Annotated in this window: 33 protein-coding genes and 1 tRNA gene (1 of these 34 cut by a window edge); 20 read left to right on the top strand and 14 right to left on the bottom strand. The window is 64.9% G+C overall.

Annotated elements, in window-relative coordinates; genetic code table 11:
* Window positions 1-529 precede the first annotated feature (529 nt).
* Complete coding sequence (locus tag PKE71_RS09910) at window positions 530-1,213, bottom strand: alpha/beta hydrolase (RefSeq protein ID WP_271186808.1); 684 nt, start codon at window positions 1,211-1,213, stop codon at window positions 530-532.
* Between the two features lie 207 nt (window positions 1,214-1,420).
* On the opposite strand from PKE71_RS09910, the gene PKE71_RS09905 reads away from it, so the two are divergent.
* The 9 genes from PKE71_RS09905 (at window position 1,421) to PKE71_RS09865 (ending at window position 9,206) form a co-directional block, all read left to right on the top strand.
* Window positions 1,421-1,897: an Rrf2 family transcriptional regulator gene (locus PKE71_RS09905; RefSeq protein WP_271186807.1), complete on the top strand. Its 477-nt coding sequence runs from the start codon at window positions 1,421-1,423 to the stop codon at window positions 1,895-1,897.
* 4 nt (window positions 1,898-1,901) lie between these two features.
* Window positions 1,902-3,065 carry a cysteine desulfurase family protein gene (locus tag PKE71_RS09900; RefSeq protein ID WP_271186806.1) on the top strand — a complete coding sequence of 388 codons (1,164 nt, stop codon included), beginning with the start codon at window positions 1,902-1,904 and terminating at the stop codon, window positions 3,063-3,065.
* 1 nt (window position 3,066) lies between these two features.
* Window positions 3,067-4,542 (top strand): Fe-S cluster assembly protein SufB, encoded by a 1,476-nt coding sequence (gene sufB / locus PKE71_RS09895; protein ID WP_271186805.1) that lies wholly within the window; start codon window positions 3,067-3,069, stop codon window positions 4,540-4,542.
* 18 nt (window positions 4,543-4,560) lie between these two features.
* Window positions 4,561-5,325 carry a Fe-S cluster assembly ATPase SufC gene (gene sufC / locus PKE71_RS09890; RefSeq protein ID WP_271186804.1) on the top strand — a complete coding sequence of 255 codons (765 nt, stop codon included), beginning with the start codon at window positions 4,561-4,563 and terminating at the stop codon, window positions 5,323-5,325.
* 3 nt (window positions 5,326-5,328) lie between these two features.
* On the top strand, window positions 5,329-6,360 hold the full coding sequence (gene sufD / locus PKE71_RS09885; protein WP_271186803.1) for a Fe-S cluster assembly protein SufD: 1,032 nt from the start codon (window positions 5,329-5,331) through the stop codon (window positions 6,358-6,360).
* Between the two features lie 187 nt (window positions 6,361-6,547).
* The gene (locus PKE71_RS09880; protein ID WP_271186802.1) at window positions 6,548-7,789 is read left to right on the top strand and encodes a cysteine desulfurase; all 1,242 of its coding nucleotides are present in this window, start codon (window positions 6,548-6,550) and stop codon (window positions 7,787-7,789) included.
* Between the two features lie 8 nt (window positions 7,790-7,797).
* Complete coding sequence (locus PKE71_RS09875) at window positions 7,798-8,229, top strand: SUF system Fe-S cluster assembly protein (protein WP_271186801.1); 432 nt, start codon at window positions 7,798-7,800, stop codon at window positions 8,227-8,229.
* A gap of 22 nt (window positions 8,230-8,251) precedes the next feature.
* Complete coding sequence (locus PKE71_RS09870; RefSeq protein ID WP_271186800.1) at window positions 8,252-8,611, top strand: HesB/IscA family protein; 360 nt, start codon at window positions 8,252-8,254, stop codon at window positions 8,609-8,611.
* A gap of 4 nt (window positions 8,612-8,615) precedes the next feature.
* The gene (locus PKE71_RS09865; RefSeq protein ID WP_271186799.1) at window positions 8,616-9,206 is read left to right on the top strand and encodes a glutathione S-transferase N-terminal domain-containing protein; all 591 of its coding nucleotides are present in this window, start codon (window positions 8,616-8,618) and stop codon (window positions 9,204-9,206) included.
* Between the two features lie 64 nt (window positions 9,207-9,270).
* On the opposite strand, the gene PKE71_RS09860 is transcribed toward PKE71_RS09865, so the two are convergent.
* The 5 genes from PKE71_RS09860 to PKE71_RS09840 form a co-directional block, all read right to left on the bottom strand.
* The gene (locus PKE71_RS09860) at window positions 9,271-10,263 is read right to left on the bottom strand and encodes a GGDEF domain-containing protein (protein ID WP_271186798.1); all 993 of its coding nucleotides are present in this window, start codon (window positions 10,261-10,263) and stop codon (window positions 9,271-9,273) included.
* 255 nt (window positions 10,264-10,518) lie between these two features.
* Entirely contained in the window at window positions 10,519-11,898 is a 1,380-nt protein-coding gene (locus PKE71_RS09855; protein WP_271186797.1) for a DEAD/DEAH box helicase, read from the bottom strand.
* A gap of 112 nt (window positions 11,899-12,010) precedes the next feature.
* Window positions 12,011-13,285, bottom strand: coding sequence for an amidohydrolase family protein (locus tag PKE71_RS09850; protein ID WP_271186796.1), 1,275 nt, complete (start codon window positions 13,283-13,285; stop codon window positions 12,011-12,013).
* A complete protein-coding gene (locus PKE71_RS09845; RefSeq protein ID WP_271186795.1) occupies window positions 13,285-14,736 on the bottom strand; it encodes an amidohydrolase in 1,452 nt (483 codons plus the stop codon). The genes PKE71_RS09850 and PKE71_RS09845 overlap by 1 nt, the downstream gene beginning before the upstream one ends.
* Before the next feature lie 102 nt (window positions 14,737-14,838).
* Window positions 14,839-16,116 carry a TetR/AcrR family transcriptional regulator gene (locus PKE71_RS09840; protein ID WP_271186794.1) on the bottom strand — a complete coding sequence of 426 codons (1,278 nt, stop codon included), beginning with the start codon at window positions 16,114-16,116 and terminating at the stop codon, window positions 14,839-14,841.
* A gap of 273 nt (window positions 16,117-16,389) precedes the next feature.
* Between PKE71_RS09840 and PKE71_RS09835 the strand changes: the two genes are divergently transcribed.
* Window positions 16,390-18,903: a TonB-dependent receptor gene (locus PKE71_RS09835; protein ID WP_271186793.1), complete on the top strand. Its 2,514-nt coding sequence runs from the start codon at window positions 16,390-16,392 to the stop codon at window positions 18,901-18,903.
* Between the two features lie 70 nt (window positions 18,904-18,973).
* Window positions 18,974-20,035, top strand: a complete 1,062-nt coding sequence (locus PKE71_RS09830; protein ID WP_271186792.1) for a tyrosine-protein phosphatase — start codon at window positions 18,974-18,976, stop codon at window positions 20,033-20,035.
* A 72-nt stretch (window positions 20,036-20,107) separates the two neighbouring features.
* Here the strand turns inward: PKE71_RS09830 and PKE71_RS09825 are convergent, their stop codons facing one another.
* Window positions 20,108-22,687 (bottom strand): M14 family zinc carboxypeptidase, encoded by a 2,580-nt coding sequence (locus PKE71_RS09825; protein ID WP_271186791.1) that lies wholly within the window; start codon window positions 22,685-22,687, stop codon window positions 20,108-20,110.
* Between the two features lie 167 nt (window positions 22,688-22,854).
* Between PKE71_RS09825 and PKE71_RS09820 the strand changes: the two genes are divergently transcribed.
* Entirely contained in the window at window positions 22,855-23,292 is a 438-nt protein-coding gene (locus PKE71_RS09820) for an NIPSNAP family protein (protein ID WP_271186790.1), read from the top strand.
* Here PKE71_RS09820 and parE read toward each other — a convergent pair.
* The 5 genes from parE to PKE71_RS09795 form a co-directional block, all read right to left on the bottom strand.
* The gene (gene parE, locus PKE71_RS09815; protein WP_271186789.1) at window positions 23,289-25,310 is read right to left on the bottom strand and encodes a DNA topoisomerase IV subunit B; all 2,022 of its coding nucleotides are present in this window, start codon (window positions 25,308-25,310) and stop codon (window positions 23,289-23,291) included. The genes PKE71_RS09820 and parE overlap by 4 nt on opposite strands.
* A 39-nt stretch (window positions 25,311-25,349) precedes the next feature.
* Complete coding sequence (locus tag PKE71_RS09810) at window positions 25,350-25,955, bottom strand: transglycosylase SLT domain-containing protein (RefSeq protein WP_271186788.1); 606 nt, start codon at window positions 25,953-25,955, stop codon at window positions 25,350-25,352.
* Between the two features lie 57 nt (window positions 25,956-26,012).
* On the bottom strand, window positions 26,013-29,384 hold the full coding sequence (locus tag PKE71_RS09805) for an autotransporter family protein (protein ID WP_271186787.1): 3,372 nt from the start codon (window positions 29,382-29,384) through the stop codon (window positions 26,013-26,015).
* A 169-nt stretch (window positions 29,385-29,553) separates the two neighbouring features.
* Window positions 29,554-30,957 carry a type I glutamate--ammonia ligase gene (gene glnA / locus PKE71_RS09800; RefSeq protein WP_271186786.1) on the bottom strand — a complete coding sequence of 468 codons (1,404 nt, stop codon included), beginning with the start codon at window positions 30,955-30,957 and terminating at the stop codon, window positions 29,554-29,556.
* A gap of 45 nt (window positions 30,958-31,002) precedes the next feature.
* Window positions 31,003-31,341 (bottom strand): P-II family nitrogen regulator, encoded by a 339-nt coding sequence (locus PKE71_RS09795; protein ID WP_271186785.1) that lies wholly within the window; start codon window positions 31,339-31,341, stop codon window positions 31,003-31,005.
* A 130-nt stretch (window positions 31,342-31,471) separates the two neighbouring features.
* On the opposite strand from PKE71_RS09795, the gene PKE71_RS09790 reads away from it, so the two are divergent.
* Window positions 31,472-32,992 (top strand): NAD(P)H-hydrate dehydratase, encoded by a 1,521-nt coding sequence (locus PKE71_RS09790; RefSeq protein ID WP_271186784.1) that lies wholly within the window; start codon window positions 31,472-31,474, stop codon window positions 32,990-32,992.
* 76 nt (window positions 32,993-33,068) lie between these two features.
* Entirely contained in the window at window positions 33,069-35,357 is a 2,289-nt protein-coding gene (locus tag PKE71_RS09785; RefSeq protein ID WP_271186783.1) for an NADP-dependent malic enzyme, read from the top strand.
* Between the two features lie 4 nt (window positions 35,358-35,361).
* On the opposite strand, the gene PKE71_RS09780 is transcribed toward PKE71_RS09785, so the two are convergent.
* Window positions 35,362-36,330 (bottom strand): calcium/sodium antiporter, encoded by a 969-nt coding sequence (locus PKE71_RS09780; RefSeq protein WP_271186782.1) that lies wholly within the window; start codon window positions 36,328-36,330, stop codon window positions 35,362-35,364.
* Between the two features lie 284 nt (window positions 36,331-36,614).
* Between PKE71_RS09780 and PKE71_RS09775 the strand changes: the two genes are divergently transcribed.
* Window positions 36,615-38,036, top strand: coding sequence for an MATE family efflux transporter (locus PKE71_RS09775; protein WP_271186781.1), 1,422 nt, complete (start codon window positions 36,615-36,617; stop codon window positions 38,034-38,036).
* Window positions 38,037-38,204: 168 nt separating this feature from the next.
* On the opposite strand, the gene PKE71_RS09770 is transcribed toward PKE71_RS09775, so the two are convergent.
* Entirely contained in the window at window positions 38,205-38,816 is a 612-nt protein-coding gene (locus PKE71_RS09770) for a methyltransferase domain-containing protein (protein ID WP_271186780.1), read from the bottom strand.
* An 87-nt stretch (window positions 38,817-38,903) separates the two neighbouring features.
* Here PKE71_RS09770 and PKE71_RS09765 point away from each other — a divergent pair.
* From PKE71_RS09765 to lon, 5 genes are all read left to right on the top strand, one after another.
* Window positions 38,904-38,988 (top strand) — tRNA-Leu (locus PKE71_RS09765).
* A 340-nt stretch (window positions 38,989-39,328) separates the two neighbouring features.
* On the top strand, window positions 39,329-40,852 hold the full coding sequence (gene tig / locus PKE71_RS09760) for a trigger factor (RefSeq protein ID WP_271186779.1): 1,524 nt from the start codon (window positions 39,329-39,331) through the stop codon (window positions 40,850-40,852).
* 210 nt (window positions 40,853-41,062) lie between these two features.
* Complete coding sequence (locus PKE71_RS09755) at window positions 41,063-41,698, top strand: ATP-dependent Clp protease proteolytic subunit (RefSeq protein WP_271186778.1); 636 nt, start codon at window positions 41,063-41,065, stop codon at window positions 41,696-41,698.
* Between the two features lie 194 nt (window positions 41,699-41,892).
* Window positions 41,893-43,164 (top strand): ATP-dependent Clp protease ATP-binding subunit ClpX, encoded by a 1,272-nt coding sequence (gene clpX, locus PKE71_RS09750; RefSeq protein WP_271186777.1) that lies wholly within the window; start codon window positions 41,893-41,895, stop codon window positions 43,162-43,164.
* A 152-nt stretch (window positions 43,165-43,316) separates the two neighbouring features.
* On the top strand, window positions 43,317-45,593 hold the 5' portion of the coding sequence (gene lon / locus PKE71_RS09745; RefSeq protein WP_271186776.1) for an endopeptidase La. 129 nt of this gene lie beyond the right edge of the window; only the first 2,277 of its 2,406 coding nucleotides appear in the window; its start codon is at window positions 43,317-43,319; the stop codon falls past the right edge of the window.

Genomic DNA, 45,593 nt, shown 5'->3' with positions numbered 1-45,593 from the left:
GTCACCCACCAGGCGCGGACGAGCTCCGCACGCTCCCGGGCACAAGGGACTGAGCTCATGCCTCCCATCCCGGAAACCGATGACGAGCATACGCGCAGTTGAACGGGCGGGGACAAGTTTCCCTTGTTGCCCCCACGCACCGTCATCCTGACGAAAGTCAGGACCCAGATCGCAAAGGGAGATTTTCGCCAGGCGGGCTCGGTCTGCGTAATGGCGATGTGCGGGATAAGTGCGCGATCGCGACCACCCGGCTCTATGAACCGGGCCCTGACTTTCGTCAGGGTGACGGTGTTTGGTGCGGCGCTCTCACTCTCTCTTCCAACCGCCTCACTTTTTCCCGGATGAAAGCCTGCGCAGGCAGGCTGCAGATCCGGGATCTACCGAAAGTCACTTCAAGCGATGTGTTTCCCGTCGATCCCGGCGCTTCCGCCCGGCTTTCGCCGGGCTTCCAGCCGGGAAAACGGGAGTGTTTGGCGGGTTGAGTGTGGCGTTGGCACCTCGTCTCCCTTGACGGGGAGAAGAGGAAAACTCAGCGCTTGCCGGTGATCTGGCGTTCGGCGCGTTCCTTTTCGACGCCGGGCAGGTGGGCATCGAGATAGGCTTCCACGTGGCGCTGCAGCTCTTCGAGATGGTCGGAGAAGAGGTGGTTGGCGTCGGGCACGACTTCGGTGGTGATCTCGATACCCTTCTGGACGCGCACCTTGGACATCACGCGCTCGACATCGTCGGCCGGCACGATCTTGTCGGCGCCGCCATGGACGATGATGCCCGAGGCCGGGCAGGGGGCGAGGAAGGTGAAGTCATACATGTTGGTCGGCGGCGCGACCGAGATGAAGCCGGCGATTTCCGGGCGGCGCATCAGCAGCTGCATGCCGATCCAGGCGCCGAAGGAGTGACCGGCCACCCAGCAGAAGCGGGCGCCCTGGTTATACCCCTGCACCCAGTCGAGCACGGTGGCGGCGTCGGACAATTCGCCCAGGCCCTGGTCATAGCTGCCCTGGGAGCGGCCGACACCGCGGAAATTGAAACGCAGCGTCGCGAAACCGCGCTTGCGGAACGCGTCGTACATCATGTCGACGGTGGGATTTTCCATATTGCCGCCGCCCAGCGGGTGGGCATGCAGTATCAGCGCAATCGGGGCGGTCGGGTCTTCGCTCGGGCTGTAGCGCCCCTCAAGCCGGCCGGCGGGGCCGGGAATGATCACGTCAGGCATTCACACTCGCCTTTTTGGTCGTTCCAGTTCGCGTCCTGCAAATATGCGGCAATTCGTCCATTGCAACGCGGCGGACGGCAGCCCATATTCCTGACTGTTCTACTCGGTTATTGGCCGAGCGCCGCATTTGCGAAGCCCGTCCGTTCCGGAAAGGCGGGTCTTAGCATGATCGGCACGCGGGATGCGAGCGTTTAAGGAGGTAAACGCATGAAGCTGAGCACAAAGGGACGTTACGCCGTCATGGCGATGGCCGATCTGGCCCTGGCCAGCGAGGACGGGCCTGTGACGCTGAGCGACATCGCCTCGCGCCAGTCCATCTCGCTGTCCTATCTGGAACAGCTCTTCGCCAAGCTGCGCCGGGCCGATATTGTCTCCTCCATCCGCGGTCCCGGCGGTGGTTACCGTCTGAGCCGCAAGCCGACGGAAATCCGCATCTCCGACATCATCGTCGCCGTCGACGAGCCGCTGCGCGCCACACGCTGTTCCAGCGCCAAGGGCTGCCTGGCCGACGGGCGCCGCTGCATCACGCACGATCTGTGGGACGAGCTGGGCCGGCACATCTATCTCTTCTTGTCATCGATAACGCTGGAAGACGTGCTCGAACGGCGCCTTCTGGGCGCCGCGAGCGGTGCCCTGGGCCGCATGGAACGGCCCAAGCCTGTTGCCGAGCCCGCCACGGTCTGAGCCGATGCGGACATATCTCGACCATAACGCGACCACGCCGGTGCGACCGGACGTGATCGAGGCGGTGGCGCACGCCATGCGCCTGACGGGCAATGCCTCCTCGGTGCATGCCGACGGGCAGGCCGCGCTGCGCCTCGTCGAGACGGCGCGGCGCCAGGTGGGCAAGGCGCTGTGTGCGCGGGCCGAGGATGTGATCTTCACCTCCTGCGGCACCGAAGCGCTGAACCTGGCGCTGCACAGTGCGATCCGGGCCGGCGGCGCAGGCCGCATCCTGCATTCGGCCATAGAGCATGAGGCCGTCGCCGATACCGCGAAGGCTTCCGGCCTGCCGGTCGAGGAAATTCCCGTCACGGCGGCCGGCCTGGCCGATCTGGGCTGGCTGGAAGACCGGCTGGGCCATTGGGACCCGGCGCGCGACGGCCGTCCGGTGCTGGCGCTGATGCTGGCGAATAACGAGATCGGCACGATCCAGCCGGTCGCCGAAGCCGCCGCCCTGGTGCGCGAGCATGACGGTCTGGTCGTGGTCGATGCGATCCAGGCCGTGGGCAAGATCGCTGTCGATTTTGCCGGTCTGGGCGCCGACTACATGGCGATTTCGGCCCACAAGTTCGGTGGCCCGCAGGGCGTGGGCGCGCTGATTGCGGCCTGCAACGCCCCGCTGGAGCGGCAATTGCGCGGCGGTGGCCAGGAAAAAGGACGCCGTTCGGGCACGCTGAATGTCGCCGGTATTGCCGGGCTTGGCCTGGCGATCGAACAGGCTGTGGCCGGACTGGACGATTTCGCGCGCCTGGCAGACTGGCGCGATGCCATGGCGGCCGGGTTGAAACAGGCCGCACCGGATATCCACATCCCGGGCGAGGGCGCGCCGCGCCTGCCCAACACGCTCGGCATCGCGGTGCCGGGATGGAAGGGCGAGACCCAGGTCATGGCGCTGGATCTGGCGGGTTTCTCCGTCAGCGCAGGCTCGGCCTGCTCGTCCGGCAAGGCACACGGATCGAAGATCGGCAACGCAACCGGGCTGGACGCGGATGCATCGCGCGGCTTCCTGCGTGTCTCGCTGGGTTGGAATTCGACGGCGGATCAGGCAGACGCCTTCGTGAAAGCCTGGAGCGAGGCTCACGGGCGCGCCCGACCCGAACATTCAAACGCATTGAAGGCGGTGAGCTGACATGGCTGCGGTCAAGGAAACCATTGAAGACGTCAAGAAGCTCGAGGCCGACAAGTACAAGTACGGCTTCACGACGGATGTCGAACAGGAATTCTCGCCCAAGGGTCTGGACGAGGAGACTGTGCGCTATATCTCGGCCAAGAAGGGCGAGCCGGCCTGGATGACCGAATGGCGCCTGAAAGCGCTCGAGCGTTTCTTCCAGATGAAGGAGCCGGACTGGGCGAAGGTGAAATACCCGCCGATCGACTTCCAGGACATCTATTACTACGCCGAGCCGAAATCCGGCGCGAAATACGACTCGATCGATGATGTGCCGGAAGAAATCCTGGCCGATTTCGCCAAGCTGGGCATTCCGCTGAAAGAGCAGGAAGTGCTGCTGGGTGTGAAGGGGTCGGAGAACCGCGTCGCCGTCGATGCCGTGTTCGACTCGGTGTCCGTCGTGACGACCTTCAAGGCCGAGCTTGCCAAGGCGGGTGTGATCTTCTGCTCGATCTCCGAGGCGCTGCGCGAGCATCCCGAACTGGTGCGCAAATATCTCGGCTCGGTCGTGCCGGCGTCGGACAATTACTTCGCAACGCTGAACACGGCGGTCTTTTCCGACGGTTCCTTCGTCTACGTGCCGCCGGGCGTGCGCTGTCCGATGGAGCTGTCGACCTATTTCCGCATGAATGCGGAAGGCACGGGCCAGTTCGAGCGCACACTGATCATCGCTGACAAGGGGGCCTATGTCTCCTATCTGGAAGGCTGCACGGCGCCGATGCGCGACGAGAACCAGCTGCACGCGGCTGTCGTCGAGCTGGTTGCCCTGGACGATGCCGAGATCAAGTATTCCACCGTCCAGAACTGGTGGCCGGGCGACGAGAACGGCAAGGGCGGCGTCTACAATTTCGTCACCAAGCGCGGCGATTGCCGGGGCAGGAATTCCAAGATCTCCTGGACCCAGGTCGAGACCGGTTCGGCGATCACCTGGAAATACCCGTCCTGCATCCTGAAGGGCGAGAATTCGCGCGGCGAATTTTATTCCATCGCCGTCACCAACGGACATCAGCAGGCCGATACCGGCACCAAGATGATCCATCTGGGCAAGGGCTCGACCAGCCGCATCATCTCCAAGGGGATTTCCGCGGGCCGGTCCGACCAGACCTATCGCGGTCTGGTCTCGATCCACGCCAAGGCGGAAGGCGCGCGCAATTTTACCCAGTGCGACAGCCTGCTGATCGGCGATCAGTGCGGCGCCCACACCGTGCCCTATATCGAGTGCAAGACGCCAAAGGCCGTGCTCGAGCACGAGGCGACGACGACGCGCCTGTCCGAGGACCAGCTCTTCTATGCCCGCCAGCGCGGGCTGGATGAGGAGGCCGCCACGGCGCTCCTCGTCAACGGTTTCGTGCGCGAGGTCCTGCAGGAACTCCCGATGGAATTCGCCGTGGAGGCCCAGAACCTCCTCAAAGTGTCTCTCGAAGGCAGTGTCGGCTAGATTTTGCGAGAAAAAACAATGCTCAAGATAGAAAACCTCCACTGCAAGGTCGAAACTGCCGATGGCGAGGAGAAGCCGATCCTGAAAGGGCTCTCGCTGGAGGTCCCGGCGGGCGAGGTGCATGCCATCATGGGGCCCAACGGGTCCGGCAAGTCGACCCTGTCCTATGTGCTGACCGGGCGCGAGGGCTATGAATGCACCGCCGGGTCGATCGAGTTCCAGGGCGAGGAAATTTCCGAGCAGGCGCCCGAAGAGCGCGCCGCGAAGGGCCTCTACCTCTCCTTCCAGTATCCGGTGGAAATCCCGGGCGTGCCCACCATCACCTTCCTCAAGGAAGCCCTCAACGCCCAGCGCAAGGCGCGCGGCGAGACGGAGGTCTCTGCGCCGGAATTCATGAAGCTGATCCGCGAGAAGGCGAAACAGCTCGGCGTGTCGATGGACATGCTGAAGCGGGCGGTGAATGTCGGCTTTTCCGGCGGCGAGAAGAAGCGGATGGAAATCCTCCAGGCGCTGGTGCTGGAGCCGAAATTCCTGATCCTGGACGAGACGGATTCGGGCCTCGATATCGACGCGCTGAAAACGGTGTCCGACGGTGTGAATGCCCTGCGGGCGCCTGACCGCGGCATGCTGGTCATCACCCACTATCAGCGCCTTCTGGACCATATCACGCCGGACCGCGTGCACGTCATGGCGAACGGCCGGATCGTGAAGTCCGGCGGTCCCGAGCTTGCCAACGAGCTCGAGGCGGAAGGCTATGACAAATATCTCGGCGAGGCGGCGTGACCGATGACGGCGCTACTCACCCATACACCGGCCGAAGAAGCGCTCATCGCGGCTCTGCAAGGCGCCACCGGCTGGCGCGCGCAACTGCGCGAGGCCACCCGCGAACAGGGCCTGCCGACCAAGCGCAACGAGTTGTGGAAATGGTCGGACCTGCGGCGCGCCGCCAATGACGTGTCTGCTGCCGGCGAGCTTGTCGTCGACGGGCTCGAAGCGGCGGTCCTGCGCCCGGATGACGGGGCACGGCTGAACCTGACGCTGACGGCGAAGCCGGGTGCCAGCGCGGCCGATGCGGAAATCACCGTGCCGGCCGGCCACGCGGTGACGCTGGTCGAGCACTACCGGGCCGAAGCCGGGGCGCTGGGCAACTGGCATCTGAAAATCACGCTGGAAGCGGGCGCGCGGCTCGACCGTGTGTGCATTGCCGCCGATGCGCCGGACGGTGTCTTCGTGTCGTCGGCCGAGATCGTGCTGGCACCGGGCGCGGCCCTCAATCAGCGCACGCTGGATTTCGGCGCCAGGCTCTCGCGGATCGAGACGCATATCACGCATCCGGGCGAGGGCTCGCAAGTGGATCTGGGCGGGGTCTATCTGCTCGACGCCAAACACCATGCGGACACGACGACGGTCGTGCACCACACGGGGCCGGGCGGCCAGACGCGCCAGCTGGTGAAGGGTGCTGCGGCCTCGCACGGCCATGGCGTCTTCCAGGGCAAGTTCATCGTCGACCGTGCCGCCCAGCAGACCGATGCGCGCATGACGCACCGGGCGCTGATGCTGGACGACCGCGCCGAGATCGACGCCAAGCCGGAACTGGAAATCTATGCCGATGACGTGCAGTGCGCGCACGGCAATGCGCTGGGCGCGATCGACGAGACGGCGCTGTTCTACATGCGCCAGCGCGGCCTGCCGGCGCCGAAGGCACGGGCACTGCTGATCGAGAGCTTCCTGGCCGAGCCGCTGGACGGCATTGCCGATGAAAGCCTGCGCGAGACCCTGAAGGGCGAACTGCGCAACCGGCTGGAGGCGCTGTCGTGACCGATAGGATCGTTTCAGTCGTGGTCTCGCGCTTGACCTCCCTCTCCCTTGGGAGAGGGATTGAGGGAGAGGGGGAAGACATCGCCCTTCGAACTTTCAGCGCGGCCACCGGGATTTCCCCCTCATCCGCCCTTCGGGCACCTTCTCCCGCGGGGAGAGGGGGATGTTTGCCGGCTGGAGGGGCCGCATGACAGTCCACAAGAATATTCCCGCCAGCCTCAATATCGACGCCATCCGCGCCGAATTCCCGATCCTGCAGCGCGAGATCAATGGCCGGCCGCTGGTCTATCTGGACAGTGCGGCCTCGGCACAGAAGCCGGAATTCGTGATCGAGAGCGTGGCGGGCGTCTACCGGGCCTCCTACGCCAATGTTCACCGCGGCCTTCACACCCTGGCGAACGAGACGACCGAGGCCTTCGAGGCCGCGCGCGAGGATGTGCGCCGTTTCCTCAATGCCAAGAGCGCGAACGAGATCGTTTTCACCCGCGGCTCGACAGAGGCGATTAACCTTGTTGCCCACACTTTCTGCCAGATGCTCGCCCCGGGCGACGAGATCATCATCAGCCGGATGGAGCATCACTCCAATATCGTTCCGTGGATATTGCTGAGTGAAAAGAACGGCTTCGCCCTCAAATGGGCGGATGTTACAGAGGCCGGTGAGCTCGATTACGAACAATTGGCAGGCCTGGTTAATGACCGGACCCGCCTGATCGCGATCACCCACATGTCCAACGTGCTGGGAACGGTCAACGATATCGCCCGGATCCGGGCGATCCCGGGCGTGGCGGAGATTCCGCTGCTGCTCGACGGCTCGCAGTCTGCGGTGCATCTGGCGGTCGATGTGCAGGCGCTGGACTGCGACTTCTTCGTCTTCACCGGTCACAAACTCTACGGCCCGTCAGGTGCCGGCGCGCTCTACGCCCGCGGCGACTGGCTCGACCGCCTGCCGCCCTATATGGGCGGCGGCGAGATGATCGCCGACGTGTTCGAGGACCGCGTGACCTTTGCCGACGTACCGCACAAGTTCGAGGCGGGAACGCCGGCGATTGCCGATGTGATCGGTCTGGGCGCAGCGATCCGCTGGGTCGAACGCCATGACCGCGTGGCGGTGATGGAGCACGAGCGGGCGCTGATGGACCGGGCGATGACCGGGCTGGCGGAGATTGACGGTCTCACCGTGATCGGGACGGCGCAGGACAAGGGCGCCATCATCTCCTTCCACATGGAGGGCGCACATCCGCACGATGTCGCCCAGATTCTCGACAAGTACGGCGTGGCCGTGCGGGCCGGCCACCACTGCGCCCAGCCGCTGATGCGCCGTCTGGGGCTGAGCGCCACGGCGCGCGCCTCCTTTGCGCTCTACAACACGTTCGAAGAGGCCGATGCGTTTGTCGACGCATTGAAAAAGGCCCGCAAGTTTCTCATCTAGGCTTTGAAATGACACAGACTACAGACCGGGACATGATCGATCTGTCCGCGCCGCGGACGCCCGCCAAACCGGCCACGCCGGCCGAGGTGGCCGCTTCCGTGTCGCCGCCGGCCGGCGCGATTCCGCAGGACGAGCTGGCGCGCATCACCGATGATGTCGTCGCCGCGCTCAAGACGGTGTATGATCCGGAAATCCCGGTCGATATCTACGAGCTCGGCCTGATCTACAAGGTCGATCTGGAAGACGACCGGACCCTGAAGGTGGAAATGTCGCTGACTGCGCCGGGCTGTCCGGTGGCGGGCGAGATGCCCGGCTGGGTCCAGGAGGCCGTGGAGAAGGTCGACGGGGTCGAGCGCGCCCTGGTCGAGCTGACATTCGAACCGCCCTGGACGCCGGACCGCATGTCCGACGAGGCGCGGCTGGCGCTGAACATGTTCTAGACGCAACTGGATGCGAAGCACGATGACCCGACGCGAAAGACCCAAGGCCGTCACCCTGACCGATGCCGCTGCTGCGCGCGTCAAGGAGATCATGGCCAATCGCGGCGCCGGCTTCCTGCGGGTCGGCGTGAAGAATGGCGGCTGTGCCGGCATGGAATACGAGATGGGCTATGTCGAGGCGCCCGAGGCGCTGGACGAGCGCGTCGAGGACAAGGGTGTGGAGATCGTGCTGGAATCGAAGGCGCTGCTTTTCCTTCTGGGCACACAGATCGATTATGAAGTGACGCCGCTGCACGCCAAATTCGTGTTCAACAACCCCAACCAGACCGATGCCTGCGGCTGCGGGGAAAGTGTCACCATCGTGCCGGCCGTGAGCGCCTGACCCCATGAAGCTGATCATCTCCTCGACCTCGCCCTATTCGCGCAAATGCCGGGTGATGGTGCGCGAGTTTGCGCTGGGCGATGCGATCGAGGAGGTTGAGGCCCATCCGTTCGACGACGATCCGGATCTTCTCAGTGCCAATCCGCTGGGCCGCGTGCCGTGCCTGCTGATGGATGACGGCCAGGCGCTGACTGAGAGCGCCATCATTGCCGATTACATCGCCGAGCGCGCCGGCGAGCCCTGGCCGCGCGACTGGACGGATCGCCGCCTGGAAGCGCTGGGCAGCGGATTGCTGGATCTCACGGTCATGCGCCGGGTCGAGATGGTGCGCGATGAAGGCATCCGGTCGGATTTCTGGATCGGCCGGCGCGAGCGCGGCATCCAGCGGGCGCTGGACGAGCTGGAAGCGGGCATGGGCGAGGCGGATAATCCGCACGCCCAGGGGCCGCTGACCATGGCCGTGGCGCTGGGTTATCTGGATTTCCGCTATCCCGAGTGTGACTGGCGGTCGGGGCGGCCGCGACTGGTGGCCCTGCATGACACCTGGGCGTCCCGGCCGAGCTTCCGGTCCACCCAGCCGCCAGCCGACGGATAGAATCGCAAAGAAAAATGCCGCCCTCGAGGCGGCATCATCTTTTTCCGGCAGAGAAACGGCTTGATCAGGCCGCCGCAGACCGGCTCGCCGTGCTCGCGTCGCTGGTCGAGCGGTTCCGCCCTTCCGTCTTGGACTTGTAGAGATTGGCGTCCGAACGCTCGATCAGTTCCTCGATCGACTCGCCGTCGCGATAGCCGGCAATGCCCAGCGATACCGTGATATTGCCCAGATCCTCATTGGTGGATTTGCGCAGCAGTTTCTTGGATTCGACCGTCTTGCGGATCTTTTCCGCGATTTCTGTGGCCGTCGCGGTGTCGGTGTTCGGCATCACGATACCGAATTCCTCGCCACCATAGCGGGCCACCACATGGTGTTCCAGCGAGTGACGGGTCAGGCAGCCCGCCACAAAGCGGATGATCTGGTCACCGGTCTGGTGACCCCAGGTGTCGTTGAAGCGCTTGAAGAAGTCGATGTCGCACAGGATCAAGCTCATCGGTGTGCCGTCGGATTCGGCGGCCCGGCGGGCCCGGCGCAGGGCTTCGTCGAAACGCTTGCGATTGGCAATGCCGGTGAGGGCATCGGTCATGGCTTCTTCGCGGACCCGTTCGAGATGGGTCTTCAGCTTGGTGACTTCGTTGGACGTCGCCTGCAGCTTGTCTTCAAGTGCCTGGCTGCGCCGTTGCATGCGCGCTGTGGCGGAGACCAGCGATTCGACCAGGCGCTTCATGCCGGCGGCATCCGGGCTGGCGACGAGTTCGTGCGTGGCGCCTTCCAGGGCCTTGCCATAGGCAACAGTGTCGCGCTCGGCCGCTTCCAGCGACTGCTTCACGGCGCCGAGCTCGCGGCTCATCAGATTGCCGCTTTCCAGGATCGCATCCTGGATGGCCTTCCACTGGAAATACTGTTCGAAAAGTTCCGCGTTGACGGTTTCGCTGAAGGCCTCGCCGGCCTCGATATGGGTGCGAAGGGTTTCACAGAGTTCCGGATTGGTATCGCTCGCGAAGCAGATCCAGACGGCATAGTTTTCCGGCGTTGGAGCGACGTCAAACTGATCCATGAGCTCAAGCGCCTTGTGCGCGAACTCACGTCCTTCCTTGCCTAGCAATCGACCGTTCACGAGATACGTCCTTCCCTTGGCGAACGATCTTCTTCGTCCGCGACAATCGGAAGACTAGGGGAGAAAGGAAAAGAAGAGGTAAAAATTGCTCATATCGTATGAGGCCGACGCAGATTGTTCTGGCGTTTCATACGATTTCAGCGGGTGGGCCGCCGCAGCCCCGGCGGATACCGGGGCGGCAGCGCGCAGCCAAATCTAGGTCATGAAGTCGGGCACATGGTCGCCAAATCCGACGACGCGGTTATCGTCGTGATCCTGGCGCCGGCGCGACTTGTCGCGGGTGGGGCGGTTGCCGGACGGCCTGTCCTCGCGAGCCGGCTTTTCCGCCGGCTTTTCGGCAGGCTTTTCAGCAGGTTTTTCGGCCTTCTTTTCAGACGCCTTGCTGCCGCCACGCGTGCTGCGGCTCTTGCGGGGAGCCGGCTTTTCGGTGTCCGGGGCCGATGCCTTCACGCCCTCCACCGGCAATTCCGGCACGTCCTGCTGGATCAGCTTGAGAACGGCGCTCAGCGACTTGTCGTCGGCCGATGTCGTGATCGTGATCGCTTCACCGGTCTTGCCGGCGCGGCCGGTCCGGCCGATCCGGTGGACATAATCGTCGGCATGGTGCGGTACGTCATAATTGAAGACGTGGCTGACATCGGGAATGTCGAGCCCGCGCGCAGCGACGTCGGAGGCCACCAGGAAGCGCAGTTCGCCGGACTTGAAGCCGGCCAGCGTCGCGGTCCGCGTGGACTGGTCCAGATCGCCGTGGATCGGGGCGGCAGAGAAGCCGTGGCGCTGCAGCGAGCGGGCGACGATATCCACATCGCGCTTGCGGTTGGCGAAGATGATGCCGTTCTTCACGCCGTCGCGGTTCATCGCGGCACGCAGGGCGGCGCGCTTGTCCTTGGCGGCCGAGGAGGCGGCCTTCACCAGATATTGCTGGATGTTCGCACCGGTCGTTGCGGGGCGGGCAACCTCGACCCGCTCGGGATTATTGAGGAAGCGGTCGACCAGGCTCTTGATCTCCTTCGGCATGGTGGCCGAGAAGAACAGCACCTGGCGGCGCGGCGGCACCATGTTGAAGATGCGCTCGAGGTCGGGGATGAAGCCCATGTCCAGCATGCGGTCGGCTTCGTCGACGACGAGGAACTGCACGCCATTCATCAACAGCTTGCCGCGCTCGAAATGGTCGAGCAGGCGGCCCGGCGTGGCGATCAGCACGTCGGCGCCCTTGTTGAGGATCTCTTCCTGCGGCCCGAAGGCAACGCCACCGATCAGCAGCGCCATGGAGAGTTTCTGACCCTTTGAATAGGTCTCGAAATTCTCCGCCACCTGGGCCGCGAGCTCGCGCGTGGGCGCAATGATCAGCGAGCGCGGCATGCGTGCCTTGGCACGGCCGCGCGACAGCCGCTCGATCAGGGGCAGGGTGAAGGACGCGGTCTTGCCCGTACCGGTCTGGGCAATACCAAGGACATCGCGACCGGCCAGGGCTGGCGGGATGGCGCCGGCCTGGATCGGTGTCGGGTCGGTATACCCGGCAGCTTCAATCGCTTCGAGGAGTTTCGGGCTCAGTCCGAGTTCAGCGAACGTCATGGCGTCCTTTGTTTGACACACTAAGAACAGCGGCCGCGCCGTGAAGGCGCGGCCGCAGGTGGGCGCAAAATACGGACACCGTTCGTTGTGTCAACGCAACAGGGCCGAAAGCCTAGCGTCTGTAGGCGAATGGCGTGTCGTCCGTGATATTGATGTAACGGTCGCGCAGTTGAGTCTGGCGCGATTCAAGCGCAGTCGGCTCGCCGTCGATGAGGACTGCAACCGGTGCACTCATCACTTCCAGCGGATCGCCATCCCACACCACGACATCCCCGGCATAGCCCGGAGCGAGGGCGCCATAGCGGTCGCCGACGCCGTAGATTTCCGCCGGTGTCAGCGTGATGGCGCGGAAGGCTTCATCCCAGGGAACACCGTTGGCAACGGCATTGCCGGCGTGCTGCGGCACGAGGCGGGCGTTGAAATACCCGTCTGCCGTGGGGGCCGTGGAATAGGCGACATCCACGCCGGCGTCCTGCAGGCGCGCAGCGTTCTGCAGCGAGGCGCCGAGCGAATCGAAGGAAGAGGGCAGGTCTTCCAGCGGGTCGACGATCACCGGAATGTCCGCGTCGGCCAGCTCTTCGGCGACCATCCAGCCTTCCGCCGCCCCGACCAGGATCAGCTGGATCGGTGCATTGTCGGCCTTGAAGCGGATCGCCCGGCGGATGTCCGCCGCGCGGTTGACGGCCATGACCAGCGGCACCCGGCCGCGGGCTACGGGCAGCAGGGCCGCCGCGTCGTAGCGGTTCAGCGCATCGCCTTCATGATCGCCCGAGAACCGCCCCGGATAGCCGCGGGCGTCTGCCAGCGCGGCTTCCAGGAAGGCCCAGGCCGCCGGACGGGATCCGCCGGCACGGCCGGCGCCCGATTCGGACAGGTCGGCAAAGACGAAGCTGCCGGCCTGGAAGAGCGAGCCGGCATCGCCGCTGGTATCGATCAGCGCGCCCTGGCCGGCGAAGATATTGTGGCCGGTGGACGGGAAGATCGCGGCCCGCGTGACGCCTTCCATCCTGTTGGTCGCCAGATAGGTGCCCGCCGGGTTGAACCCGTCGGCAACATCGAGGGCGACGGAGAAGGGCGATTCGCCCGCGCTGTCGTCCGTGGTCGAGCCTTCCAGGGCGACCTCGATCAGGCCGAGCTGGGAAAAGGCCGCAAACACGCCGGGCGTGACCCAGTTGCCCGACGCATCGATCACGGTGGCGTCCTCGGGGATTTCCGCCCCCGCACCGACCGCGACGATATCGCCGTCACGCACGATCACGGTGGCATTCTCCAGAATGCCGGCATCGGTATTGGTGACGACCCGGCCATTGGTCACGGCATAGGTCTGGGCGGCAGCCGGTGCAGCGAGGGCCACACTGGCCGCCAGAACTGAAATCAGCTGTTTCATTACTGCTCTCCTTCGCCGGGCTGGCCGAGCATGAAGTCGCGGACGGGCTGGAGATCGCTGTTGCGGCGGTCATAGCTCAGCGCACCGTCGATCCAGACCTGGTCGGCCCGCGTGTAGGTGGAAAAGGGATTGCCGGACCACAGCACCACATCGGCGCGATAGCCTTCCTGCAGCGAACCGGTCTCGTCGCCGATGCCCAGCGCCTGCGCCGGACGCGAGGACGCCCAGGCCCAGGCTTCGGCTTCGGAAATGTCCAGACCGGCACGGCGGCCGTCGGCGAGCGCCTTGGCGATTTCCTGGTTGAGGCGCTGGATGCCGTTGGCGTCGTCCGAGTGGATCATGGCGCAGGCGCCGTTGGCGTGCGTCATGGCCAGGTTTTCGCGGACCGTGTCATAGGCTTCCATCTTGAAGCCGCCCCAGTCGGCCCACACGGCCGCACACACATTGTGCTCGGCCAGCAGGTCGGGGATCTTGTAGGCCTCGACAGCGTGGTGGAAGGTCGTGACCTGGTAGCCGAACTCCTCGGCCATATCCATGATCTGGGCCATCTGGTCGGCGCGGTAGCAGTGCTGCTGGACCAGGATTTCGCCTTCCAGCACGCCCATCAGCGTGTCGAGTTCGAGATCCTGCGTCGGCGGATCGACATCCTCGCCATTCTCCGCCGCTTCCCAGTATTCATGCCAGCTGTCGCGATAGTTCGACGCCTCGATCCAGGAGGCTCGGTAGCCGGCCATATTGCCCATATCGGTGGCCGGCGAACGGCCGCGATTGCCATAGACGCGCGACGGGTTTTCGCCGCAGGCCATTTTCAGCGTGTAGGGCGCGCCGGGGAATTTCATCTCCTGCACCGTCCGCCCCGGCACATTGCGCAGGGTGATGCCGCGGCCGCCGAACAGGTTGGCCGAGCCGGGCAGGACGTGCAGTGTGGTGACACCGCCGGCCAGCGCATGCTCGAAACCGGGATCCTGCGGCCAGACCGAGTGCTCGACCCAGACTTCCGCCGTCACCGGCTCGGTCGCCTCATTGCCGTCGGAATGGGCGCTGACGCCCGGCGAGGGATAGGCGCCCAGATGGGAGTGGATATCGATGATGCCCGGCGTGACATAGCGGCCGGCGCCGTCGATGACGGTCGCTCCGTCCGGCGCTTCCAGACCGGTGCCGACAGCGGCGATACGGCCATTCTCGATCAGCACGTCGCCATTCTCGATCTGTCCGCCGATCCCGTCGAGCACCGTGGCGCCGCGGATCAGCGTCGTGCCGCTGGGCCGCGGCGTATAGGTGGACGGATACGGATCGAGATTGATCCGGACGATATCGCCGGATTCGCCCGAATTGCTGCCCGCAGACCCGGCACTGCCCGAGGAGGCAGTGTCCGAGCCACTGCTGCAGGCAGCCAGGGCGATTGCGGCGGTGCACGCTGCAAGGGCTGGCAGGCTTGGCTTCAGTGTCATCGTGGTATCCCCATTTGCGTCCGCAGGCTTCGTGCCGCCGGCGGAGGAGCGGGGATTGAACGCGCTTCGGGGCCAAGCGTCAAATACTGCCTTGCGGACAATTCAGACCGCGCCAGGCTCTTCGCTGAACAGCACGGCCAGCCGGGCACGCAGGCGTTCGCGCGATATCGTGCGTCTGCGCTCTGGCGGGGCACAGCGCAGTGATCGCATCATGCCGAAAGCGCAAATCGACATGAGGAAGGCGTCCGTCCGTGTCGGTGCGCGCGGACTCTTCAGAGAGGCCATCAGTCCTGCCGACGTGGTGCCGCGCGTGGCAGCGAGATGCAGCATCAGTCCCGACAGTTCCGGGTCGCGCCTTGCGGCGAGGAATGTTTCTTCCATCGCGGTCAGTTCGGGGCGAATCTGCCCGTCGGCCCGGTCGAGCGGTTCCGACATGGACTCGACAAAATCGTCCATCGATTGCGAGGCCGGCGGCAGTGCAGGGCGCTGTTCCTCGATTTCCCGGACGAAGCCGAGATAAATACGTTCAAATGTGGCCCGCAGGATAGCGTCGCGGCCGTCGAACAGACGCGTGGTGGCCGAAAGGGCGACGCCGGCTTCCTCGGAAATCGCGCGGTGGGTCAGTGCTGCAGCTCCGTCGCGGATCAGAACGCGGGTCGCACCGTCGAGAATGCGCTGTGCGGTGGGTGTATCGGGAACGGCGCCCCGGTCCGCCCGCTGCTTGTCCGCTGCGCTGGCCATGCGCTCGATCCGTTCCCGCCAGGGCGCGGCATCGTGCCAGCGGCCCTGTGCCGTGCCGGCCAGATAGCGCGCCGTGGATATGACCCAGGCGGAGGTTGCGGTTCCGCTTGCGGATGGAACCATGAGCGGTACGGCCGTGAAAAAATCGGCGAACATGCTCGCTTTTTCCTGAGAAATACCGAAGAGCGGCATGACTTCGGCGAAGAACCCGGTTGTTGCGGTGTCCCAGTCGCGCGCGATGTCGGCGAAGGCGTCGGAGCGAGCTGCCTGCAGGGCGGTGTCGGCCGCGATCAGCGTGCTGTCCCGCCGGGCGACGGCGCGGTGAAGGCAGAGCGCAGCGAACCAGTCGGACAGTAGCGCCGGTTCCGTTTCAAGCGCCCGAACCTGACGGGCCTCCTCTTCCAGCCACGCGGCATCGGCGCGTTGGGTCTGGCGGGCCGCCTCGATCAGCAGCGCCTCCTTGGAGCCGAAATAGTAGTTGATGGCCGATACGGGAGCTGTCGCTGCGGTGCCGATGGCGCGCGCGGTTGCCCCGCGTGCGCCGCCCCGGGCGAACAGGCTGGCAGCGGCGTCGACAAGGGCGTTGCGGACTTCGGGTTGCAGCGGCGTCTGGGTGGTCGTCGTTTCGGGAAACATCATGGCATCGACACTAGCTGTGTTCGAACAGGCACACCAGTACAAGTGTGAATGGGTACAAATGTTCAAAATATGAGCAAGACTCGATGTGAGACCGAGGCGGCGATCCCTGCGGCGGCACCGCGAAGCCTTGACAATTCAAAGCAATAAGAGGGAGTTTCACAATTATATAACGGAAGCGACGGAATTCTGACACGAGAGTGTCGTCCAAACTTCATTGGGTACAAATGTTCGAATTCGCTATGGCGTCCCGGGTTATCCACTCAGGGGGTGATCATGTCGCGTACGCATCTACTCACTTCAATCTGTTCGATGGCGCTTGCCGGGGCCGGTCTTGCTGCGGCCGGGGCGCAAGAGGCCGCCGATGCCGATGTCATCACCGTCACGGCATCGCCGATCCGCGATTCCCAGGCTGCAGCGATCAGCCTGAAGCGAGAGGCCGACAACGTGCTCGACGTCATCTCTGCGGATACGATCGGCCGCTTTCCTGACCAGAACCTGGCCGACAGCCTGGGCCGTCTGCCGGGCATCGCGATCGAGCGCGACCAGGGTCAGGCCCGTTTCATCAATTTCCGCGGCGCGCCGTTCCGCTGGACCGCGATCGCCTTTGACGGCATCGACGTTCTGGGCGCCGAAAACGGCCGCATCCCGCGTTTCGACAGCTTTCCGTCAGTCATCACCTCGGCGGTGGAAGCGCACAAGGCGATCACGCCCGACATGCCGGGCGAAGCGGTTTCGGGCTTCGTGAATATCCGCACATTCAACCCGTTCGACCGGGAGGGGCTGAGCGTATCGGTGGAAGCCGGCGCCGGCGAACAGGAACTCGGCGGTGGAGACATCGGCAAGTACAATGCCCGTCTGTCCTGGTCCGGCGAGCAGTTCGGCTTCGCGCTCTTCGGCTCGAACAATTCGCGTGAACAGGTCACCGACAATCGTGAACTCGATCTGGAGATCGATGCCGGCGGCACGCTGACGGTCAACGAGCTCGACTTCCGCAACTATCTCGTCGAGCGTGAAGACAACGCCTATGGCGGCCATGTGGAATTCCGTCCGGAAGGGCCGGTCTCGCGTGTCTTCGCATCGACGCTGTATTCCGAATTCATCGACCGCGAACAGCGCAATCAGTATGTCTTCGACTTCGCGGGCGGGGCGGGCGCGCTTGGCGGTACGGTTGCCCCGGGCGCGACCGGATATGCGCCCCTGGTGCTCGTCAGCCGGCTGCTGGAATACGGCGAGTATCACAACTCGACCTGGACCTCGACGGCCGGTTTGGACGGTCAGTTCGGCGACTGGTTCGTCGAAGCCCGGCTGAACTATGCCGAGACCACCAATGATACCGATCTGCCGATCGCCTACAGCGCGGGCGGCACCGCGGCGGCCATGTTCGACGTCACCGATGTCGATGCGCCGCAGCTCAGCGTGTTTCAGCCCTTCACGCAGACAGCGCTGAACCCGTCGACGATCGCCTATGGCGCCAACCTCGCCTACATTATCGACATGAGCCTGGACACCGAGGCGTGGAAGCTGCGCCTGGACGGCGAGCGCGATCTCACCCTGTTCGGCCGCGACACCGATATCCGTACCGGTATCCAGCTCGACACCCGCGAGGCGGTCGGCAACGGGGCGAGTTTCTCGATCGCATCCTTCCCGTCCACCGTCGATGTCGCCAGTTTTGACACCGGCGAGGCCTGGGCGACCGGCTTCGACAACACGATCGGCGGCACCTATTATGACAATATCGGCCTGCGCAATGCCTGGGCCGCCGCCGCTGGCGGTCTGGGTATTCCCGGTGCAGCCGACCAGCTGATCGAGATCGAGGAAGATATCCTCGCCGCCTACGCCATGGCGACGACGCATTTCGACGGCGGCAATATCGTTTACGGCGCCCGCGTCGAAATGACCGACTACACGACGGCCGGTCCGGACCTCGCGATCGCCTATTCCGACGACTACGTGAATGTCCTGCCCAGCGTGCACGTGAATTTCGACCTGCGTGACGACCTGAAATTCCGGGTGTCGGCCTCAACCGGTCTCAGCCGCCCGACCTATACCGAGCTGCGGGCGTCGGCCGCTGTGGACCCGACCAGCCGCACGGTGTCCGGTGGAAATCCCACGCTGGACCCGGAGACGACCTGGGGCTTCGACGCGTCCCTGGAATGGTATTTTGCGCCCGCCAGCCTGCTGTCGGCCGGGGCGTTCTACCGGCATGTCGACGATGTGATCTATGTCGACAGCACCACGATCGATGGCGGCATCTATGTGCCGGCGGCGGCCGGTGAGGACTGGACGCTCAGCGGTCCGGTCAACGGTAATGAGGGCGAGCTGTCCGGTATCGAACTCAACTTTATCGGCCAGGCGACCGATCTTCTGCCGGCGCCACTCGACGGTTTCGGCGTGTCGGCCAATCTCACCGTGCTCGACAGCTCGTTCGACACGCTTTCCGGCAACAGCTTCTCGCTGCCGGGCACGTCGGACGTGATCTACAATGCCTCGCTCTTCTACGAGAAGGCGGGCTTCTCCGCACGCGTGAACTATCAGTATCGCGACGCCTGGCTGTCCACGACGGAGAATGACAGCCTGGCCGAATACTGGGACGAGCAGGAGCGGGTCGACGCGTCCCTGCGCTACGTTCTTCCGGTCACGCCGGGCGGGGCAGGTGTGACCCTGTTCGCCAATGCCAACAATCTCACCGACGCCATCGATGTCCGTTATGCGGGCACGCGCGCGACGCCGAACCAGGTGGAGGGCTATGGCCGCCGCTTCCTGTTCGGCATCCGCGTTGACTACTGACCTTTCGAGCCACGAAGCCGGTGGCCGGATGCTTTCGGGTGTCCGGCCTCCAAAATTCAGGAGATCCCGAATGTATCGCAATCTGTTCGCCGGCATTGCCGCGCTCGCGCTGACCGCCGCTGCTCATGCAGAGGCCCCCCTGGCTGAAGCCATCCGGACCGCAGACGGCATGATCGCGGTCAGCTGGACCCTGGAAGGCCCGGTCGACGTGTTCGTCGCTCACGAGGCCGATGCCGGTATCGGGGAGGCCACACCACTGTCCATGGATGATGAAGACCGCAATGTCACCTATCAGCCGGCCGGGACCGGCCGCCCCTACTTCCTGCTCCGCCCCGAGGCTGGTGCAGTGATCGAGGTGGCCGAACGTGTCCTGCCGCTGGAAGGCGGCCGCAATTTCCGGGATCTGGGCGGGTACCGCACGGCGGACGGCCAAAGTGTCAAATGGGGCCGGCTCTACCGCTCAGGCGCGATGCACGAGCTGACGTCCCGGGATTATCAATACCTGGCCGATCTCGATATCGCCGTGATCTGCGACTTCCGCGCCAATTCGGAGCGGGCCGAGGAGCCGACCGAATGGGCTGGCGGACCGGCCGAGCATATCGACTGGGACTATGAAATGGATACGTCCGGCTTTGCCGCGGCATTCGCCGGCGAACTCTCGCCCGAGCGGTCGGCGGCGGCGATGACGGAGTTCTACCGCCAGGCGCCGACCGAGTTCGCGCCGCGCTATGCCGTCATGTTCGAGCGGATTGCCGCGGGCGATCTGCCTCTGGCCTTCCATTGTACCGCCGGCAAGGACCGCACCGGTGTGGCGGCCGGACTGATCCTGACTGCACTGGGTGTTCCGCGCGAGACCATCCTTGCCGACTATGCCATGTCCGACGACCTCGTCGATTACATGGCCGAACTGCGCGAGGAACGCGAGACGATCGATCCGGAGGACCCGATGGCGTTCTGGGCGCAATTGCCCGAAGCGGTCATCGCGCCCTTCATGGCGTCCGATCCGGCCTATCTCCAGGCGGCACTCGAACAGATCGAGGCCGATCACGGCAGTGTCGAGACCTATCTTCTCGAAGCGCTGGATGTCAGCGAGGCAGACCTCGCCGCAATGCGCCGCGAATTGCTCGAATAGGACGCAATGCGCCGAAAAAGGAGGCCGGCCCGGGACAACCGGGCCGGCCTTTTCGTCAGGTGCGCATGCGGGCTACTGGTAGTCGCCGCGGGGGCGGTCGATCAGGTTGCCGAAGAAGATGGCATTCATGAACATCTTCTCGGAACCGCGGAAGGTGGCGCGGAAGTTGGGATTGTCGGCGAACAGGATCACCGAGCCGCGGCCCAGCCGGCGGGCGACGACGGCCGGCGTGCCGGTGATCTCGTCGAGACGCCGCTGCGAGGCATAGCCCGACAGCAGCGGGTCTTCCGGATACTCCACCACGACCGCGAACGGATCGTCGTCCGGACGCGCCAGGGTCAGCGTGGTGTTGCGGTGAAGCGGGATGAAGCGGTCGGTATAGCCGAAGCCGATCGGATGGCTGGTATCCAGATCGCCGGCAAAGATCGCACCGCCGATGACATGTTCGGCGTCGTCCACCGGCATGGCGGAATAATTGCGGCGGGCCAGCGGCTCGTCGCTGGCGTCCTCCTCCTCCTCGTCCTCGACATCGAAGAAGGTGCGCTCGGCCATGCGGGCGGCCTGGCGGGTGGCGATGATCACGCCGCCATCCTCGCGCACCCATTGCTCGACGCGTTCGCGGGCACTGGAGGGCAGGGCGGTATTGCCGCCGCCGACGATCACCATGTGGGTATAGCGCGACCAGTCGAGACCGGAGAGGTCGTTCTTGCGGCGCAGCGTGACGGGGATGTGCATGCGATGGTCGAGCTGGTGCCAGACTTCACCGGCATCATAGGTCGCCAGCCCGTCCTCGATCAGAACCAGGACTTCCGGGCGTTCCACCGCGCGGAAACCGCTGCTGTCGCCGATATCCGGCGTGCCCGAGGCGGTCGAGCCGGACGTCACGGCATAGACGGCCACCCCGTCCTCGGCGGCAATATCGCGGACCATGGCGTGAATGGCGTCACGACCGGTGTCCTGGCCGACCAGCGGCACGAAGACGCTGCCCGGACCGAAATCGATCCGGCCCTCGCTGGTCGAGATGGTCGCCGGTTCGGTAGCGACACGCACGCGGATATCGGCGTCCAGCAGGCGGTAGAGCGCACGCGGGGCGTAATAGTCCGACCAGCGCAGGACATAGCCGTAGGACGAGACCGGCGGGGCCGGCTGGACGACGGGTTCGGCGGTCACTTCATCGCCGAGGATGGCAGCGCTGAAGCCGCGGCCGACGGCGGCGTAGTCCAGATCATAGGCCAGCGGCAGGGTCCAGCCGGACACGTCGTAGAAGATGTTTTCCTCGAACTCGGTGATCCGGTCGAACATCGAGCGGATCATCGTGTATTGCGGCTGGGCCAGTTCGACGACATAGGCCTCGCCGGCGCGCCAGGTCCGGCCATCGACGGTGACGTCGCGGGCCAACGCGTTGACGCGGATATCGTGACGTTCCAGCAGGTCGACAAAGAGACCCGCCCGCACCGGATCGCCCTCGGCCGAGAAGACGAAGGCCCGATCGGCATCATTGCGGCCGGCCTGCAGGGAGTTGGCAAAAAACTCGCGCTGATAGTCCGCGATCTCGCGGTGCTGGGCGAGGGCGCCGGACACGGTCGTCAGCGACGTGCGGAAATGGGTGCGCACATTGTCGGCATGGCTGACCAGGCCCCGCTCGCTTTCGATCAGGCCGCCGCGGGCCGCGCCGATCTCGAACAGGATTCCCAGCGAGCCATTGACCTGCGGATAGGTCGAGCCCTTGCCGACATAGAAATTGTCGAAGCCTTCCTCGGAGGTGTAGAGGCGCGCCTCGCTGTCCAGGAAGGCGATGTGGTGCCGGGCGATGCCCTGGGTGAGTTCGCGCGCCTGTTCAGGGATCAGCGGATTGCGGCGCCGCGGCTCGCCGGGGTGGAAGTAGAACGTGCTCTCGGTGCCCATCTCGTGGAAATCGGCCGAGACCATCGGCTTCCAGCGATGCCACTGGGTCAGCCAGGCCTGGCTTTCCGGCTGGGTCTGCAACAGCCATTGGCGGTTGAGGTCGAACCAGTAGTGATTGGTCCGCGCCGTGGTCCACAGATTGTGCTGTTCGTGATCGGGATCTGTGACCGGGACGGTCGCGCCATAGGTCTCGACATGGTTCACCCGGCGCGAATGACCGTCCGGATTGAAGATGGCGGTGATCAGGATGACGCTTTCGCGCAGGTCCGCCTCGACTTCCAGACCCTCGGCAGCGGCATAGTGGTAGAGTGTCGGGATCGCCGCATCCATGCCGGCCGATTCGGCGCCGTGGACGCCGTAGTTGAGCCAGATCACCGCCGGCGCGTCCGGATCGGCTTCGGCGCCGGGCGCGAGACTGGCCAGATGCGCCTCGCGAATCTCCTCGATCCGGGCATGGTTCTCCGGCGAGGTCACCGTGAAGAACAGGATCGGCCGGCCTTCATGGGAATAGCCGATCGTCTCGACTGTGATCCGGTCGGAGATTTCGGCAAGCTGTGTCAGGTAGGCGACCATCTGGTCGTGGCGGACCGGGCGGTCGCCGACACCGAAGCCGAGCACATCCTCGGGCGCCGGAACGCTCTCGTCGTAAGGCGTTGCGTCCAGCTGGAAAAATTCGATCGGTTCAGCCTGGGCAGACGCAGCGGTGAGTGCCGCAAACGCGCCGGCCAGAGCGGTCAGTCGAGCCATGATATCCCCTCATCATCGTGTTTGAGAGGAAAGCTAGCGCTCCGGCCGCGCAACGCCAATGCCCATGACAGCAGTTGCTCGGAGCGACTGTGATCGGGTGACGGGTTGATCCGGGCTCTGGACCCGGCATGGTGGCGCGCGTGAAGCAATCCCGAAGGAGAACGGTGATGGAGCAGGGCACGCTGGCCGTTGCCGGCCTGCTGGCAGCCGGCCTGGCAATCCTTCCCGCCGCGCAGGCCCGGCAGGCAGAGCTTTCCTGTGCGCCGGTGCACCAGATCCGGATTTACGAGGTGCCGGCGGAGAACGAGGCCGTCTTCCACGCGCGTTTCCGCGATCACGCGGCCCGTATCATGGCGGCTCACGATTTCGACATTGTCGAGACATGGGCCTCGCGTTTCGAAGGCCGGGTCGAGTTTGTCTACCTGCTGCGCTGGCCGGATATCGAAACCATGCAGGCGCGCTGGGCAGATTTTATGGCCGACGAGGAATGGTCGGCGATCAAGGCGGAGACCGGTGCGCGGCACGGCACTTTTGTTACCGGTATCCAGGACAGGACGCTGTGCCCGGCAGGCTGGTCGCCGGGCGGGATTCCGGAGCCGGACTAGAGGTCCAGTTCGGCTTCGTCGACGAAGGCGGCATTGTCCTGGATGAATTTGAAGCGGGCTTCCGGCTTCTTGCCCATCAGGGTCTCCACCAGCGCTTCCAGCGTCGGCAGCTCGTCGGCATCGATCACCACCCGGGCCAGCGTGCGCTTGCCCGGATCCATGGTGGTTTCCTTGAGCTGGGACGGTGTCATTTCGCCGAGACCCTTGAAGCGCCCGATCTCGACCTTGGCGTTCGGCTTGAACTCGTCGGCCATGATCTGGTCGCGATGCGCATCGTCGCGGGCATAGAGCGTGCGGCTGCCCTGCGTCATGCGGTAGAGCGGCGGCTGGGCGAGGAAAAGCCGTCCGGAATGAATGAGTTCCGGCATGGAGCGGTAGAAGAAAGTGATCAGCAGAGCCGCGATATGGGCGCCGTCGACATCGGCGTCGGTCATGATCACGACGCGCTCATAGCGCAGATCGTCCAGCTGGAAACGGCTGCCGGTCTGGCAGCCCAGCGCCTGCAGGAGATCGGAGATTTCCTGGTTGGCGGCGATCTTGTCGGCCGTGGCCGAGGCGACGTTCAGGATCTTGCCGCGCAGAGGCAGGATGGCCTGGGTCTGGCGCGACCGGGCCTGTTTGGCGGACCCGCCGGCCGAGTCGCCCTCGACGATGAACAGCTCGGTGCCATCGGCGCCGGAGCGCGAACAGTCGGCCAGCTTGCCCGGCAGGCGCAGGCGGCGCGAGGCGGTCTGGCGCTTGACGTTCTTTTCCTTGCGGCGGCGCATGCGGTCGTCGGCGCGCTCGATGACAAACTCGACGAGTTTCGCGGCTTCCTTGGGCGAACCGGCCAGCCAGTGATCGAACTGGTCGCGCACCGCGGTCTCGACCAGCTTGGCCGCTTCCGGCGTTGCCAGGCGCTCCTTGGTCTGGCCCTGAAATTCCGGGTCGCCGATGAAGACGGAGACGAGGGCACCGGCCCCGCCCAGCACGTCTTCCGGCGTGATGTTCGCCGCCTTCTTGGCGTGGGTGTGTTCGGCATAGGCGCGCACGCCCTTGGTCAGTGCCGCGCGCAGGCCCTGTTCGTGCGTGCCGCCCTGGGGCGTCGGCACGGTGTTGCAGTAGGACTGGCAGAAGCCGTCGGCCTCGCTGCCATAGCCATTGCCGGACCAGGTAACGGCCCATTCCACGCCGCCGGCGCCATCCTCGCGCTCGACCTTGCCGGAGAAGGTCTCCGCCGTGATCAGCGCGCTCTTGGCGGCCATTTCGGTCATCCGGTCGGCCAGGCCGCCCGGGAAACACAGGATATCGTCGGCCGGGGTTTCGGTGCCGTCGACAAGGGAGGGGGCGCAGCGCCACTGGATCTTCACACCGCGGCGCAGGAAAGCCTTGGAGCGTGCCATCGCGTAAACGCGCGCCGGCTTGACCCGCATCTTGTCGCCGAAAATCTCCGGATCGGGCCGGAAGCGGATCTTCGTGCCGCGGCGATTGGGGGCGGGGCCGACCTTCTCGATCGGGCCCAGCGGCAGGCCGCGCGAATAGGACTGGCGCCACAGCGTCTTTTCGCGGGCGACCTCGATCTCCACGGTTTCCGACAAGGCGTTGACCACGGAGATACCCACGCCGTGCAGGCCGCCGGAGGTCTTGTAGGCGCTGTCGGAGAACTTGCCGCCGGCGTGCAGCACGGTCAGCACGACTTCCAGCGCGGACTTGTCGGGATATTTCGGGTGCGGATCGACCGGGATGCCGCGGCCATTGTCCGTCACGGTGATGAAACCGTCCTCGTCGACGACGACCTCGATCCGGTCGGCCCAGCCGGCCACGGCTTCGTCCATCGAGTTGTCGAGGATTTCCGCAAACAGGTGGTGGAAGGCACGCTCGTCGGTGCCGCCGATATACATGCCCGGCCGGCGGCGCACGGCCTCCAGACCTTCAAGAACCTCGATATGGGCGGCCGAATATCCCGGCGCCGGCGCTTTTTCCGGTGTCGGGGCGGGGGCCCCGCCGAACAGGTCGTGGTGCGAGTTCTGCGAAGACATGGGCCCAGCATGCACCAGGCGTAGCGATTCGGGTATTTTTCAGAGCAGCCAGAACCGGCTGCGCGACAGGCGGCGTTCGCAGCGATCGATCTGGGCCTGATAGCTGGCGGCATCGCGTGCCACGCTGTTGGCCGCATTCATCAGCCAGCCCTTGGAACGGTAGCTGCCGCGGTTATAGCCGCCATGGCCCTCATGATAGGTCAGGTAGAGCTCGCGCGCCTGGTGCGGCTGGACGCCGGACAGCTGGCGGCTCTTGGATGAATACCAGCCGATGAAGTCCACGGCGTCCTCGAAATCGTCGCGGTCGGCGCCACGGCGGCCGGTGTCGCGGCGATACCAGTCCCACGTGCCGTCGAGTGCCTGGGCATAGCCATAGGCACTCGACGGACGGCTGGTCGGGATGATTCCGAGCAGGCGGTTGCGGGCGGGGCGGGCATGGGCGTTGAAGCTGGACTCGCGGCGCAGGATCGCCATCTGCACGCCCGGCGGGATGCCCCAGCGCTGTTCGGTGCGCTGCAGGGCGCGCCACCAGGCGCGATTGTCTTCCAGAATGAGGCAGGCATCGGTGACCTGGTCCGGCGGACGGTGTCCGCAGGCGGAAAGCCCGACGAGGGCGCACAAAAGAAGAAGGCTCGCACGCATCATGCGCGCGAGCCTCGCTGATTGTGGTTAACCGGCGGTTGCCGGAGGGCGTTTTGCGGATCAGAAGACCATGCGCATCACGAGACGGGCCGTGTGACGGATGAAATCGTCGCGCACATCGGCATCGTAATCGAGCGAGAAGGTGGAATAGCCCGAACCGGCACTGACACCGAAGCCGAACAGCAGGCCGGATCCCGGCAGCTGCTGCGAACGCAGGATGAAGGTGTCGTCGTAATCGGCGAAGCGAGCCTCGGTTTCCAGGATGTCGTTGGAGAACTCGCTGCGATAGCCCAGGCGCACCACCGGCGACCACCAGCGGCTGGAATTCTCGAACAGGGCGCCCATGGTCAGGACGGCCGAACCGGTGAAGCTCGTCGAGTCACGGTCGGCGATCGACAGGTCGACGCCGATGCCGCCGCCGGTCTCGGTATAGCCTTCCTCGAACAGATGCAGGTAATCGACCGAGAGCGCCGGGCGGGCATAATAGCGGCCGCCGAACTCGAAATCGCGCGAGACACGGGCCGAGCCGGTGATGTGATAGCCGGTCCATTCGGCCGACGGGCTGGCGTCGAACTCGCCGATCACAACGCGGCGATTATGTTCGAAACTGTCGAAGCCGGCGCCGCCATAGATGTCGAAATTGACGCCGGACACGCGCGAGCCTGCATAGGCGCCCAGCTGGCCGGTAAGGGCGGTCATCGGGTCGTCGACCCCCTCGACTTCCGACACTTCGCTGGCCGCCCCGACGAAATTCACACCGACAGCGTAGAAGGGACCCACGGGGCGGTCGAAACCGACGGCGACGCCGAGACCCTGGCCGCGATAACCCGGACCGAAGGCCGTGCCGGCGCGGTCGGCGAAATAGCCGAATTCCTGCACCCAGAGCCCGCCGGTTTCCTCGGGGCTGCGGCGCACGGCTTCCAGGCGGTTGGCCAGCGCGCCGATCGCGCTGTCATTGCTCGCCATCGCAAACTGGATCGCGCTGGCCGCATATTCCGGCAGCAGCTGGTCGTAGGCGTCGAAGAAGGCGTTCTGGTTTGTCAGCGACGCAATCGCTGCGCCCAGCGCACCGTTCTCGGCCCAGCTCTCGAAGGCGCTGGCATAGGCCGCGGCCTGGTTGGCATTCATGCCCAGCGCGTCCGCGTCCTTGCGCTCAAGCGTGAGCACGATGACATTGTCGTCGTCGGCAGAGCGTTCCAGGCTGGTATTGTAGAGATAGGGCGAGGGCGAGTCGTTCAGCGTATCGAGGTCTTCCTCGATGGTCAGCGAGCCGGCCCGGACGAGTTCGAACGTGCCGCCGCCGCCGATCAGGTTGGACAGCGATACCGACAGACGCGAACCGGTCTCGAAGGTGATGTTTCCGGACGAGACGATGCGGCGGACGTCATTGTTTTCAGCATCCACCTGCAGCATCAGGACCGAGCCGTCGCCGAAGTGCGCGTCGGAAATCTCCAGATCGCCGCTTTCCACGAGTTCCAGCGTCGCGAAATCGAGTGCGATGGAGAGATTGCCGTCGGAGTCCGATATCGCGCTGGTGATGTATGGCAGCGCCGCCCAGATTTCCTCGTCGGTCATCGGGTCGACAATGCCTTCCTCGATAAGGCGCAGGATTTCGGCGTGGACCGTCGAACCGTCGACGACCAGCGCATCCTGACCGTCACCGAAGGAAATCGCGCCATTGATGCGTCCGGCCTCGACCGTCAGCGTATCGTCGCCCGTGCCGAACAGGACATCGCCGATCATGTAGATCGAGGCGTCGAGCACGGTCGGCTCGGTCGTGTTGTCATCGCCATCGTCAGGCACGGCTTCCCAGTGCTGGCGATAGGTTACGCCGGTGGTGTTGTTCGACACATCGAGCGCGACAGTGCGGTAGTCCGGATTGTCGTCCGGCTCGATCAGATCGCCGTCGGCATCGTAGTAAGCCGGACGCGGAATGTGCGACGCGAGGATACGGCCGGTATTCTCTATCGAGCGCAGCGTGCCGGACCGGTCGACGATCGCATAGCCGCTGCCGCCATTGCTGCCAGAGGCGACTATTTGGCCCGAATTGACCAGTTCTTCCAGCACCGCACCATCTTCGATAACGATGGTATAAGCACTGCCGAAGGCTGTCGCATCGACGGTATTCTGTGACGTGGACGATATCGCGCCTTCATTGGTCAGGATCGGCAGGATGGCGCCCTCTTCGAGATGCAGGGCCACTGCGGTCGCTGCGATCGTATCGGAGAACGAGGTCGCAGAGATCGAGCCAGTATTCAAGAAGCCGTGCAGGAGCTCGGCCGTAAACACCGAGCCGTTCCCGTCGTCGCCGCCGCCGATCAGAATGCCGGTGGAAGACGTGTCGTTGAGGTCGGAGGTTGTTGTGATAGAGCCGCGATTGACCCAAGAATAACCCAGCGGCGTTTCCGGGACGCTTTCGTCCTCGTCTTCGGTCGTATCGTCGTCCTCGACTGCGGGCTGGATGACTTCGCCGAAGGTGATATTGCCGTCGGACGCCAGGATCTGGACCGCAGGCGCCTCACCGCGATGCGACACGGTGGCGGTGCGACTGACGCGGTTGTCGTCGGTCGGTGCGTCGAAGAGGATGCCGTCCTCAATGCTTGACTGGATCAGGATCGTCGCCGCTGCCTGGAAAACATCGTCTTCGTCGAGAGTGGCCAGGTATTCCTCGTTATTGGTGTAGCTGCTGAACTGGTAGCCAGTCGTGCTCACTGCGCTGTTCAGATAGAAGGCGCCACCAACATCGCCTGCCAGGACGATCGCCGAACTGTCCTCGCCGCGTGCAGCGACACTGCTGGTTATCGCGAAATCGCCGGTGAGCGTGTCCTGGATATCGATACCGACGGACCGGTCGCCGATTATGGAAATAGAGCCCTCAAGGCGGACTTCCCCCTCGATGCCCGTGAGCACCCGGATACCGGCGGAGTCATTGCCGCGAATGATAATTGAACCGGAGCTGTCCATGTAGATGTCGCCGACGAACGCGCCGTCGCCATCGACTAGAACGCCGATCCGGTTGCCGCCGATGGCCGACGGTCCGTCGAGATCGCTGTAACCGCTGTCCTCGTCCTCGCCGTCGTCTTCCGGGTCGCTTTCGGACTCTACCGTGATCGGACCGCTGATCGTCAGATTGCCGGTATTGCCGCCGACGACGTGCACGCCGATTCCGCCATCATCGTCGCTGACCACATCGATCGCGCCGTCGACCGTGACGTCATTGCTGCTGTCCAGCGTGACGGCCGTGCCCGGCGTGGAGAGGGTCACCCGGCCGTTCGCCGTGATCACGATATTGTCGGCAACGCCGCCGGATCCCGCCGTGGATGTCGCGATCGGCGTCGTGATCTCGTCATTGATCTGGCGATCGGCGAGGGCGGACGGGGCGGCGACGGTCAGCGTGGCGATAGCGCTGGCAAACATGAGACGGCGACGCATGCGAACTCCTGACGAGACTTCCCGAGACAAGCACAGGGCGAATGGAAAGCGATTTGTAGCGAATGGATTGCGCCGCGTCGACCTCGCCGGACGCCGGGATGCAGACAGAAAAACGGCCGGGCGATAACCCGGCCGTTTCCCGTTCTCTTTCAACTGCGCGGCGCAAGGCCTAGCAGGAGTAGTACATGTCGAACTCGACCGGGTGCGGATGCATCTCGTAACGCAGCACTTCTTCCATCTTCAGGTCGATATAGGCGTCGATCTGGTCGTCATCCATCACGCCGCCCTTCTTGAGGAAACCGCGGTCGGCATCGAGCGATTCGAGCGCTTCACGCAGCGAGCGGCAGACGGTCGGGATGTCCTTGAGCTCTTCCGGCGGCAGGTCGTAGAGGTCCTTGTCCATCGGATCGCCCGGATGGATCTTGTTCTCGATACCGTCCAGACCGGCCATCAGCAGGGCGGCAAAGGTCAGGTACGGATTGCCGGCCGGGTCCGGGAAGCGGGTTTCCAGGCGCTTGGCCTTCGGCGAGGACACCCACGGAATACGGATCGATGCGGAGCGGTTGCGGGCCGAATAGGCCAGCAGGACCGGCGCTTCGAAGCCCGGCACCAGACGCTTGTAGGAGTTCGTCGAGGCGTTGGCGAAGGCATTGATCGCGCGGGCGTGCTTGATGATGCCGCCGATATAGTGGAGGCAGGTCTCCGACAGGTCGGCATAGCGGTCACCGGCGAACAGCGGATTGCCGTCCTTCCAGATCGACTGGTGCACGTGCATGCCGGTGCCGTTGTCGTTCCAGATCGGCTTGGGCATGAAGGTCGCGGTCTTGCCATAGGCATGGGCGACCATGTGCACGGTGTACTTGTACAGCTGCATGCGGTCGGCCATCGTCGTCATCGACGAGAATTTCATGCCCAGCTCGTGCTGCGACGGCGCCACCTCGTGGTGATGCTTTTCCGGCTCGCAGCCCAGCTCTTCGAGAACCGCCAGCATCTCGGTGCGCATGTCCTGGCCGCTGTCGATCGGGTTGACCGGGAAATAGCCGCCCTTGGGTCCCGGACGGTGGCCCATATTGCCGCCTTCGAAGTCGCCGCCGGAATTCCAGGGGCCTTCCTCGCTGTCGATCTTGTAGCCGGTCTCTTCCTGCGAGGTTTTCCAGCGCACGTCGTCGAACACGAAGAATTCGGCTTCCGGGCCGAAATAGGCGGTGTCGCCGATGCCGCTCGCCTTCAGGAAGGCTTCGGCCTTCTTGGCAGTCGTGCGCGGGTCGCGATTATAGCTCTCGCCCGTGCCCGGCTCGAGAATGTCGCACAAAAGGACCAGGGTCGGCTGCTGGTAGAACGGGTCCATGTGCGCCATCGTGGTGTCCGGCTTGAGCACCATGTCGGACTCGTTGATGGCCTTCCAGCCGGCGATCGACGAACCGTCGAACATCACGCCGTCCTCGAAAAAATCCTCATTGACCTGGGACCGGTCGAAGGTGACGTGCTGCAGCTTGCCGCGCGGATCGGTGAAGCGAAGATCGACGTACTTGATGTCTTCGTCTTTGAGTTTCTTCAGGATTTCGTCTGACATGACGGAGCTCCGGATAGTGGGGTCGCTGGGAACAGGGTGAGGTGATCAGAGCGCGTCGCGGCCGGTCTCGCCGGTCCGGATGCGGATGACGCTTTCGATCGGGCTGACGAAGATCTTGCCGTCGCCGATCCGGCCCGTCTGGGCCGCATTCTGGATCGCCTCGATCGCCGCATCGACGCGGTCGGCCGGCAGAACGAGTTCGATCTTGATCTTGGGCAGGAAGTCGACGACGTATTCGGCGCCGCGATAGAGTTCCGTATGCCCTTTTTGCCGGCCAAACCCCTTGGCCTCGATGACGGTCAGGCCCTGGACGCCGATTTCCTGCAGCGCCTCCTTCACGTCGTCGAGCTTGAAAGGTTTGATGATGGCTTCGATTTTCTTCATCACGGACTCCATGATCTTGTCGCGACGCTAGAGACGGTCAGAAAGCTGACAAGCTTCAATCCGTTCCCGCGATCAGCCAAACCGGGAAATGCCTCACAATCGGGCACGCATGCCACACAATGGAGCGACCATGCACGATGACATCCTGAACACCAAGGACTGTGGTGTCTGCGATCGCCATGCGGCGGAAAACGGCGTGTCCGGTGAAAGCCTTATGGCACGGGCGGGCGCGGCCGTGGCGCAGGCGATTCGCGAGCGCTGGGCACCGCGGGAAACGGTGGTGCTGTGCGGTCCGGGAAATAATGGCGGGGACGGTTTCATCTGTGCTGCAGCGCTGCGCGAGGCGGGCTGGCCGGTGCGCGTCTGCCTGATGGGCGGGCAGGACCAGCTCAAGGGCGACGCAGCCTGGGCGGCGGGTGTCTGGCACGAGACGCCGGAGCGTGCCGCGCCAGCCGCGTTCGATACGGCAGACCTCATTGTGGATGCCCTGTTCGGCGCCGGTCTCAACCGTCCGCCCGAAGGCGAGGCGGCGGCGCTGATCACGGCGATGAGCGGGCGCGGCGTGCCGGTGGTTGCCATCGACCTGCCCTCCGGCGTGTCCGGCGATCTGGCCCGGGCCGACGGCGCTGTCGCTGCAGCCGGTCTGACCGTCACTTTCCACCGGCGCAAGCCGGCCCATAGTCTCGAACCGGCGGCCAGCCTGTGCGGCGAGGTCGTGCTCGCCGATATCGGCATTCCCGCCAGCTGGCGGGACGCCGTCCAGCCGTGCGCCCGGGAAAACGGTCCGCAGCTCTGGTTCTCCAGCCTGCCGGCGGCCCGCGCCGGCGATCACAAGCATGCCCGCGGCCGGCTGGCCGTCTTCTCCGGCGGGGCGTCCTCGACCGGGGCCGCGCGCCTGGCAGCGCGGGCCGGGCTTCGTGCCGGTGCGGGACTGGTCACGCTGGCCAGCCCGCCTTCTGCCCTGATGATCAATGCTGTGGGCTCGACGGCCGTGATGGTGCGGCGCTGGACCGATCCGGCCGCGACTGACACCTTGCTTGAGAATCTGCGCGCCGATGCGGCGGTGCTGGGGCCGGCCATGGGCGTGGGCGAGGGGACACGTGAATCGGTCATCTCGGCGGCACGGGCGGCGGCGGTGCTCGTTCTGGATGCCGATGCCCTGACCAGTTTCGAGGATGCACCGGAGGTCTTGTTCGCCGTGCTGCGCCCGGGCGATGTGCTGACGCCGCACCCGGGCGAATTCCGGCGGCTGTTTCCCGATATCGCCGCCCGGGACGATCTCAACCGGATCCAGGCTGCCGCTATGGCGGCGGAGCGGGCGGGATGCTGTGTGCTTTTGAAAGGACCGGACACGGTGATCGCGGCGCCGGGGCATCTGCCCGTGATCAACCGCCATGCCTCGCCTGCCCTGGCGACGGCGGGCAGCGGCGATGTTCTGGCCGGCCTGATCGGCGGTCTGGCGGCGCAGGGCGTCGGCGGCTTTGACGCGGCCTGCGCCGCCGCCTGGCTGCACGGCGATTGCGCTCTGAGACTGGGAACAGGACTGATCGCGGAAGACCTGGCGGACATCCTGCCGGAACGGCTCGGGACGCTGCACCGCACCATGCAGCGGCAGCGTGCGCTGGGCCATCTCATCGCGCATAAGAGCTAGGCGCCGCCGGGGCTTGGCTCCGGCTGCGGCCCGGTACATGTTCGCCCTTCACCTTCCAGCGAAGAGTCTTCACACCATGGCTTCCGAATCCACCGTCCGTCCCGACCAGCAGCTCGATGCCGATGCCCTGGACTTCCACATGAATCCTGTGCCGGGCAAGCTGGGCGTGGCGCCGACCAAGCCGATGGCGACCCAGCGCGATCTGGCGCTGGCCTATTCGCCGGGCGTGGCGGCACCGGTCCGGGCGATCGCGGCGGATCCGGACACGGTCTACGACTACACCTCCAAGGGCAATATGGTCGCCGTCGTCTCGAACGGCACCGCAATCCTGGGCCTGGGAAATCTGGGCGCTGCCGCCTCGAAGCCGGTGATGGAAGGCAAGGCGGTGCTGTTCAAGCGCTTTGCCGATATCGACGCCGTGGATGTCGAGGTCGACTATACCGATCCAGACCAGTTCATCGAATGCGTGCGCGGGTTCGGCAATACGTTCGGCGGCATCAATCTGGAAGACATCAAGGCGCCGGAATGCTTCGAGATTGAACGGCGCCTGCGCGAAGAGCTCGATATCCCGGTCTTCCATGACGACCAGCACGGCACCGCCATCATTGCTGCTGCGGGCCTGATCAATGCCTGCGATCTGACCGGCAAGAAGTTTGAAGACCTCAAGGTCGTGCTGTGCGGGGCCGGCGCGGCCGGCCTTTCCGTGCTCGAGCTGATCGAGTCCATGGGCGTACAGTCGAAGAACACCACCGTCGTGGACATCGATGGCGTCGTCTACAGGGGCCGCCCCGGCGGTCACGAGCGGCTGATGAAGCACGCCGTGGAGACCGGCAAGCGCACGCTGGCCGAAGCGGCCGAGGGCGCCGATGTCCTGCTGGGCCTGTCTGCGGCCGGCGTGTTTACCAAGGAGATCGTCGCCTCGCTGGCCCCGGACCCGATCATCTTCGCCATGGCCAATCCGACGCCGGAGATCACGCCGGAAGAAGTGGCCGAGGTGCGCAGCGATGTCATCATGGCGACGGGCCGCTCGGACTATCCCAACCAGGTCAACAACGTCCTCGGCTTCCCCTACATCTTCCGCGGCGCGCTCGATGTGCGCGCGCGCACGATCAATGAAGAGATGAAGATCGCGGCGGCAAAGGCTCTGGCCGCGCTGGCGCGCGAGGACGTGCCGGACGAGGTGGCCAAGGCCTACAAGGTCGACCGCCTGCAATACGGGCGCGAATACATCATCCCGACTCCGTTCGATCCGCGCCTCATTGCCTGGGTGCCGCCTTTCGTGGCCCAGGCCGCGATCGATACGGGTGTCGCCCGCCGTCCGATCGAGCATGCCGACAGCTACAAGCAGGTGCTCGCCCGCCGTCTCGATCCGACCGCCGCGCTGCAGCAGCGCATCTCCGCCTCGATCCGGGCCGAACAGAAGACCATCGTCTTCGCCGAGGGCGAGGAGCCGGCCGTGATCCGCGCCGCCCACGCTTTCCAGACCCAGGGTCTGGGCAAGGCGATCCTGGTGGCGCGCGAGAATGTCGTGGCCGAGAACATGAAGGAGCTGGGCATTCCGGCCGGCTCGCTGGACGTGTGCAATGCCCGCCTGTCCGAGCATAATTCGGAATATGCCGACTATCTCTACGAGCGCCTGCAGCGTCAGGGCTATCTGCGCCGCGACGTGCAGCGCCGGGTCAATAACGACCGCAATGTCTTTTCCGCCTGCATGCTGAAAATGGGTCATGCCGACGGCATGGTCACCGGCGTGACGCGCCACTCCAATGTGGTGATGAATGATGTCGAGCTGGTGCTCGATCCGGTGGCCGGCAGCCGCACGGTCGGGGTGACGGCGGCCGTGACGCGCGGCCGCACGCTGATCGTCGGCGACGTGTCGGTGACGGAGTTTCCCGATGCCGAAGCCCTGGCCGAGATTGCCATCGCCACGGCCAATGCCGCCAAGCGCCTGGGCCTGACGCCGCATCTCGCCTTCCTGTCCTACTCCTCCTTCGGTAATCCGCCGGGCGAGCGCTCGACCAAGATCCAGCACGCCGTCAGCCTGCTCGACGCCCAGGGTGTGGATTTCGAATACGAGGGCGAGATGGCGGCCGATGTCGCGCTCGATCCCGACCACCGCCAGCTCTACCCCTTCTCGCGCCTGACCCAGCCGGCCAATGTGCTGATCATGCCGGCCGTACACTCCGCCTCGATCGCGGTGCGCCTGCTCAAGGCGGCCGGCGGGGCAACGGTGATCGGTCCGATGCTGGTCGGTCTGGAAAAGCCGGTCCAGATCGCGCGTCTGGGCGCCTCGGTCAGCGATATCGTGAACCTCGCCGGCATCGCTGCCTACGACCTCAACCAGCCGGCCGTGCGCGCCGGATAAGGCGTCAGCCCGCGATGCCGCCGGTGGTGAATTGCCAGGCGAGATAGGCGGTATAGGCGGCCAGCATGGCGAGGCCGACGCCGCGGCCGATCCGTTTCGTCGCCACGAGCAGCACCACCACCAGTGCCGACACGCCCAGCATCAGGGGGACGTCGAGGATGCGGAATTGCGGTCCGACCGGGATCGGCGTCACCAGGGCGGTGATGCCCAGTATGGCGAGGATGTTGAAGATGTTCGAACCGATCACATTGCCCAGCACCACATCTGAGTGACGCTTCCAGGCCGCCACGATCGAGGTGGCCAGCTCGGGCAGGGAGGTGCCGATCGCCACCAGGGTCAGCCCGATCACCGCATCCGACACGCCGAAGGTCCGCGCGATCGAGACGGCGCCGCGCACCAGAAGGTCGGCGCCCAGCATCAGGCCGAGAATCCCGCCGATCACGAAGGCGGCCGCAATCCAGACCGACTGTGTCGCGGCGCCTTCGAACTCTTCGGTCTCGTGCTCGTGCTGGCGCGAGGGGCGGCCGCGCCGTTCCAGCCAGTAGGAGGCGGCCAGATAGGTCAGAAGTGCCGCGAAAAGCGCCGCGCCCTCGACCAGGCCGATGACATTGCCGAAGGTCAGTCCAAAGAGGGCCAGCGCCGCGACACTCATCACCACCGCGTCGCGCATCGCCGTCCGCTGCCAGCCGGCGATCGGGGTGATCACGGCGGCGATGCCCAGGATCAGCAGCACATTGGCGATATTCGAGCCGACGACATTGCCCAGCGCGATGTCCGGTGCGCCGCCCAGGGCCGCATTCACCGACACGAGCAGCTCGGGCGTCGAGGTGCCGAAGGCAACCACGGTCAGGCCGATCAGGAGTTTGGACAGGCCCAGCTTTTCGGCGACGGCGACACTGCCGCGCACCAGGCCTTCCCCGCCCAGGAAGAGCAGAACGAAGCCAGCGACGATGAAACCGGTATCCTGGAGCATCGGGCGTATCCCTGTCAGCGGAGCGGGGGAGATTCCGGCGCGGGCCGGACACCCGGCTTCTTCGCATGACGGGCCGGACAGGCAAGGGGGATTGCGCTGTGCCCGCCGGGCGGACGGGAGGGATTGGCGCTGTTTCCAATCCCCCTTGACGCATTGCGGGCCGGGGCCGCAGTGCCGCGGCCGCACGCTCATCGCGATGTTTTCACACCAATTTGACCGTCACGGGCTGCAGACAGGGGCGGGGCTTCCTATCTATGCTCGGCGGCGAACAGGAGGGGTACGCCATGGCCGGACGGTCTGCACACGACATGACGCAAGGTCCGGTCTTCGGGCATGTCGTCCGGATGATGATGCCGATGAGTTTCGGCATTCTCGCCATGATGCTCGTCGGCATTGTCGACACCTACTGGGTCGGCACGCTGGGCACGGCCCAGCAGGCCGCCGTCCAGATGAGCTTCCCCGTCACCATGCTGGTGATGAGCGTGTCGATCGGCCTGGGCGCCGGTGCCGTCTCCGCCGTCTCGCGGGCGGCGGGGCGCAAGGATGGCGCCTCCATCCCGCGCATTTCCACCGACGCCATGACCCTGGCCCTGCTGCTGGTCGGCATCGTGTCCTTCATCGGCGTCCTGACCGTCGAGGACATCTTCCGCGCGCTGGGCGCCAGCGACACCATGCTGCCGCACGTGGTCGACTATATGCGGGTCTGGTTCGGCGGCATCGTGCTGATCGTCGGCCCGATGGTGGCCGGCAATATCCTGCGCGCGCTGGGCAATGCGGTGATCCCCTCGATCATGATGATGGCTGCTGCGGCGATCAATCTCGTGCTCGACCCGATCTTCATCCTGGACGATGTCTTCGGCCTCTTCCCCGGCCTGGGCTGGGGCGTGTCCGGCGCGGCCCTGGCAACCGTCGCGGCGAATGCCTGCACCTTCCTGATGGTGCTCTGGTATCTGGTGTTCCGCGAGAAACTGCTCGATTTCCGTTGGGAGGATCTGGGCGAGGTCTGGCATCACTGGTCCGACATCGCCCGCGTCGGCATCCCGGCCTGCATCTCCAACATCTTCAATCCCGTCGCGATGACCGTCGCCATGTCGGGCCTGGCCATGGCGCGCTTCGGCGATGCCGCGGTCGGCGGTCTGGGCGTGGCCGGACGCCTGGAAGCCTTCGCCATCGTGCCGCTGTTCGCACTGTCGGCCTGTATCGGCGCGGTGACCGGACAGAATGGCGGCGCCGAGCGGATCGACCGCGTGCGCGAAGCCTTCCGCACCTCCTTCCTCTTTGCCCTCGCCTGGGGGCTGGGCGTGGCGGCGGTGCTCTGGATCTTCGCCGATGTGCTGGCCGCGATCTTCCTGCCGTCCGAAGCCGGTCAGGCCGCCGCGGTGACCTATTGGCGCCTCGCCTCGCTGACCATTGCCGGCTACGGCATCACGATTGCCGGCAGTGCCGGGTTCAACGGTCTGGGCCGGCCCAGCTATGGCATGATGATCACCGCCGGCCGCGCGCTGGGCCTGATGGTGCCCTTCGTGCTCGCGGGCAGCTTCCTCGTCAACGCACCGGTCGGCGTGATCGGCGGCATCGCCGCGGCCAATGTCCTGTCCGGCCTGGCAACAGCCCTCTTCGTGCTCACCCGCGCCCCGATGACCGCCAAGCACGGCAAGGCCCGCAAGCGCAAGCCGGCGGACGCCGCGGCGCAAGAGCCGGCTTGATATCAGGGCTCGCCCCGCTTGCGGGGGAGCTGTCCGCGTCAGCGGACTGAGGGGGCGGCGCGCAGCGCCGCAGAGCGCGTAGCGCGCACGGATGACTCACCCCCTTCGACCTCACCTGGCCCGTAGGCCAGGCTCGGCCACTTCCCCCGCTCACGCAGGGGAAGCCTGTTACCGCCGTACCAGAACCCCGGCCAGTTCCGGCTTGCCGCTCAGCGAGGGATGGGGCCAGGCGGTGAAGGCGTTGTCGTCCGGCCATGCCCAGCGTTCGGCGGGAAACAGCGCATGCATCGCCTCGAGCGAACAGCCATAGGGCGGCCCGCCGCGCTCGGCCTTCTGCATGAAGAGAGCGAGCAGGCGGCCGCCGGGCTTCAGCCAGGCGTGGACCGCACGCTCATAGTCTTCGCGCAGGCGGGGCGGGATGGCGCACAGGAAGGTCTGCTCATAGACCCGATCGACGGGCGCGTCCGGCCGCCATTGCGTCAGGTCGGCCTCGACCAGGCTGGCCTCCAGCCCGGCCGCGTCCAGCCGGTCGCGCTGCCAGGCGAGGGCGGTCGGGGCGACATCGCCGGCGGTGACGTGCAGACCGGCCTGGGCAAAGGCCACGACTTCGGGCGCCCGGCCGCAGCCGGGCACGATCACGCTGAGACCCGGCGCCAGCACACCCTCGGCGAGCCAGTGCGAAGCCGCCGGATGCAGCTGGCGGCGCTCCCACGGCGTATCGCCGTCGCGGAAACGCGTCTCCCAGTCGAACGGGGTGCGGTCTTCGGAAATCCCTGACATGCCGCGATATAGAACCGCCGCAGCCCGCCCGGCAATGGCCGCTTGCCTAGCCGCGCCGCCCCGTGCCAAGAGATCGCCACCAGACGTGCGGATGTGGCGGAACTGGTAGACGCGCTGGATTTAGGTTCCAGTGCCGCAAGGCGTGGAGGTTCGAGTCCTCTCATCCGCACCATTCGGAACCGGTCTGCCGGAGGCAGAAAAATCGATCCAGTGAATCGATTTTAGGCGGAGAATGCCCCGGCAGGGGCCTTCGCCCTGCGGGCTTCGGGTGGCAAGCCACCCGCAGCGCGCATCCGGGCGAAGAGGTGCCCTCCGAAGCCTTTGGCAAAGGAGGGCTCGTTTGCCACCCCCCCGATCCCCCAGCCCCCGCATGCGAACAGGCTGCATTCGCCTCATCTGCACCCGTCAACCGCTGCCCGGCGTTGCACAGCGCGAATCCCCGTGACATAACGCGCGCTCGATTTTGCACGCGCATGTCTGCGCACCCTTACCCAGAACACCAAGGCCAACCCATGAACGTCACCGAGAAATCTTCCGAAGGCTTGAGCCGCACTTTCGAGATCGTCTTCCCGGCCGACGATCTGCAAGCTCGCCTCGCAGCGAAGATCGAAGAGATCCGTCCGGAAGTCCGCCTGAAGGGCTTCCGCCCGGGCAAGGTTCCCACGAGCCACATCCGCAAGATGTTCGGCGAGTCGATCATGGGCGATCTGCTGAACGAGCTGGTCCCGCAGACCACGCAGAAGACGCTCGACGAGAAGAATATCCGCCCGGCCACCCAGCCGGACATCAAGGTCACCAGCGAGGCGCAGGACGTGCTCGCCGGCAAGGCCGATTTCTCCTTCGAGATCTCGCTGGAAGTGATGCCGGAATTCGAACCGGCCGATCCGTCCAAGCTGAAGGTCGCGCGCCCGGTCGCCGAGGTCGATGAGGCCGAGATCGACGAGGCGCTGCAGAAGCTGGCCGAGGAAAACCGCGAATTCTCCGCCAAGAAGGGCGGCAAGAACGCCAAGGCGGAAGAGGGCGATGTCGTCGTTATCGATTTCGTCGGCAAGCTGGATGGCGAACCCTTCGAGGGCGGTGCCGCCGAGGACGCCCGCGTGGCCATCGGCGACGGTGCCTTCATCCCGGGCTTCGAGGAACAGCTGGTCGGTGCCAAGCCGGGCGAAGAGCGCGTTCTGAAAGTGACCTTCCCGGCGCACTACCAGGCCGCCCATCTGGCCGGCAAGGACGCCGAATTCGACGTCACCGTGAAGTCGGTCGAAGCGCCGGGTGAAGCCAAGGTCGATGACGAACTGGCCAGGCGCCTGGGTCTCGACGGTCTGGACGGCCTGAAGGACGCGCTGAAGAAGCGCTTCGCCCAGGAGCACGCCCAGCAATCGCGCATGAAGGTGAAGCGGGCCCTGCTCGACCAGCTCGATGCCGCGCACAGCTTCGACCTGCCGCCGCAGATGGTGGATGCCGAGTTCGACAATATCTGGCGCGAAGTCCAGCACGCCATCGAGCACGACCATCTCGAGGAAGAAGACAAGGGCAAGTCGGAAGACGAGCTGAAGGCCGAATATCGCGGCATTGCCGAGCGCCGTGTGCGCCTGGGCCTGGTGCTCGCCGAGATCGGCCGCCGCAACAATGTCGACGTGACCCAGGAAGAACTCTCCCGCGCCATCAACCAGGAAGCCGTGCGCTATCCGGGTCAGGAGCGCCAGGTTGTCGAGTTCTACCAGAAGAACCCGCAGGCCATCGCCCAGCTGCGCGCGCCGATCTACGAGGAAAAGGTCGTCGACTACATCCTCGAACTCGCCGAGGTGACCGAGGTGACCGTGTCCAAGGACGCGCTCTACGCCGAGGAAGACGAAGCGCCGGCTCCGGCCGGGAAGAAGGCTGCGCCGAAGAAGAAGGCCGCTGCCAAGAAGGACGACGACAAGCCGGCCGCGAAGAAGAAGGCTCCGGCCAAGAAGGCGGCGGCGAAGGACGGCGACAAGGCCGAGGCCAAGAAAGCCGCTCCGAAGAAAAAGGCTGCGGCCAAGAAGGACGCCTGATCGGCAGGCTCTTTCGCAATCGATCAGCGCCGGCGTCGCAGGACGCCGGCGCTTTTCGTTTCCGGGTGCAATTTTGTGTGCCGTTGCGGGAATTCGCACAGGCGTGTGCAGCGTCCGCCTTGCACGCTGGAGCGAGCGCCGCAATATTTGACCAATCCCGTCTGACGAGAATCGGCGCCGACCGGCTGCCGGAACCCCAAGGAGCGCGACATGCATGATCCCCAGGACAGGACGATGAATCTGGTTCCGATCGTCGTCGAGCAGACCAGCCGGGGCGAACGCTCCTTCGACATCTATTCGCGGCTTCTCAAGGAGCGCATCATCTTCGTCACCGGTCCGATCGAGGACCATATGGCGAGCCTGATCGTCGCCCAGCTGCTTTTCCTTGAATCGGAAAATCCGAAGAAGGAAATCTCGATGTACATCAATTCGCCCGGCGGCGTGGTCTCGGCCGGCCTGGCGATTTACGACACGATGCAGCACATCCGCTGCCCGGTCTCGACCATGTGTATCGGCATGGCTGCCTCGATGGGCTCGCTGCTGCTGACGGCAGGTGAGGACAAGAAGCGCTACGCCACGCCGAATGCGCGGATCATGGTGCACCAGCCCTCCGGCGGATTCCGCGGCCAGGCCTCGGACATCGAGCGGCATGCGGCGGACATCCAGAAGATCAAGCGCCGGCTGAACGAGATCTATGTGCACCACACCGGCCGCACCTATGACGAGATTGAACAGGCCCTCGACCGCGACAACTTCATGTCTGCAGACGAGGCCAGGGAATTCGGCCTCATTGACGAGGTCTTTACGCGTCGCAGCGAGGATGAAGGCGAAGGCAAGTCCGGCTAGGGCATGATGGCCGGGCGCGGTTGGAGCTTGATCCATGCCGCGCCCATGTGATCGAATGCACAGTGACGGAAACCTTTCGCTAAAGTTCGGCCCTGATTTTGCTCAGGACTGGATGCGAGGCGGGACAAATGCCGGTATGGTGTCGTAACGATACCACTCAAGTGCCGGGACCTGCGGGTTGAATTGGAGCGGTCATGAGTAAGACGACGGGCGGAGACGGCGAGTCGAAGAACACCCTCTACTGTTCTTTCTGCGGAAAGAGCCAGCATGAGGTGCGCAAGCTGATTGCCGGGCCCACCGTGTTCATCTGCGATGAATGCGTCGAGCTCTGCATGGACATCATCCGCGAGGAGAACAAGTCCTCGCTGGTGAAGTCCAAGGAAGGCGTGCCCACGCCGCAGGAAATCTTCAACGTCCTGAACGATTACGTGATCGGGCAGGCGCACGCCAAGCGCGTGCTCGCGGTGGCCGTGCACAATCACTACAAGCGCCTGAACCACGCCTCGTCCAATTCCGACGTGGAGCTGGCCAAGTCGAACATCCTGCTGATCGGTCCGACCGGTTGCGGCAAGACGCTGCTGGCCCAGACGCTGGCGCGCATCCTCGATGTGCCCTTCACCATGGCCGATGCGACGACGCTGACCGAAGCCGGCTATGTCGGCGAAGACGTCGAGAACATCGTGCTGAAACTGCTGCAGTCGGCCGACTACAATGTCGAGCGGGCCCAGCGCGGCATCGTCTATATCGACGAGATCGACAAGATTTCCCGCAAGTCCGACAACCCGTCCATCACGCGCGACGTATCGGGCGAGGGCGTGCAGCAGGCGCTGCTGAAGATCATGGAAGGCACGGTCGCCTCCGTGCCGCCGCAGGGCGGCCGCAAGCATCCCCAGCAGGAATTCCTGCAGGTGGACACGACCAATATCCTCTTCGTCGTCGGCGGCGCCTTTGCCGGTCTCGACAAGGTGATCTCCCAGCGCGGCAAGGGCTCGGCCATCGGCTTCGGCGCCGATGTGCGTGAAAGCGACGACCGCCGCACGGGCGATATCCTGCGCGAGGTGGAGCCGGACGATCTGCTGCGTTTCGGCCTGATCCCGGAATTCGTCGGCCGTCTGCCGGTCATCGCGACCCTGGAAGACCTGGACGAGGACGCCCTGGTGCAGATTCTGACCGAGCCGAAGAATGCGCTCGTGAAGCAGTATCAGCGCCTGTTCGAGATGGAAGGCGTCGGCCTGACCTTCACCGAGGATGCACTCAAGGCGGTGGCGCACAAGGCGATCGCGCGCAAGACCGGGGCTCGCGGCCTGCGCTCCATCATGGAAGGTATCCTGCTGGAAACGATGTTCGACCTGCCGGGTCTGGAAGGCGTGGAAGAGATTGTCGTCAACGCGGAAGTCGTCGAGGGCAATGCCAAACCGCTCTTCATCTATGCCGAGCGCAAGGACGACAAGCGGACGGGTGCTTGAGGGCGCTTGAATTCGGCGATCTCGATCGCCACTTCATGATCCAGGTGGGACGCGTCGGGCAAGACCGAAAGCGCTTGCCGGCCGTCCCGTATCGATAGAAAGATCCAACGAGATCTGCACGCGCCCCTGTGCCGGGCGCGCATGGAGTAAGCATGTCCAATACGAAGACACTTCCGCTTCTGCCGCTGCGCGACATTGTGGTTTTCCCCCACATGATCGTTCCCCTCTTCGTGGGGCGCGAGAAGTCGGTGAAGGCGCTGGAAGAGGTGATGAAGGCGGACAAGCAGATCCTGCTTGCCACCCAGCGCAATGCCGCGGACGACGAACCGTCGCCGGATGCGATCCACCGCACCGGTGTGGTCGCCTCCGTCCTGCAGCTGCTGAAACTGCCCGACGGCACGGTTAAGGTGCTGGTGGAGGGCGGCGTCCGCGTCGAGATCACCGGCTATACGCCGCGTGACGAATACTACGAAGCGGTCTGCGAACCCTTGGCCGAGGATTCCGGCGACGAGTCCGAGCTGGAAGCGCTGATGCGCACCGTCGCGGCCAAGTTCGAAGACTATGTGAAGCTGAACAAGAAGGTGCCGCCGGAAGCGCTGGCTTCGCTGTCGCAGATCCAGGAGCCGGGCAAGCTGGCCGACTCCATCTCGGCCCATCTGGCCGTGAAGATCGACGAGAAGCAGTCGCTGCTGGAAGAACCCGATGTCGCCAACCGGCTGGAGCGCGTGCTCGGCCTGATGGAAGGCGAGATCGGCGTGCTGCAGGTCGAGAAGAAAATCCGTTCGCGCGTGAAGCGCCAGATGGAGAAGACCCAGCGCGAATACTATCTCAACGAGCAGATGAAGGCGATCCAGCGCGAGCTGGGCGAGGGCGATGACGGCCGCGAGGAACTCGCCGAGCTGGAACAGCGTCTTACCGAGGCCAAACTGCCCAAGGAAGCGCGCGCCAAGGCCGACGCCGAATTCAAGAAACTGCGCCAGATGAGCCCGATGTCCGCCGAGGCCACGGTCGTGCGCAATTATCTCGACTGGATCCTGGCGCTGCCCTGGAACAAGCGCAAACGCCTAAAGAACGATCTGGAACGCGCCGAGGGCGTGCTCGAGGACGATCACTACGGGCTGGAGAAGGTCAAGGAACGCATTCTCGAGCATCTCGCCGTGCAGTCGCGCACCCGCAAGCTGCGCGGTCCGATCCTGTGCCTGGTCGGCCCGCCCGGCGTCGGCAAGACCTCGCTGGGCCGTTCGATCGCCAAGGCAACGGGCCGTGACTTCGTGCGCATGTCGCTGGGCGGCGTGCGGGACGAGGCCGAGATCCGCGGCCACCGGCGCACCTATATCGGCTCCATGCCGGGCCGCATCATCCAGTCGATGAAGAAGGTGAAGTCCGCCAATCCGCTCTTCCTTCTGGACGAGATCGACAAGCTGGGCGCCGATTATCGCGGCGATCCGGCCTCGGCCCTGCTGGAAGTGCTCGATCCGGAACAGAACGCGACCTTCAACGACCACTATCTGGAAGTCGATTACGACCTGTCCGACATCATGTTCGTGACCACCGCGAACACGCTCAACCTGCCGCAGCCGCTTCTCGACCGGATGGAGATCATCCGCATCGCCGGCTACACAGAGGACGAGAAGGTCGAGATCGCCAAGCGTCACCTCCTGCCCAAGCAGATGTCCAATCACGCCCTGCGCGACCAGGACTTCACGCTGGAAGAGGCGGCCCTGCGCGACCTGATCCGCTACTATACCCGCGAGGCGGGCGTGCGGAATCTCGAGCGCGAGATCGCCAACCTGGCCCGCAAGGCGGTGCGCCAGATCCAGAGCGGCAAGGCCGAAAGCGTCACCGTGACGCCGGACAATCTGGGCGATTTCGCCGGTGTGCGGAAATTCCGCTTCGGCGAGACCGACAAGGAAGACCAGGTCGGTGTCGTCACCGGGCTGGCCTGGACCGAAGTCGGCGGCGACCTCCTGACCATCGAGGCCGTGCGCATGCCGGGCCGTGGCAAGTTCACCGTGACGGGCAATCTGCGCGATGTGATGAAGGAGTCGATCTCGGCGGCGAATTCCTTCGTGCAGTCGCGGGCGCCCTCGCTCGGCATCAAGCCGACCGTGTTCCGCTCGTCCGACATCCACGTCCACGTGCCCGAGGGTGCCACCCCGAAGGACGGTCCTTCGGCCGGTATCGGCATGATGACGGGCATCGTCTCGGTGCTGACCGGTATTCCGGTACGCAAGGATATCGCCATGACCGGCGAGATCACCCTGCGCGGCCGGGTCTTGCCGATCGGCGGTCTGAAGGAGAAACTCCTCGCGGCGCTGCGCGGCGGTGTGAAGACGGTGCTCATCCCCACGGACAATGAAAAGGATCTCGCCGAGATCCCGGACAATGTGAAACAGGGGCTGGAGATCATCCCGGTGGAAACCGCCGAC

Source organism: Maricaulis virginensis (assembly GCF_027922185.1).
GTDB classification, from domain to species: domain Bacteria; phylum Pseudomonadota; class Alphaproteobacteria; order Caulobacterales; family Maricaulaceae; genus Maricaulis; species Maricaulis virginensis.
Note: the sequence above shows the minus strand (reverse complement) of the source record. Positions and strands in the feature narration are given on the sequence as shown.

Bases quoted from the DNA above. Each gene is read 5' to 3' on its own strand.
- PKE71_RS09910 (WP_271186808.1), bottom strand. From the start codon at position 1,213: ATGCCTGACGTGATCATTCCCGGCCCCGCCGGCCGGCTTGAGGGGCGC.
- PKE71_RS09905 (WP_271186807.1), top strand. From the start codon at position 1,421: ATGAAGCTGAGCACAAAGGGACGTTACGCCGTCATGGCGATGGCCGAT.
- PKE71_RS09900 (WP_271186806.1), top strand. From the start codon at position 1,902: ATGCGGACATATCTCGACCATAACGCGACCACGCCGGTGCGACCGGAC.
- sufB (WP_271186805.1), top strand. From the start codon at position 3,067: ATGGCTGCGGTCAAGGAAACCATTGAAGACGTCAAGAAGCTCGAGGCC.
- sufC (WP_271186804.1), top strand. From the start codon at position 4,561: ATGCTCAAGATAGAAAACCTCCACTGCAAGGTCGAAACTGCCGATGGC.
- sufD (WP_271186803.1), top strand. From the start codon at position 5,329: ATGACGGCGCTACTCACCCATACACCGGCCGAAGAAGCGCTCATCGCG.
- PKE71_RS09880 (WP_271186802.1), top strand. From the start codon at position 6,548: ATGACAGTCCACAAGAATATTCCCGCCAGCCTCAATATCGACGCCATC.
- PKE71_RS09875 (WP_271186801.1), top strand. From the start codon at position 7,798: ATGACACAGACTACAGACCGGGACATGATCGATCTGTCCGCGCCGCGG.
- PKE71_RS09870 (WP_271186800.1), top strand. From the start codon at position 8,252: ATGACCCGACGCGAAAGACCCAAGGCCGTCACCCTGACCGATGCCGCT.
- PKE71_RS09865 (WP_271186799.1), top strand. From the start codon at position 8,616: ATGAAGCTGATCATCTCCTCGACCTCGCCCTATTCGCGCAAATGCCGG.
- PKE71_RS09860 (WP_271186798.1), bottom strand. From the start codon at position 10,263: ATGGATCAGTTTGACGTCGCTCCAACGCCGGAAAACTATGCCGTCTGG.
- PKE71_RS09855 (WP_271186797.1), bottom strand. From the start codon at position 11,898: ATGACGTTCGCTGAACTCGGACTGAGCCCGAAACTCCTCGAAGCGATT.
- PKE71_RS09850 (WP_271186796.1), bottom strand. From the start codon at position 13,285: ATGAAACAGCTGATTTCAGTTCTGGCGGCCAGTGTGGCCCTCGCTGCA.
- PKE71_RS09845 (WP_271186795.1), bottom strand. From the start codon at position 14,736: ATGACACTGAAGCCAAGCCTGCCAGCCCTTGCAGCGTGCACCGCCGCA.
- PKE71_RS09840 (WP_271186794.1), bottom strand. From the start codon at position 16,116: ATGATGTTTCCCGAAACGACGACCACCCAGACGCCGCTGCAACCCGAA.
- PKE71_RS09835 (WP_271186793.1), top strand. From the start codon at position 16,390: ATGTCGCGTACGCATCTACTCACTTCAATCTGTTCGATGGCGCTTGCC.
- PKE71_RS09830 (WP_271186792.1), top strand. From the start codon at position 18,974: ATGTATCGCAATCTGTTCGCCGGCATTGCCGCGCTCGCGCTGACCGCC.
- PKE71_RS09825 (WP_271186791.1), bottom strand. From the start codon at position 22,687: ATGGCTCGACTGACCGCTCTGGCCGGCGCGTTTGCGGCACTCACCGCT.
- PKE71_RS09820 (WP_271186790.1), top strand. From the start codon at position 22,855: ATGGAGCAGGGCACGCTGGCCGTTGCCGGCCTGCTGGCAGCCGGCCTG.
- parE (WP_271186789.1), bottom strand. From the start codon at position 25,310: ATGTCTTCGCAGAACTCGCACCACGACCTGTTCGGCGGGGCCCCCGCC.
- PKE71_RS09810 (WP_271186788.1), bottom strand. From the start codon at position 25,955: ATGATGCGTGCGAGCCTTCTTCTTTTGTGCGCCCTCGTCGGGCTTTCC.
- PKE71_RS09805 (WP_271186787.1), bottom strand. From the start codon at position 29,384: ATGCGTCGCCGTCTCATGTTTGCCAGCGCTATCGCCACGCTGACCGTC.
- glnA (WP_271186786.1), bottom strand. From the start codon at position 30,957: ATGTCAGACGAAATCCTGAAGAAACTCAAAGACGAAGACATCAAGTAC.
- PKE71_RS09795 (WP_271186785.1), bottom strand. From the start codon at position 31,341: ATGAAGAAAATCGAAGCCATCATCAAACCTTTCAAGCTCGACGACGTG.
- PKE71_RS09790 (WP_271186784.1), top strand. From the start codon at position 31,472: ATGCACGATGACATCCTGAACACCAAGGACTGTGGTGTCTGCGATCGC.
- PKE71_RS09785 (WP_271186783.1), top strand. From the start codon at position 33,069: ATGGCTTCCGAATCCACCGTCCGTCCCGACCAGCAGCTCGATGCCGAT.
- PKE71_RS09780 (WP_271186782.1), bottom strand. From the start codon at position 36,330: ATGCTCCAGGATACCGGTTTCATCGTCGCTGGCTTCGTTCTGCTCTTC.
- PKE71_RS09775 (WP_271186781.1), top strand. From the start codon at position 36,615: ATGGCCGGACGGTCTGCACACGACATGACGCAAGGTCCGGTCTTCGGG.
- PKE71_RS09770 (WP_271186780.1), bottom strand. From the start codon at position 38,816: ATGTCAGGGATTTCCGAAGACCGCACCCCGTTCGACTGGGAGACGCGT.
- tig (WP_271186779.1), top strand. From the start codon at position 39,329: ATGAACGTCACCGAGAAATCTTCCGAAGGCTTGAGCCGCACTTTCGAG.
- PKE71_RS09755 (WP_271186778.1), top strand. From the start codon at position 41,063: ATGCATGATCCCCAGGACAGGACGATGAATCTGGTTCCGATCGTCGTC.
- clpX (WP_271186777.1), top strand. From the start codon at position 41,893: ATGAGTAAGACGACGGGCGGAGACGGCGAGTCGAAGAACACCCTCTAC.